General features: G+C 63.6%; 45 protein-coding genes and 4 pseudogenes (1 of these 49 running past the window's edge). 24 read left to right on the top strand and 25 right to left on the bottom strand.

Features of this window, described 5'->3' with window-relative positions; all coding sequences use genetic code 11:
• A protein-coding gene (locus tag PSEWESI4_RS08780) for an ATP-binding protein (protein ID WP_187670820.1) crosses the window boundary here: on the bottom strand, positions 1–1,647 show its 5' portion. Its footprint begins 1,419 nt before the window's first position; 1,647 of the gene's 3,066 nt are visible here — the first part of the coding sequence; it begins with the start codon at positions 1,645–1,647; its stop codon lies off the left edge, out of view.
• Positions 1,648–2,000: 353 nt separating this feature from the next.
• Between PSEWESI4_RS08780 and PSEWESI4_RS08775 the strand changes: the two genes are divergently transcribed.
• Positions 2,001–2,456: a GNAT family N-acetyltransferase gene (locus PSEWESI4_RS08775; RefSeq protein WP_187670819.1), complete on the top strand. Its 456-nt coding sequence runs from the start codon at positions 2,001–2,003 to the stop codon at positions 2,454–2,456.
• A 27-nt stretch (positions 2,457–2,483) separates the two neighbouring features.
• On the opposite strand, the gene PSEWESI4_RS08770 is transcribed toward PSEWESI4_RS08775, so the two are convergent.
• Positions 2,484–4,034 carry a serine/threonine-protein kinase gene (locus PSEWESI4_RS08770; protein WP_187670818.1) on the bottom strand — a complete coding sequence of 517 codons (1,551 nt, stop codon included), beginning with the start codon at positions 4,032–4,034 and terminating at the stop codon, positions 2,484–2,486.
• Between the two features lie 200 nt (positions 4,035–4,234).
• Between PSEWESI4_RS08770 and PSEWESI4_RS08765 the strand changes: the two genes are divergently transcribed.
• The 4 genes and pseudogenes from PSEWESI4_RS08765 to PSEWESI4_RS25320 form a co-directional block, all read left to right on the top strand.
• The gene (locus tag PSEWESI4_RS08765; RefSeq protein ID WP_187670817.1) at positions 4,235–4,900 is read left to right on the top strand and encodes a DedA family protein; all 666 of its coding nucleotides are present in this window, start codon (positions 4,235–4,237) and stop codon (positions 4,898–4,900) included.
• A 6-nt stretch (positions 4,901–4,906) separates the two neighbouring features.
• Positions 4,907–5,728, top strand: a complete 822-nt coding sequence (locus PSEWESI4_RS08760; protein WP_187670816.1) for a M90 family metallopeptidase — start codon at positions 4,907–4,909, stop codon at positions 5,726–5,728.
• Between the two features lie 72 nt (positions 5,729–5,800).
• A complete protein-coding gene (gene ppa / locus PSEWESI4_RS08755; protein WP_187670815.1) occupies positions 5,801–6,328 on the top strand; it encodes an inorganic diphosphatase in 528 nt (175 codons plus the stop codon).
• A 197-nt stretch (positions 6,329–6,525) separates the two neighbouring features.
• Positions 6,526–7,308 (top strand): annotated as a pseudogene (locus PSEWESI4_RS25320) (integrase arm-type DNA-binding domain-containing protein); the annotation flags it as partial.
• Between the two features lie 396 nt (positions 7,309–7,704).
• Here the strand turns inward: PSEWESI4_RS25320 and PSEWESI4_RS08745 are convergent.
• The 12 genes from PSEWESI4_RS08745 to PSEWESI4_RS08690 all read right to left on the bottom strand — a co-directional run bounded on the left by PSEWESI4_RS08745 (position 7,705) and on the right by PSEWESI4_RS08690 (position 24,394).
• The gene (locus tag PSEWESI4_RS08745) at positions 7,705–8,508 is read right to left on the bottom strand and encodes an SDR family oxidoreductase (protein WP_187670814.1); all 804 of its coding nucleotides are present in this window, start codon (positions 8,506–8,508) and stop codon (positions 7,705–7,707) included.
• A 60-nt stretch (positions 8,509–8,568) separates the two neighbouring features.
• Positions 8,569–9,921, bottom strand: a complete 1,353-nt coding sequence (locus PSEWESI4_RS08740) for a DUF1329 domain-containing protein (protein ID WP_187670813.1) — start codon at positions 9,919–9,921, stop codon at positions 8,569–8,571.
• Positions 9,922–9,938: 17 nt separating this feature from the next.
• Positions 9,939–11,792 carry a DUF1302 domain-containing protein gene (locus PSEWESI4_RS08735; protein WP_187670812.1) on the bottom strand — a complete coding sequence of 618 codons (1,854 nt, stop codon included), beginning with the start codon at positions 11,790–11,792 and terminating at the stop codon, positions 9,939–9,941.
• Between the two features lie 270 nt (positions 11,793–12,062).
• Positions 12,063–13,181, bottom strand: coding sequence for a YkvI family membrane protein (locus tag PSEWESI4_RS08730; RefSeq protein WP_187670811.1), 1,119 nt, complete (start codon positions 13,179–13,181; stop codon positions 12,063–12,065).
• Positions 13,182–13,348: 167 nt separating this feature from the next.
• Entirely contained in the window at positions 13,349–14,770 is a 1,422-nt protein-coding gene (locus PSEWESI4_RS08725) for a D-arabinono-1,4-lactone oxidase (protein WP_187670810.1), read from the bottom strand.
• A gap of 28 nt (positions 14,771–14,798) precedes the next feature.
• Positions 14,799–15,122 carry a c-type cytochrome gene (locus PSEWESI4_RS08720; RefSeq protein ID WP_187670809.1) on the bottom strand — a complete coding sequence of 108 codons (324 nt, stop codon included), beginning with the start codon at positions 15,120–15,122 and terminating at the stop codon, positions 14,799–14,801.
• Between the two features lie 58 nt (positions 15,123–15,180).
• Entirely contained in the window at positions 15,181–16,458 is a 1,278-nt protein-coding gene (locus tag PSEWESI4_RS08715) for a DSD1 family PLP-dependent enzyme (RefSeq protein WP_210768837.1), read from the bottom strand.
• 147 nt (positions 16,459–16,605) lie between these two features.
• Positions 16,606–17,226, bottom strand: a complete 621-nt coding sequence (locus PSEWESI4_RS08710; RefSeq protein ID WP_187670808.1) for a c-type cytochrome — start codon at positions 17,224–17,226, stop codon at positions 16,606–16,608.
• Positions 17,227–17,444: 218 nt separating this feature from the next.
• Positions 17,445–19,445 carry a methyl-accepting chemotaxis protein gene (locus tag PSEWESI4_RS25545; protein ID WP_187670807.1) on the bottom strand — a complete coding sequence of 667 codons (2,001 nt, stop codon included), beginning with the start codon at positions 19,443–19,445 and terminating at the stop codon, positions 17,445–17,447.
• Positions 19,446–19,545: 100 nt separating this feature from the next.
• A complete protein-coding gene (locus tag PSEWESI4_RS08700) occupies positions 19,546–21,912 on the bottom strand; it encodes an efflux RND transporter permease subunit (RefSeq protein ID WP_187670806.1) in 2,367 nt (788 codons plus the stop codon).
• Positions 21,909–23,036 carry a sialidase family protein gene (locus tag PSEWESI4_RS08695; protein ID WP_187670805.1) on the bottom strand — a complete coding sequence of 376 codons (1,128 nt, stop codon included), beginning with the start codon at positions 23,034–23,036 and terminating at the stop codon, positions 21,909–21,911. The genes PSEWESI4_RS08700 and PSEWESI4_RS08695 overlap by 4 nt, the downstream gene beginning before the upstream one ends.
• A 614-nt stretch (positions 23,037–23,650) precedes the next feature.
• Positions 23,651–24,394: a hypothetical protein gene (locus PSEWESI4_RS08690; RefSeq protein WP_187670804.1), complete on the bottom strand. Its 744-nt coding sequence runs from the start codon at positions 24,392–24,394 to the stop codon at positions 23,651–23,653.
• Between the two features lie 523 nt (positions 24,395–24,917).
• Between PSEWESI4_RS08690 and qhpR the strand changes: the two genes are divergently transcribed.
• Positions 24,918–25,952 carry an AraC-like transcriptional regulator QhpR gene (qhpR, locus tag PSEWESI4_RS08685; protein WP_187670803.1) on the top strand — a complete coding sequence of 345 codons (1,035 nt, stop codon included), beginning with the start codon at positions 24,918–24,920 and terminating at the stop codon, positions 25,950–25,952.
• A gap of 89 nt (positions 25,953–26,041) precedes the next feature.
• Here the strand turns inward: qhpR and PSEWESI4_RS08680 are convergent, their stop codons facing one another.
• The 6 genes and pseudogenes from PSEWESI4_RS08680 to PSEWESI4_RS08655 form a co-directional block, all read right to left on the bottom strand.
• Positions 26,042–27,472, bottom strand: coding sequence for a coniferyl aldehyde dehydrogenase (locus tag PSEWESI4_RS08680; RefSeq protein ID WP_187670802.1), 1,431 nt, complete (start codon positions 27,470–27,472; stop codon positions 26,042–26,044).
• A 312-nt stretch (positions 27,473–27,784) separates the two neighbouring features.
• Positions 27,785–30,382, bottom strand: a complete 2,598-nt coding sequence (locus PSEWESI4_RS08675) for a neutral/alkaline non-lysosomal ceramidase N-terminal domain-containing protein (protein ID WP_187670801.1) — start codon at positions 30,380–30,382, stop codon at positions 27,785–27,787.
• A 627-nt stretch (positions 30,383–31,009) separates the two neighbouring features.
• Positions 31,010–31,300, bottom strand: a pseudogene (locus tag PSEWESI4_RS08670) (transposase); the annotation flags it as partial.
• Positions 31,301–31,412: 112 nt separating this feature from the next.
• The gene (locus tag PSEWESI4_RS08665) at positions 31,413–33,611 is read right to left on the bottom strand and encodes an OsmC domain/YcaO domain-containing protein (RefSeq protein WP_187670800.1); all 2,199 of its coding nucleotides are present in this window, start codon (positions 33,609–33,611) and stop codon (positions 31,413–31,415) included.
• 307 nt (positions 33,612–33,918) lie between these two features.
• On the bottom strand, positions 33,919–34,878 hold the full coding sequence (locus tag PSEWESI4_RS08660; RefSeq protein WP_187670799.1) for an HlyD family secretion protein: 960 nt from the start codon (positions 34,876–34,878) through the stop codon (positions 33,919–33,921).
• Positions 34,879–34,881: 3 nt separating this feature from the next.
• Positions 34,882–35,235 (bottom strand): DUF3302 domain-containing protein, encoded by a 354-nt coding sequence (locus tag PSEWESI4_RS08655; protein ID WP_187670798.1) that lies wholly within the window; start codon positions 35,233–35,235, stop codon positions 34,882–34,884.
• Between the two features lie 318 nt (positions 35,236–35,553).
• Here PSEWESI4_RS08655 and ppk2 point away from each other — a divergent pair, with 318 nt between their 5' ends.
• From ppk2 to PSEWESI4_RS08605, 10 genes are all read left to right on the top strand, one after another.
• On the top strand, positions 35,554–36,372 hold the full coding sequence (ppk2, locus tag PSEWESI4_RS08650) for a polyphosphate kinase 2 (protein ID WP_187670797.1): 819 nt from the start codon (positions 35,554–35,556) through the stop codon (positions 36,370–36,372).
• A gap of 16 nt (positions 36,373–36,388) precedes the next feature.
• Positions 36,389–37,057: a DUF3313 domain-containing protein gene (locus PSEWESI4_RS08645; protein WP_187670796.1), complete on the top strand. Its 669-nt coding sequence runs from the start codon at positions 36,389–36,391 to the stop codon at positions 37,055–37,057.
• Positions 37,058–37,271: 214 nt separating this feature from the next.
• Complete coding sequence (locus PSEWESI4_RS08640) at positions 37,272–38,252, top strand: quinone oxidoreductase family protein (protein WP_187670795.1); 981 nt, start codon at positions 37,272–37,274, stop codon at positions 38,250–38,252.
• A 10-nt stretch (positions 38,253–38,262) separates the two neighbouring features.
• Positions 38,263–39,111: a TauD/TfdA dioxygenase family protein gene (locus PSEWESI4_RS08635; protein ID WP_187670794.1), complete on the top strand. Its 849-nt coding sequence runs from the start codon at positions 38,263–38,265 to the stop codon at positions 39,109–39,111.
• A 123-nt stretch (positions 39,112–39,234) separates the two neighbouring features.
• The gene (locus tag PSEWESI4_RS08630) at positions 39,235–40,287 is read left to right on the top strand and encodes a BKACE family enzyme (protein ID WP_187670793.1); all 1,053 of its coding nucleotides are present in this window, start codon (positions 39,235–39,237) and stop codon (positions 40,285–40,287) included.
• Between the two features lie 237 nt (positions 40,288–40,524).
• A complete protein-coding gene (locus PSEWESI4_RS08625) occupies positions 40,525–41,835 on the top strand; it encodes an MFS transporter (RefSeq protein ID WP_187670792.1) in 1,311 nt (436 codons plus the stop codon).
• Complete coding sequence (locus tag PSEWESI4_RS08620) at positions 41,832–42,482, top strand: DsbA family protein (protein WP_187670791.1); 651 nt, start codon at positions 41,832–41,834, stop codon at positions 42,480–42,482. The genes PSEWESI4_RS08625 and PSEWESI4_RS08620 overlap by 4 nt, the downstream gene beginning before the upstream one ends.
• Positions 42,479–42,814 carry a Rieske (2Fe-2S) protein gene (locus tag PSEWESI4_RS08615; protein WP_187670790.1) on the top strand — a complete coding sequence of 112 codons (336 nt, stop codon included), beginning with the start codon at positions 42,479–42,481 and terminating at the stop codon, positions 42,812–42,814. Before PSEWESI4_RS08620 ends, PSEWESI4_RS08615 begins: the two co-directional genes overlap by 4 nt.
• Positions 42,811–43,821, top strand: coding sequence for a YeiH family protein (locus PSEWESI4_RS08610; RefSeq protein ID WP_187670789.1), 1,011 nt, complete (start codon positions 42,811–42,813; stop codon positions 43,819–43,821). Before PSEWESI4_RS08615 ends, PSEWESI4_RS08610 begins: the two co-directional genes overlap by 4 nt.
• A gap of 120 nt (positions 43,822–43,941) precedes the next feature.
• Complete coding sequence (locus PSEWESI4_RS08605; RefSeq protein WP_187670788.1) at positions 43,942–44,670, top strand: hypothetical protein; 729 nt, start codon at positions 43,942–43,944, stop codon at positions 44,668–44,670.
• Positions 44,671–44,685: 15 nt separating this feature from the next.
• Here the strand turns inward: PSEWESI4_RS08605 and PSEWESI4_RS08600 are convergent, their stop codons facing one another.
• Entirely contained in the window at positions 44,686–45,690 is a 1,005-nt protein-coding gene (locus tag PSEWESI4_RS08600) for an AraC family transcriptional regulator (RefSeq protein WP_187670822.1), read from the bottom strand.
• 322 nt (positions 45,691–46,012) lie between these two features.
• Here PSEWESI4_RS08600 and PSEWESI4_RS08595 point away from each other — a divergent pair, with 322 nt between their 5' ends.
• From PSEWESI4_RS08595 to PSEWESI4_RS25400, 6 genes and pseudogenes are all read left to right on the top strand, one after another.
• A complete protein-coding gene (locus PSEWESI4_RS08595) occupies positions 46,013–46,570 on the top strand; it encodes an RBBP9/YdeN family alpha/beta hydrolase (protein WP_187670787.1) in 558 nt (185 codons plus the stop codon).
• Between the two features lie 82 nt (positions 46,571–46,652).
• Positions 46,653–48,632, top strand: coding sequence for a DUF1302 domain-containing protein (locus PSEWESI4_RS08590; protein WP_187670786.1), 1,980 nt, complete (start codon positions 46,653–46,655; stop codon positions 48,630–48,632).
• 41 nt (positions 48,633–48,673) lie between these two features.
• Positions 48,674–50,032: a DUF1329 domain-containing protein gene (locus PSEWESI4_RS08585; protein ID WP_187670785.1), complete on the top strand. Its 1,359-nt coding sequence runs from the start codon at positions 48,674–48,676 to the stop codon at positions 50,030–50,032.
• 65 nt (positions 50,033–50,097) lie between these two features.
• Positions 50,098–51,153 (top strand): WD40/YVTN/BNR-like repeat-containing protein, encoded by a 1,056-nt coding sequence (locus PSEWESI4_RS08580; protein ID WP_187670784.1) that lies wholly within the window; start codon positions 50,098–50,100, stop codon positions 51,151–51,153.
• 24 nt (positions 51,154–51,177) lie between these two features.
• Positions 51,178–53,664, top strand: coding sequence for an efflux RND transporter permease subunit (locus PSEWESI4_RS08575; RefSeq protein WP_187670783.1), 2,487 nt, complete (start codon positions 51,178–51,180; stop codon positions 53,662–53,664).
• 17 nt (positions 53,665–53,681) lie between these two features.
• Positions 53,682–53,835 (top strand): annotated as a pseudogene (locus tag PSEWESI4_RS25400) (type I methionyl aminopeptidase); the annotation flags it as partial.
• Between the two features lie 14 nt (positions 53,836–53,849).
• On the opposite strand, the gene PSEWESI4_RS08570 reads toward PSEWESI4_RS25400, so the two are convergent.
• The 4 genes and pseudogenes from PSEWESI4_RS08570 to PSEWESI4_RS08555 form a co-directional block, all read right to left on the bottom strand.
• Positions 53,850–54,332 (bottom strand): helix-turn-helix domain-containing protein, encoded by a 483-nt coding sequence (locus PSEWESI4_RS08570; protein WP_235978904.1) that lies wholly within the window; start codon positions 54,330–54,332, stop codon positions 53,850–53,852.
• A gap of 7 nt (positions 54,333–54,339) precedes the next feature.
• On the bottom strand, positions 54,340–54,771 hold the full coding sequence (locus PSEWESI4_RS08565; RefSeq protein ID WP_187670781.1) for a hypothetical protein: 432 nt from the start codon (positions 54,769–54,771) through the stop codon (positions 54,340–54,342).
• Between the two features lie 103 nt (positions 54,772–54,874).
• Positions 54,875–55,804 carry a tetratricopeptide repeat protein gene (locus PSEWESI4_RS08560; RefSeq protein ID WP_187670780.1) on the bottom strand — a complete coding sequence of 310 codons (930 nt, stop codon included), beginning with the start codon at positions 55,802–55,804 and terminating at the stop codon, positions 54,875–54,877.
• A 210-nt stretch (positions 55,805–56,014) separates the two neighbouring features.
• A pseudogene (locus PSEWESI4_RS08555) lies at positions 56,015–56,256 on the bottom strand (transposase); the annotation flags it as partial.
• A gap of 146 nt (positions 56,257–56,402) precedes the next feature.
• On the opposite strand from PSEWESI4_RS08555, the gene PSEWESI4_RS25395 reads away from it, so the two are divergent.
• A complete protein-coding gene (locus PSEWESI4_RS25395; RefSeq protein WP_187670779.1) occupies positions 56,403–56,765 on the top strand; it encodes a GFA family protein in 363 nt (120 codons plus the stop codon).
• 220 nt (positions 56,766–56,985) lie between these two features.
• The coding region (locus tag PSEWESI4_RS08545) for an aldehyde dehydrogenase family protein (RefSeq protein WP_210768836.1) at positions 56,986–57,671 on the top strand (686 nt) is incomplete at its 3' end.

The raw sequence follows: 57,671 nt of genomic DNA, 5'->3' as shown, positions 1-57,671 counted from the left end.
ATCGCGGCTGAACAGCAGGGTCAGGCCCTTGTCCGCCGCCCGGTCGCCGATAAGCCCGGCGAGGTTGTCCAGCACATCGCGCAGGTCGAAGGGGATCCGCTCCAGGCTCAGCTTGCCGGCTTCGATCTTGGAGAAGTCGAGGATGTCGTTGAGCAGGCCGAGCAGGTGCTGGCTGGCCAGTTGGACCTTGTTCAGGTAGCCGCGCTGGCGGTCGTCCAGTTGGCTGTCGAGCACCAGGTGGGTCATGCCGATGATGGCGTTCAGCGGCGTGCGGATCTCATGGCTCATGTTGGCGAGGAAGTCCGACTTCAGCCGCGCCGCCTGCTCGGCCAGCGCCTTGGCCTGCTCCAGCGCCTCCTCGAATTCCTTGCGCGCGGTGATGTCGCGGCTCACCCCGACCAGGCCGAGGGTGTGCCCCTTGGCGTCGTAGAAGGTCGCGCGCACGGTCGCCAGCAGCAGCCGGCGGCCGTCCCGGCAGGTCCACCAGTCCTCGCTCTCCACCGGCTGCGGGTGAGCCAGCGCCTCGTCGTCGAGGATATGCCGGCGCTCCGCCTCGTCGCGCGTCAGCAGGTCGATGTCGCGCAGGCCGAGCAATTCCGAGCGCGGACGGCCCACCAGCGCCGCGAACGCCTGGTTGACCCCGCCGTAGCGGCCTTCGTTGTCCTTGAACCAGATCGGGTCGGGAATCGCGTTGACCAGCGCCTGCAACCGGCTGCGCTGCTGCTGCGCCTCGGCCTCGGCGCGCCGGCGCTCGACGATCTGCACGTGCAGCCGGCGGTTCCACAGCAGCACGAAAGCGAGCAGCAGTACCACGCCGAGGCCGTAGGGCCAGCCCTGGCGCAGCAGGCGCTGCCAACTGAGGTAGTCCAGCGAGGGCAGCCAGCGCGCCTCGATTGCATCACGTTCCGGCCCGGCGAGGCTGGCCAGCGCCTGGTTGAGCATATCGAGCAGGATCGGCGCATCGCGGCGCACGGCCAAGCGGACGTCGCTGCCGGCCAGGCCGCTCTCGCCATGCAGCACCAGGTTGGCCAGGCTGTGTTTGCGGATCAGGTAGCTGGCCACGATCATGTCGCCGACATAGGCTTCGGCGCGCCCGGTGGATACCGCGCGCAGGGCCGCCTCGGTGTTCTGCGTCTCGACCAGCAGCGCCTCCGGCACGCGCCGCCGCAGCAGTTCGCCGAGGGCGTAGCCGCGCTCCATCGCCACGCGCTTGCCGGCCAGGTCGTCGAGCCCCTGCAATTCCACGTCGTAGCGGCTGAAGATCAGGCTGTTGCTGACCAGGTAGGGCTGGCTGAACAGCATCCGTCCTTCCCGCTCCGGCGTCCGCGCCACCGACGGCAGGACGTCCACCTCACCGGTACGCAGGGCCTCCAGCGCCCGGTCCCAGTCGTCCAGGAACACCGGCTCGACACGCATGCCCAGCCGCTGGGCGAGCAGTTCCAGGTAGTCGGCGCTGATGCCGCGATAGTTGCCGGCCTCGACGATGTCGAACGGTGGCCAGCCCTCGCGCTCGACCCCCACCCGCAGCACCGGGTTGGCGTCGCGCCAGGCGCGCTCCTGGGCACTCAACGGCAGCGCCTCGGACGCCCACGCCTGCCCGGCCAGCCAGCCCAGCAACACCATCAAGCCCAGCCATCCGCGCACCATTGCGACTCCATCCTTCGCCTGCCGTCTGGGCAAGCGTAGCCAGCCGGCGGGGCGCTTCGCGAGGGCGATCGACAATTCCCCGTCCTTCCGCCGGTTTTCGCCAAAAACCAAGCAAACGCTCGCTTGGATTGCGCTTTCCAACCACTTTGCGGCAGCATGCGCGGGTGCTGGCACATCACCTGCATTGCTTTGACAGGCCGTTGCAAAACGCAGTGAGCGAAGGCAAGGGCCGGAGCGTGGAGTTCACGAGCCGTGAATGAGCGGACCGGGCCTGTTTTCAACGCTGCACAGCCAAGCACCGACGTTTTCCAACTGCCTGTCGAATGCCCATTCACTGACGCCGAGGCCTGCCCATGCGCATCATCCAAGCGACCCTGGAGCACCTGGATCTGCTGACCCCGCTGTTCGTCAAATACCGCGAGTTCTATGGCGAGCTCGCGTTCCCCGAAGCCTCCCGCCGCTTTCTCGAGAAGCGTCTGCGGCGCAAGGAATCGGTGATCTACCTGGCAATGCCAGACGATGAGGACAAGCTGCTCGGCTTCTGCCAGCTCTATCCCAGCTACTCGTCCCTGTCGCTCAAGCGCGTGTGGATTCTCAACGACATCTACGTTGCCGAGGAGGCCCGCCGCCAACTGGTCGCCGACCGCCTGCTGCAGACCGCCAAGAAGATGGCCAAGGAAACCAACGCCGTGCGCATGCGGGTGTCGACCAAGGTCGACAACGAGGTGGCACACAAGGTCTACGAGTCGATCGGCTTCCACGAGGACAGCGAGTTCAAGAACTACGTGCTGCCGATCAACGGCGACTGACCCACCGGCCGGGGGCACGTGCCCCCACTAGCCACGCCAGCGGCGGTGCAGCCAGGCGCAGATTCCCTTCGCCCAGGCCGCCGCGCCGCTGCGCTCGCGGCTCGCCCGCAAGCAATCCTCCAGCGCCCGCTGCAGTTCCGACAGGGCGTCGTAGCGGCCCTGCGGTTGTGGCGCCAGGGCGCGCGCCAATACCCCATCCCAACCTTCCGGCACCCGTTCGGCCAACGGTTCGTAACGGCTGTCCACCTCGCGTCCCGGCCTGGCCACCGCCGGCCAGCGCCCGGCGATCAGCCAGTAGAGCAGCGCGGCCACGGCGAACTGGTCGGCGCGCCCGTCGCAGTGCTCGCCACGGCGCAGCTCCGGTGCCAGCGGCACCGCGTCGGCCGGCAGCGGCTGGGGAGCCACGCCGGGCAGCAGCGCGGCCTGTTCGGGCAGCAGCAGCAGTTGGCCGCGTTCGTCCACCAGGATCTGCCTCGGGCCCAGCCACAGGCCCTGCATGCCGCGCCGTTGCAGGGCGCGCACCGCCGCGATCAACTGCACCAGCAAGGCCAGCGCCCGCTCTGCGGACAGCGTGCGCCGCGTCGTCCGCCAGCCCTCCAGGCTGCGCATGCCGGGCGCCGGCAGGGCGAACAGGATGAAGGCATGACTGCGCGCCACCCGCGCCGAGAGCACCTGCGGCAGGCTGCGCAGCGGGCTGCGGCGCAATACCCACTCGCGCTGCCAGAAGGCTTCGTCGGCCGCCGTCTCGGCCAGCCAGAGCAGTGCCTCGCGCCCGCTCTCGCCACAGGCCCGGAACATCCGGCCGGGCGGCCCGTAGGGGCAGGATTCGAGCAGCGTCCAGCCATCGACCTCGGCACCGGGCCGCGCATCCGCGAACGCCGGCCAGCGACCGGGCGGCTCCGGCGGCGGCAGCTCGTCGGTCCTGCCGGGCAGCGCCAGCACGGCGGCGCCGGGCGCTTGCAGCCAAGGCTCCAGGCAGGCCTCCAGCGACTTGTCGTCGGCCTCGGCACAGGCTCGCCGCCAGCCTTGCCGATCGGCCACATCGAGCAGCGGCTGGGGCGCCAGCAGCAACGCCTCACCGACACTCAGGCAGAGGTTGTGCTGCACCAGCGCCAGCTCGGCCTGCCCGCCCAGGCTCTGTCCTTCGCGCCCGGGCAGGCACTGCAGCACCGCGTCCCGGCAGCGCAGCAGACCGATGGCGCCAGCCTGGAGCAGTTGCGCCTGGTCGCCGTGCAGCAGCAACAGGCCGGCGTCCAGCACGGGAACCCGCGCGCCGCCCTGGCGTTCGCGGAACAGCTTGAGATTGAGCGCGGCGAGCACCTGGCGGGCGGCCTGCGGCTCGCTCCAGCCTTCCGGGGTACAGGCGTAGTCGGCAAACAGTTCGTCGAGCCACTCTTCCAGCATTTGCACCGAATTGGTGCATTCACGCACCCACAACAGCGCCACCAGGAGCGACGGCGGACGCCCCTGGCGCCCCGCCACCCAGGCGGAACGAACCCTGGCCGCCTGGGCAGGGAGATCGACGCCATGACCGAAGGCTAGGCTGACAGCCGGGTGTTGCACCCCGTGCACAGACATCGGCAGACTCCTCCATCGCCGGGCTGGAGCCCTCCTTGCAGCCTTCATGCCCGCCCCGACGGAGACACAAGCTGCGACAAACTGGCACCGCGCGACCGACGTCAGCCCGTATAATCCGCACAATCCGCTATATGAAGACGCCCCTTTCCAGCGGCGCATTCCGCACCCCCGGCCAGCATTGACGGCCCGATAGGCGACTCATGGAATTCAACCCGATCGACCTGATTCTCCACCTCGATACTTACCTGAACCTGCTCGTGACCAACTACGGTCCGTGGATCTACGCCATCCTGTTCCTGGTGATCTTCTGCGAGACCGGGCTGGTGGTGATGCCCTTCCTGCCGGGCGATTCGCTGCTGTTCATCGCCGGGGCGATCTGCGCCGGTGGCGGCATGGACCCGGTGCTGCTCGCCGGCCTGCTGATGACTGCGGCGATCTGCGGCGACAGCACCAACTACGTGATCGGCCGAACGGTCGGCGAACGATTGTTCCGCAACCCGAACTCGAAGATCTTCCGCCGCGACTACCTGCAACGCACCCACGAGTTCTACGACCGCCACGGCGGCAAAACCGTGACCCTGGCGCGCTTCCTGCCCATCCTGCGCACCTTCGCGCCGTTCGTCGCCGGCGTCGGGCACATGCCCTACCCGCGCTTCCTCGGCTTCAGCGTGCTCGGCAGCCTGCTGTGGGTCGGCAGCCTGGTGACCCTCGGCTACTTCTTCGGCAACGTGCCGTTCATCAAGCAGAACCTGTCATTGCTGGTGCTGGCGATCATCGCCCTGTCGCTGCTGCCGATGATCATCGGAGCGCTGCACCACCGACTGCGCCGCCCCACCGCCGGGGTCGACGCCAAGCAGGCCGGCTGAACGGCGATGTGGTCGCTGCGTCGCTGGCGACGCCAACGCATCCTTGCCCGCCACCCGATCGACCCGCAGTGCTGGGCCGAGGTCCGCACACGCCTGCCGATCCTCGATGGCCTCGACGACGCCGAGGAACAACGCCTGCAACAGCGCGCCGTGCTGTTCCTGCACAGCAAGCGGCTGACCGCCCTGCCCGGCGTCGAGCTGGACAAGACCGAGCGATTGTTCCTCGCCGCCCAGGCACAACTGCCGCTGCTGCACCTGGCCGACCTCGACTGGTACGGCGGCTTCCATGAGATCGTCCTCTACCCGGACGACTTCGTCAGCCCGCAGCGCCACCGCGACGCCGCCGGGGTCGAGCACGAATACGAAGACGAGCGCAGCGGCGAAGCCTGGCTGCGGGGCCCGGTGATCCTCGCCTGGCCCGGCGTGCAGTCCAGCGGCGGCTGGGACGGCTACAACCTGCCGATCCACGAACTGGCCCACAAGCTGGACATGCTCAACGGCGACGCCAACGGCCTGCCGCCGCTGCACCGCGACATGAGCATCACCGACTGGGCCGCCGCCATGCAGGGCGCCTACGACGACCTCAACGCCCAGCTCGACCGCGATCCCGACGCGGAAACCGCCATCGATCCCTACGCCGCCGAGAACCCGGCGGAGTTCTTCGCAGTGACCAGCGAATACTTCTTCACCGCCCCGGACCTGCTCGACGCGGCCTACCCGGCGGTCTACGCCCAGCTCAAGTCCTTCTACCGCCAGGACCCGCTGGCGCGCCTGCAACGGCTGCAAGCGGAGCACCCGGACTACCGCCCGGCCGAATACGACCAATGACTGCATGGTAACGCCCCGGGAATGTGCCTATAATCGCGCCCACTTTTTTGGTCCCACCCTTGGGAGACGCCCATGAGCTACAGCAAGATCCCGGCTGGCAAAGACCTGCCGAACGACATCTACGTCGCTATCGAGATCCCGGCCAACCACGCGCCGATCAAGTATGAAATCGACAAGGACAGCGACTGCCTGTTCGTCGACCGCTTCATGGCCACCCCGATGTTCTACCCGGCCAACTACGGCTACATCCCCAACACCCTGGCCGACGACGGCGACCCGCTCGACGTGCTGGTCGTGACCCCCTACCCGGTGGCCCCGGGCGCGGTGATCCGCGCTCGCCCGGTCGGCGTGCTGCACATGACCGACGAAGCCGGCGGCGACGCCAAGCTGGTCGCCGTGCCGCACGACAAGCTGAGCGTGCTGTACAAGGACATCCAGGAATACACCGACCTGCCGGCCCTGCTGCTGGAGCAGATCAAGCACTTCTTCGAGAACTACAAGGATCTCGAGAAGGGCAAGTGGGTCAAGGTCGAGCGCTGGGGCAACGCCGAAGAGGCCCGCGCAGAGATTCTGAAGGCGGTAGCGGCTTACCAGAAGTAAGCCCAAACCACCCCCTGAAAGCCGGCCACAAGCCGGCTTTTTTATTGCCCGAAGAAATCCACCAGGATCTATCAAGCCCTAGAAAATCAAGGGTTTGAGACGTAGCCTTGTCTCAAGGCATCCACTAACAATTGGCAGAATCCATCGCCAAAGTGTGGGTGAAGGTGTGGGTAAGGTGAGGAGTCTGTACGGGTAAGCTGACGACCAAAACCGTCGAGTCCCTGGTTAAAGGGGCGGTGGCGGGAAAGACCAACGACGGTGATGGTCTCTACTTTCAGGTAGCGAAAGGCGGCTCCACGAGTTGGATTTTTCGCTATAAGCTCGATGGACGAAGCTGCGAGATGGGGCTCGGCCCATTCCCAACCATTACCCTAAGCCAAGCGCGACAGCTCGCAGCGGATCAGCGCAAACTTCTCGCGACAGGGATCGATCCCCTGGCAGCCCGAGATACAGAGCGAGAAGCGAAACGAGAGGCCGAGCGTCAAGCCGCTGCGCGGCGCACTACGTTTGAAGATCTTGCTCGCGAGCACCAGCAGGCTCATGGGATTACCGGGTCCGAGAAGTGGCGTAAAGGATGGCTGCGCAAGCTGGAGCTCTATGCGTTCCCCATCCTAGGCAACAATCTGCCGCACAAGCAACCCATCGAAGTCTGGCAACGTGAAGCCGGTATGGACTGGCAAATCCTGGAAAGCCCCACCCATTTCAAGTCGGATGCCGTCGACCATCTTGGCACCATCCATTCCTTCCCCGAACAGAAGGTACTCTACCGCCCCGACACCAAAGCGCCGCTGTCGGTGGTCTCGCAGCGCTACCACACAGTGCAGCCAGAGGAAGTTCTGGAGTTCTATCGAGATCTCACTGAGGTATCGGACTACGAGCTAGAAACCGCCAGCGTGCTCAAAGGCGGTCGCAAACTCTGGGCACTGGCGCGCACCGGGCAAGGCACCTCGATCAGGGGCAACGACCAAGTCAACGGTTGGTCACCTGAGCCTCCCCCATAACACCCAACCAGCCTTGAATGGCAGCATCGGTAAACCTCGTCCTACCCTGCGCTTGGCCAGCCCCAGGAGCTGCCACACTCACGAACTGAGGTCTAAACTCGAGCTACGAAGCCCCTCCCCTCAACACTCCAGAGCCCCGACTTCAAACTCTGCGAAGCGGTATTCCAAAAGGTATTCCACAGGAAGCTCAAATAGAAGTTTATCCTTTATTTTCAACAGCATAAGAATTCGTTTCAGATTACCCCGGCGCAAGTTTCCACATGATCGGAAACGCCCCTGAAAAGCCCGCCCAGTGCGGGCTTTCTTGTTTCCGTATGCTTCTACACGCCACCCTATCGCATCGCTTGTCGTGTCCCCCTTCAGTCTCGCAACCGTTCAGCGGATTGCGTAGACGGATCTCATGAGCCGCTCGAACAACATTGCCGGGATGAAGCGCCTGACCAGTGCCACCAAGCGTTGCTCGAACCTGCCGACGCTATAGCGCACGCCGACGCGCCGCCGTTCGACCAGACGTGCCGCCAGCTTCGCCACCAGTTGCGGGTCGGCGCCGTTGCGCTCGTCGCGCTCGTATATGTCCACCGTGCGCCTCAGCTGCATAGCGTGCGAGCCGTTCAGGGCGCGGCGGGCGAACACCCGGGCGGCGGTGAAGCCGGTCTTGAAGTCACCCGGGTTGATCGTCGTGGCGTCGATGCCGCTGCCGGACAATTCCAGGCGCAGCCCTTCGTTGAGCCCCTCGACCGCGAACTTACTGGCGCTGTAGAAGGCCTGGAACGGCATGCCGATAAGGCCGGCCAGCGAGCTCACGGTAATGATCCGCCCCCCGCCTTGTGCGCGCATGTGGGGAAGCACCGCGGCGATGGTGCGCACCGGGCCGAAGAAGTTGGTTTCCATCTGCCAGCGCACTTCATCCAGGCTCGTATCCTCAACGGCACCGCATACGCCGACGCCCGCATTGTTGATCAGCACATCAAGGCGTCCCGCCGTGGCAATGACCTCGCCGACGGCCCTGGCCACCGAGACGTCGTCCGTCACGTCCAGGGCCAGCATGCGCACCGAGCCCATATCGCCGCCGGGCGAACGGCTGGTGCCGAAAACACGGTGGCCGCGCCGCGCCAAGTGCTGGGCAATCGCCAGCCCCAGACCCGAGGATGCGCCTGTCACCAAGATAACTTTGCTCATGGAGTTCCTCTTGCAATGTCAGGGGCGGAGAGCAAACCGCCCTCCCCGCCCCCATGGCATTCAGCGGCCGGCGCGGCGCAGGGCCGAAGGGCTGAATTCGCGCAGGGTGCCTCGCCAACCGAACTGGGCCGGCGCTTTCTCCTCATTTTCCACACCGTTGACCACGTAGCGGCGGGCCTGCAGGTCATAGCCCACATCGCTCGACGGGAAGTTCACGTTGACGTCGTAGCGCTGCAGGGTATGCGCCTCCAGTACCCGCCATAGCTCGCCGCGACCGTCATAGTGATCGATCTGGACGATGTTCCAGCTGTCCTCGTCGAGGTAGAAGCGCCTCTTGGCATAGATATGCCGCGCCCCCTCCTTCAAGGTCGCCTCGACCACCCATACCCGGTGCGGCTCGTAGCGCACCAGATCCTGGTTCATGTGCTCCTTGCCGACGATCTGCCGGTATTTCAGGCTGCGGTCATTGAGCTTGTAGTTGTTGTAGGAAATCAGCATTTCCTTCTTGCCGACCAGTTTCCACTCGTACTTGTCCGGGGCGCCGTTGTACATGTCCACGCTGTCGGTGGTGCGCAGGCCGTCGGCACTGAGTTCGGGGTTGTCGTAGGACACTTCCGGAGCGCGCAGCACGCGGCGCTGACCGGGGTTGTACTGCCAGGCCAGGCGCGTTTCCTTGACCTGGTCGAGCGGCTCGTGCACCAGGGTCTGCAGGCCGGCCAGGCTTTCCGGGCCGGCCACGTAGTCGTGGTAGTAGTACAGCCGGTTCGGCTCCGGGTTGCCCAGGGTGCTGGCCATGACCTGCTTGGCCTCGGTCTGCACCGCCGAGAAGCTGCCATTGCTCTGCACGATCAGTTGGCTGTAGTAGCGCTGCATACCACCGGCACGGTAGCGCACCAAGTGGTTCCAGATGGCTTCCAGGCCGTTCTTGGGTATCGGGAACGGCACGCTGGTCTTCTCATAGTTCACCAGGCCGGCGCCGCCGGGCTGCAGCTCGACCTCGCTCGCCTCCTTGGCGATCTGCGCGTACTCTTCGGCCGGCAGCGCCAGCGTGCGGTGGCTCGGGTAGATATGCATCTGGTAGCTGGGGTACTGCTTCATCATGGCCTTGTGGCCTTCGCTCAGCAGATCCGCGTATTGCGCCATGTTGGCCGCGTTCACAGTGTACAGCGGCTGCTCGTCGGCGAACGGGTCGGCGTAGCCGGCCTCGGGCCTGAAGCCCGCCGGGGCCTGGGTCAGGCCGCCGGTCCAGGCCGGGATGGTGCCGCTGGCGTTGCCGGCCCGCTGCGCGCCGGTGGGGGTCAGATCCTGCCCCAGACGGGCGACTTCCTCGGGGCTCAGCTTGGCCTGGGCCACGCCGCTGAACATGATCATCAGGCCGCAGAGGACGGCCGTATTCAACAGTTTCTTGTGCATTTCAGATTCCTTGATTCCTAGAAGCCCATGCGCGCGCTGAGTGCGATGAAGTCGCGATCGGTCATCGCGTAGCGGGTGTTGCCGCTGCCCGACCAGGACAGGTCGACGGTGTATTTCCTCGCATAGTCGGCGCGCACGCCGAGGGTGCCGCTCAGCCGGTCTTCGACCAGTTCGGCGTCGTGCGACCAGCCTTTGACGTCATGCCCGAAGAACACATAGGGCGTCAGGTTCACCCCGGCCACCACGTTGAGGTAGGACAGTTCGAGGTTGAGGCGGTAGCCCCAGGAGAAGTCGCTGACGAAGCCGTCGCCGGAGCAGGCGTACTTCTGGTACTTGTAGCCACCCGGCACATCCGCACAGCCGGCGGCCGAGTTGAAGTCGTTGCCGTAATTGTCGACGTTGCCGTAGCGGCGCTCGTTGATGCTCGGCAGGTCATGCACGTACTTGAAGGCGGTCTCGCCGATCAGCGTCACGCTGTCGGCCCCCAGTACCTGCTGGAAGCTCTTGATGAAGCCCAGGGTCAGCTGCGAGGTTTTCAGGCGGTCATAGCCGTCGAACTTGCTGCCCGGCGCGGCGAAGGTCTGCGCGGCTACGTCGTCGGCCAGCGGCAGGCCATAGGTCGGCGCGCCGAAGGCTGGAGCCAGGATGGAGTTCAGCAGATCCGAAGCGTACAGGCCGACCGGTTGGTTGGGCCGGTAGCTGTATTCGCCGAATACCGAAGTGCCGAGCAGGTTGGTGTTGAAGCTGAGGCCGAAGATGCGGATGTCCTCGGGGTACTTGGCCAGGTAGGCCGGCGCACCGGCTCCGGCGAAATCGAAGGCGAAGGCATCGAGGTCGTACAGCCGGGCGCTGGCATACGGCACGGTGGAGTGCACGTTCATCGCATAGGCCCCGACCTCGGTACCGATCGAGTCGATGTAGTAGCGTGCCGCCGCGCCGAACTGGCCGCCGTCGCGGGCCTCGTCATCCCGATCCCGGTGCACGTACAGGCCGGTCGCCAGGGCCGTGGCATCGTCGATGCCGAGGGCCGCGTTGAGGACGGTCAGCGCATCGCAGCCATCCTGGATGAAGTCGTTCGGCGAGAAGAAGGTGCCGCAGCCCGGCAGCACCGTCTTGCGCCACTCCAGCTTGTAGAAGGCTTCCAGGGTCAGGTTGTCGGTCACGCCGAGGTTGGCGTAGAGCATGTTGGTCGGCAGGAAGGCTTCCTTGAGCTGGGCACCGGGGCGCACCAGAGCGGCGATGTCGAACGGGTTGACCTCGTTGATCCCGCTCTGGAAGAACAGACCCTCGCCCCAGTTGATCACCTGCCGGCCACCGCGCAGGTGCAGCGGGCTCTCGCCCAGGGCGAAGTCGCCATAGACGTAGGCATCCAGCAGGGCGACGCCCTGGAACTGCGCCAGTTCGTCGAAGTGGCTGTCGTTCAGCTTGCTCTTGGCCTTGTAGCCGTTGGCGGCGTGGCCGTAGTCGAACTTCTCGTTCTCCAGGGTGTAGTCGTACCACGCCTTGCCGCGCACGAAGGCGCCATAGTTCCGATAGCTCAGCTCCATCTCGCCGAGCAGGATGACCGGCGAGGAAACCAGTTTGTTCCTCTTGCGGAAGTTCAGCCGGTCGTCATCGTTGGCGGAACTCTCGGTCAGGTTGTAGCCATCGCCCAGGCCGATGCCGCTGGCGTTGTTCTGGTTGATGAAATAGGGGTTGGCACCCTCGGCGCTCCAGGTGGCGCCAAGCGACAGGCTGCCACGGGCATTGCCGGAGATTTCGCCCAGCTCGAACGTGGCGGCCTGGGCCGAAACGGCCAGCGCCAAGGGGGCCAGCGTCGCGAAGGACAACCTGGCTGCAGCGATGCTTCTTCGTGTGGAGAGTGGATACATGGACGTTACTCCAAGATTGTTCTTAGTATTGGGAGCCAGGCAGTTTTCACCCGGAACTGGCCAGAGTATCCGTAGGGTCAATCGCTCATTACTCGGCATCCGATGCCAAAAAGTCGGCATGACATGCCAGACGGCTTTCCCGCAGGAAAATCAGTGCCGGAACGGGGGCCAGGGCAAGGAGCACAAATAAAGATGCCCAGGCACTGCCTGGGCATCGGACGCTTATAGGTAATCCATCTGTACGTCTGCTGTATCTGGCGCAGGAGCGAATCAAGCCAAAGCGCGAATCCTGATCTGCTTGATCAACATGAAGCCAATCAACAGCGCCGCTGAATATCCGATGGTCGGATAGATGATATTGACCAGCCTATCGAACGGTAATGTAAGACTGCCGGCAAATCCAAAGAGACTGAGCGTCACCGCCAGCAAACGATAGCCCGTACTGCCGTTTTTCGTGAAGCGCGTCAAAACGACCCATAATAAGGGTGCCGCCGTTGTAAAGACGCCCGCAAAGATGATGACGACGAACAATGAGCTGATAAATGGCAGCGTACCACTGGCCATGTACAGCATGGGTATCAGCTTTCCGTTGACATCCGGCATGCTACTGATCAATGCCAAGATGGTCAGCGCCAAGGCGCAGAAAATCAAGGCCGGCCCTAGAACCCCGGCATAGACGAGATCCTTTCTATTATCGACTGTCGCACCAATAGCCGGCAGGAAGCTAAACAAGCCCACGACCTGTATGGCCGTATACAGCACGCCTGACAACCACCAGTAACTGGACACCTGCAACATCTCGAGCGACGGGATCAGCGCATTGCCAACCTCCACGAGCCCGGGATCCTGAATGACCTTGCTGGCAGTTATCACCAGGATCAAGACGACCAATAACGGGCCAATATACCCGATTATATTGATCAAGCCATGCAGACCGAAGTACACGGTCAACAGAACGATCGCAGCCAACAGCAAACTGCCAACATAGACCGGATAGCCATACGACTCATTGAGGACCGAGCCGGCACCCGACAGCATCAGCACATAGACACTGAATGTCATCACGACAGCGTACGAGGAGAAAACGACCCCCAATATATTTCCGGTATAGTATTTGAATACCTCATCAAGATTCATGAAGCCATGCTTGTGCCCAGCCAGCAAAAGGCTCACGGCCAGATAGGTGCAGAGCAAGAAGAAAATCAAACTTCCACCAATGCCATGCAATCCGTGCACGGCAAAAAACTGCATGACTTCCTGGCCAGTGGCGAAACCAGCGCCGATGATGAAGGCAACCAGCGCGCCGGCCACTTTAATGATCGTGAGTGGATTGACACGGCGCAGCGGTTTGTCCACTGCGCTCGCGACCGCCCTATTGGGTAAGTTCATCAGCGAAAGCTCCCATCATCACCAGCGTTTATCCATTTAAGACAAGACATGGAACCCTAAGGACAGCAGACTTCAAAGAGCCGCGTAAAATGGTGTCCCATAGCCTATGGTTATGAAAGACCCGGTTCGGCCTGGGGACTCCTTGAAGAAGCCAAGATCAACAGCCGTCAAGCCACGAAGATGTTTCTGATATGTTCATTCAACATCTTTCCGCTCGGATCCAGGCTTCGGCGAACCTCTTGAAAGTCTTGCCAGTGCTTCGGGTACAGTGGCGCCAGGCCTTTGGCATTCAAGGTGTGCAACTTACCCCAGTGCGGACGGCCATGGTACTTCCAGAAAATCGGCTCGATTTCGGCGAATAGCGCCTTGTAGTCCCTGTCGCCGAATTGGTGGATGGAAATAGCGGCGCCAGCCTGCCCTTGATACATGGACAACCAGATGTCATCGGCCTTGACATGCCGATATTCTATGGGAAATGGCATTGGCAAGTTCTTGGACTTGACCAGCGCCAGGATCTCACGCAAACACTTCGGGCCAACCTCCACAGGCACCGTATACTCCATCTCCCTGAACCTTACGATTCGAACATGGGGCAGAACCCGATATGAAGGCCCGCTACGCACCACCTCCCCCAAACTGTCTTGGAGCTGGCCATTGATCAGGCCTTCATAAATCCTCGAGCCAAAGAATGGCACCCAACTGGTGGCATCGAAGGCATCCTTGATCTGGTTTACCGCCATGGGATCGTCCTCGCCCTGATCCACATCGCCGGGCTTGGCCAGATCCGTTGTCATGGTGATACAGAGTTCCGTGTGCGGCAAAGGCAGAAACTCGAAATGTCGATGCCTGGCAAAACGATTATCCAAATCGTCGAGTACGTCTTCCGTGCGCTCGATACGGTTGACTTCCGTCAGCTCGAATGGTGCCTGGTTCTGTATGACCATGCTGGCGATGACACCCAGGGCGCCAACGGAGGTTTTCGCGGCGTGGAAAATCTCCGAATTCTTTTCCGCGCTGCACTCCAGCAGCTCTCCGGCAGGCGTCACCAGCTTGAGTCCGACCACATAGTCCGACATGCAGCCGAAATTGCTGCCGGTGCCATGGCAGGCGTTGGCAATGGCACCGCCAAGCGATGGATAGTCCATATCCAGTAGATTCGGCATCGCCTGTCCAAGCGCATGCAGCATTGGCCCTAGATTGTGTATCCGCGTACCGGACAGCACCTCGGCCTGGAGCTTTTCTGGATCATGCGCGACGACGCCACTCAACAGATCCGTGGACAACAATGTGTCATCCGTAGGGACGACCGGGGAAAAGGAATGTCCCGATCCCACGGGGCGGATGACGCCTTTTGCCTGTTTTACAGCGGCTACCAGTTCGTCCTCATTGGCGGGTGAGACTCGATGACTGGGATAACAATGCTGGTTCCCCGCCCAGTTGATCCACGGCAATGGTTTACCCGGCTCCACCGCCACGGGGCTCTGGGGTTCCTGATCGGACTCGAATACACAGCCCGGCAGGCTGGATACCGCTGCCGCCCCCACCGCAAGCGATAGTGTGTTGCGCAAGAATTCACGTCGTTGGTTCATGACCCATCTCCAAACCAATATGCATTGCTTATTTTTTTGAACTTGACCCGGTCATGAAGCGAATCATTTCCACAAAATCGCTTTCATCGCAGGAGCTGCAATATCCCATTGGCGGCATTGAACCAATGCCCTCGATGACATTGATCAGCACACTACGTTCGCCCTTGGCCAGAACATCGTTCCACTTGGATGGATCGCCAAGAAGCGGAGCGCCAGTATCTGGGCGGGCGTGGCACTGCAAGCAATTATTGTAAAACTGGTTCAACTGACGCGCCGTCATATCCGCCGCGCATGACGCAGATACGAACAGCAATGCCAGCATACCTTTCGCCAACATAACGTTAAGCTTCATTGTTCTTTGCTCCAACCGAACATCAACAATATATGACCCTGCCAACGCCAAAATCTTCTCAGTTCAGCACAGGCCACCATTGCTCAATACGCCCGTCCTCACAAACGGCAATGTCTTCGAACTGCAGGAACACCGACTCGCTTTGCGTTGGACGGAAAAACACCCAGTCATCCGCTTTCAAGTCGATATCGCTGGATCCGTTATACATTTCCTGATTGGTCGAGCGTCCGAACAGTGGATTTATGATGAGTCCCTCAGGCGATATGGGATTTGCCTTCCAATAGCCGCCATAGGTGAAAAACGCTTTTTCCCTGTTGGGGTTCCACAGCGACATGAGTTTGCCCAGCCATTCAACCCCTGGCAGTTCCGTTTTAGTGAGCGCTTTAAGCACGGGCGTGGCAATGAATGCCGCGGGGACGTGGTCGACCAGTGTCACCAGATCGAAGTCGCTAGGCTTGACCAGACAGGACCCGGCGGCCACTTCATTTATCGGGAATGCGCCACTTTCATAGTATTTGTACGTCGGGCTTCCCGCGCCATTCAGCGTTAGATGGCGCAGGCCCCTACCCAGGTGCCGTTCCGCAAGGGCGACCATGTCTTCGTAGATCGCCATGGCCTTGTTCCTTGCCACCAGCTTATTGCCGGGGACTTTGGCGATATGCACCTCGTAGCCCATGAACCCGGACAGCGACAAATATGGATCGCTTTCGATCAGGTCCAGCATTTCAATCAATTCCTGATCATCACTGACGCCGCCACGGTGCAAGCCAATATCCAGTTCGATATTTATTTTCATGGACACTTTGGCTTCGTGCGCCAACGCCTGGTACTGCCTCAGCCTGTCGGCAGTATCTATCAGCCACTGCAGTTGCTCGCCGGCATTGAATCCGCCATCCGCTGCATGGCCTTCATAAAAGTTTCGCGCTGCGGCAACCGGCATCGGCTTGCCCATCAGCACATCCGCATCCGGAATGGCTTTCGCAACCTCATTCAGAAAAGGCTGATGGAAAATCATCAAACGCTTGGTCGACGTCTGTTCCATCACATATTTCAGCAGGGCTATGGATGGCAATGATTTCGCGACAATACGATAGTCGAAGCGGGTACCGACCGAGCGCTTCAGCAACTCGATGTTCTTATCCAGCCTGTTCCTGTCCACCACCAGCGTGGGCTTGGAAACACCGGCATCGTCCAATGCACGACACAGTCCCTGGAAATATTCAGCGTGGTTTTTCCCTTTACGCCTCGGCCGAAGAGGCACAATAGAAAACAGTCGTTCCCATAACCCCATACCCATGGGCGAAACTTTACGATCACTCTGCCGGCAATGTTCCATGGAGAACCTTCAATATATGCAAAATATCAGGCGACAAGGCATATCGAGCCACATCGACCGCTCGAATCTTTTCGAAGATCGTCTTTCAAGTAAGCAACGAGACGAAGGACGAATCTTCATGGGCCGATAACCGCGCCTGGACGGGCTTCATTCGACTGCCAGGCTGGCGATATGGCGCACCAGGGTGTCGATTGCCGCTTCGTCGCGGATGCCCCGCGCCATGGCGGCCATCTGCTGACCCAACTGATCGTCGGCGTGGCTGCCGCGCTGGCCCGAGCGGTACTTCAGCAATTGCGCTTTCAGGTACCAGTCGTGCTGGCCGGCCAGGCGCGGCGCGCCCAACTGGTCGATGCCCTCGGCCTGGACGCCATGGCAGCCGACGCAGCCCGCGTACAGCTCAGCTCCGGCGCTATCGGCCGCCTGTGCGGGCCTGGGCACCGCCACCCGCGGCAGCCCGGCCAGGTACTGGCTCAGTTGGCCGATCTGGGCATCGCTGAGGCCGGCGCCGCCGCTACGCATGATCTGCCCTTCGATGTCGGCGACCTCGGCCCCGCGCACGCCACGGCGAAAATGCTCGAGCTGCAGCCGCAGGTAGTCCGCGGACAAACCGGTCAGATTGGGCGCCTTGAACGCCGCGCTACCACTCGCATCGGCCTGGTGACAGGCCGCGCAACGCTGTTCGAACAGGGCCCTGCCCTCTGCTCCGGCCCAGGCCTGGGCACTGCCGAGCAGCAGGATGGCCAGCCACATCATGGTTAACTTGTTCACGCTCGACCTCTTCTTCTTATCGCTGGCCCCGGCCACCGCGATGGTGGTCGTTCGCCTGGCGCCGATCGAGCGCCAGGTTGGCGAGGTCAACCCTAAACGTCCGTCCCATGAGTAACTTGCCAGTGCATGCCAGGAAAGTTGACATCTGAAGCCACGGGGCGGCTGGCAATGGTTTGGGGCGGAACATCCCGGGTGGCAGCCGACGGCGCTCGCCGCAGTCAAATCCTGAACCGCCCGATCAGCCCGTTGAGCCTGTCGACCAGCCGTCCCATCTCGCGCGTCGCGCTCTCGCTGCGCCCGGCACCCTGCGTGGTGAGTTCGGCGGCCTGGTTGATGCGCAGGATGTGCTGGTCGATGTCATTGGCCACCTGCGTCTGCTGCTCCGCGCTCGCGGCTATCTGCAGGCTCTGTTCGGTTATCTGCCCGATCGTCTGCACTATGCCCTCCAGCCGCAGGCGTACCTGGGCCGCGTCCTCGACATTGGCGACAGCCATGTTCCGGCTGATCGCCAGGGTCGCCACCGCGTCGCTGGCGCCCTGCTGCAACTGGCTGATCATCCGCTCGATTTCTCCGCTGGAGTCCTGGGTGCGCCTCGCCAGGTTGCGCACCTCGTCGGCCACCACGGCGAAGCCGCGCCCCTGCCCGCCGGCGCGGGCGGCTTCGATGGCCGCATTGAGGGCCAGCAGATTGGTCTGCCCGGCGATGTCCTGGATCACGTTCAGCACCAGGCCGATGGCCTTGCTCTCGCCGGCCAGGTGTTCCACGACCCGCACGGTGTCCTCTATCCCCCCGGCCAGTTGCTGGGTGCCACGGCTCTGGCGGTTGACCAGCTCGCTGCCGCTGGCCGTTTCCTGGTTGACCCGTTCCGCCCCCTGGGAAGCGGTCGCCGCGCTACGAGCGACCTCCTGCGCCGTCGTGGTCATCTGCTGCATGGCGCTGGCGACCTGCTCGACCATCCGCCTCTGGCTGTCCATCGCCGTGCTGGTCTCGCTGGCGATGTCCTCCACCTGCCTGGCCTGTTCCGCGACCTGGGCAATGGCCAGGCGCACCTCGCTCACCAGGCCGTGGATGTTCTGGATACTGCCATTGAGCACCTGGCCCAGTTCGTTCAGCTCGTCGCGGCTGCCGGTCTGGTAGCTGCAGGTGAAATCGCCGTCCGCCAACCGCCGCAAGGTGGCGGCGAGCCCGTGCAGGTTGCCGCGTAGCGAGGCATAGAAGGCGCTGTACAGGTAGACGATCAGCAGCAGGCCCAGCAGGCTGATCGCGACCTGGATCAGCATGCGCTGCTGGCTCTGCTGGAGCCGCTGCTCCAGTTGCTGGCGCAGCAGCGCGAGGATCTCCCGCTCGATGCCGAGGGCACGCTCGAGCTGCTCGGACAATTCCTCGAAGAACGGCAGCCAGGGCCTGTCCAGCTCGTCGGCCAGCAGCACCTGGTTTTCCAGCAGCTCGCGGCTGAGCGCCAGGCTGTCGATGCTGCGTTGCAGGCCGTCGACCAGCGGCGCGGCGAGTTCGTCGCTGCGTTGCAGCAGCCGATACTCGTTGCCCAGGGTTTCCAGCTCGACGCTCAAGCCGTCGAGCTGGTCGCTGGCACTGCCGGAGAGGCTCTTCAGCAGCAGGGCTTCGCCGCCCAGGGCCCGGCTCTGGCCGAGAAGCCCGCGCACCCGCGGGCCATTGCCGGAAAGCAGCGCCACCATCTGCCGTATTTGCGCGGAGGGATCCTGGGTCAGGCCGGAGCCGTTGGCGGCCAGCGCCAGCAGCTCGGGCGCCTGCCGCAGCGCCTCCGCGATCCGGCTCTGGCGCATGCTGACGGACTCCTGCATGGCGCCGTCCACGGCGCTCGCCAGCGCGTCCCGGAGGTGGACGAAGCGTGCCATGCTGGCCGGCTCACCCCAGTCGGCCTGCAGTGCCGCGGCCTGCGCCATGACCTGGCGGTGCTGCTCGGCCAGACCGCTCGCCTGCGCGCCCACCAGGATGGAACGTTGCGCCTGGCCGAGGTCATGCAGCGCCTGCAGGGAACTGAGCAGGTCGAGACTCCGGGCCAATGGCTCCAGGCCGTTCAGCTCGCCGCGAACGCCCGCGATATAGCGCAGGCGGTCGTCGAGCAGCAGGTAGTTCATCAGCACGATGGGGATGAAGATGAACAGGCTGATCAGCCCGAACTTATGGCTCAGGCGCAGCCCATCGAGCAGACGCCGGCCAGGGCGAAGCACATTGAACATTGGCGAATCCCCATGACTCAGGAACGGAATACGGCCACGAGCGGCAGCCCTCGTCGGCCGTTCGGGTGGTCAGGCCCGCCGGGCAGGCCTGAGCGCCGCTTCAGCGCGCCAGTTCCCGGCGCAGCAGCAGCGAGGCCAGCGCGGGCAGCAGCAGCAGGGCGCCGATCATGTTCCAGATGAACAGCAGCACCAGCAGCAGGCCCATGTCAGCCTGGAACTTCAGCGCGGAGAAGGCCCAGGTGGCCACGCCCAGAGCCAGGGTGACGCCGGTGAAGGCCACCGAGGTACCGGTGGTCTTCAGCGCCTCGAAGAACGCCTCGCGGAATGCCAGCCCGCGATGCAGGAAGCCTTCCACCCGGCTGTACAGGTAGATGCCGTAGTCCACGCCGATGCCCACGCCTAGGGCGATCACCGGCAGGGTGGCGATCTTCACGCCCAGCCCCATCTGCGCCATCACCGCCTCGCACAGCACGGTGGACAGGTACAGCGGCGCCATCAGGGCGAAGGTCACCTTGAGCGACTTGAACTCCCACCACACCACCAGCGAGATGATGGCGAACACTAGGATCAGCATCTGCTTCTCGGACTGTTCGATCACCATATTGGTGGCCGCCTCGATCCCGGCGTTTCCCGCCGCCTGTAGGATCTGGTAGTCGCCGCCGTCGTACTGCCGGGTGAAGGCCTCGACGGCGGCCACCACCCGGCTCAGGGTCTCGGCCTTGTGGTCGGCCAGGTACAGGCTGATCGGCGCCACGCTGCAGTCCGGCGCGACCAGCTCGGAGGAGGCGCCGGTACGGGCGTTGTTCATCACGAACTGGTCGCGCGACAGCTCGGCCCATTTCGGGTTGCCCTCGTTGCGGGCGAGGATGTTGAAGCGGATCTCGCCGTACAGCGACTGCACCGACTCGACGCCCTCGACCTCCAGCATCCGTTGCTCGAACTGGTTGGCCAGGTCGGCGGCGGCGAAGCGCGCGCACTGCTCCGGCGGCGTCTTGAACAGCACCACGAAGACGTCGGTGCTGGTGGCGTAGTGCTCCAGCAGGTAGGCGTTGTCCTGGTTGTAGCGGGCCTCGGGGCGGAACTCCGGGGCACCGGCGTCGAGGTCGCCGATCTTCAGATCCTGGCGCGCGTGGTAGCCGATGCCGAGCAGCACCAGGCTGCCGAGCACCAGCGCGATGGCGTAGCGTGGCTCGACCACCGCTGCGAGGCGGCGGAACACCGGCCACGACGACTGGTCGCGGCGCTGCTGCTGGCGCAGCCCGCGCGGGCTGACGCCGACATAGGACATCAGCACCGGCAGCAGGAACATCTTGGTGAAGATGGCGACGAACACGCCGATGCTGGCGGTGATTGCCAGTTGCTGGATCACCCCGATGTCGATCACCAGCAGAGTGATGAAACCCACGGCATCGGCCAGCAGCGCGGTGGTGCCGGGGATGAACAGCGCGCTGAAGGTGCGCCGCGAGGCCTCCAGCGGCGTGGCGCCGCCGCCCATCTCGCTCATCATCAGGTTGATGTTCTGTACCGCGTGGCTGATGCCGATGGCGAAGATCAGGAAGGGCACCAGGATCGAGTAGGGATCCAGGCCGTAGCCGAGCAGACTGAGCAGGCCGAGCTGGCAGACCACGGTGAGCAGGCAGGTCAGCACGGTCACTGCGGTGCTGCGCCAGCAGCGGCAATAGAGGTAGAGCATCAGGCTGATCAGGCCGACGGTGAGGGCGAAGAACAACGCGATGTCGCCCGCCGCGGCCAGCAGGTCGCCGATGATCTGGGCGAAACCGACCACCCGGATGTTCACCCCCTGGGCGGCGAAGTGCTCGCGCACCTCCCTTTCCAGGCTCTGGGTGAAGGTGCCGTAGTCCAGCGGCCTGCCGCTTTCCGGATCCTTCTCCAGCAACGGCACGCGGATCATCGCCGACCTGAAGTCGTTGGCGACGAAGCTGCCGATCATGTCGGCGCGCTGGATGTTCTGCCGCACCTGGGCCAGCGCCTTTGCGCTGCCGTCGTAGGTGTCGGGTATCACCCGGCCGGCGCGCAGGCCTTCGGTGGTCACCTCGGCCCACATGGCGTTGGGCGTCCACAACGACTTGAGGTTGCCGCGATCGACGCCGGGGATATAGAAGATCCTGTCGGTCGCCTCGCGCAGGGTCTCGAGAAACTCCGGGGTGAGGATGTCGCCCTCGGGGTTTTCCACCAGCACTCGCAGCACATTGCTCTGCGGCCGCAGTACGTCCTCGAACGCCAGGTAGTTGGCGATGAACGGGTGGCCAGTGGGAATCATCCGAGTGAAGCTGGCGTCCGGCCGCAGGGACAGGGCCGAGAAGCCCAACACCAGCGAGGCGAACAGAAAGACCGCCAGTACCGCCAAGCGATTGCGAAACAGCGCGCGCTCGGTGAAATCGACCAGACGTTGCAGCGCCACCGGCTTCTGCTCCCGGGCAACGCCCTGTTTGACCTGGGCATTCATTTCAGTTGCTCCTTGATCGCGGCCAGGGGCAGCACCTGCAGTCCCGCACTGCCGACCAGCGCCAGGTGCTCGCCATCGACGGCGCTCACCCCCAGCAGCGGTGCCTGGTGCGGCGCCTGCCAGACACCGAACCGCCGGCCGTCGCCGACCAGCAGCACGCCGCCCTGCCCGGCCAGCAACAGGCTGCCATCGGCCAGTTGCGTGCCGCCATAGAGCCCGGCCCGGACAGGCAGGGGGACACTCTGCCAACTGCCGCCAGCATCCTGGCTGGCCAGCAGGGTGCCACCAAAGCCGAGCGCCAGCAGCCGGCCGTCGGCCAACGCCAGCAGCTTGTACAGCGAGGCGTCGGTCAGTTGCGCGGCGGGCGACCAGTGCCGGCCGTTGTCACCGGAACGGTGCAGGCGCCCGCCCTCGCCGGCCACCAGCAGGCCGCCGTCGGCGAGGCCGAGCACGCTGTTGAGGTGCAGACGGTCGGGGTTGTCCAGGCCTGGGACATACTCCCAACTCCGTCCGCCGTCGCGGGTATGCACGATGATGCCGTAGGCGCCCACGGCCCAGCCCTCCCGGGCATCGCGGAACCACAGATCCAGCAGTGGCCGCGAAGGACCGGGAGCGCTGCCGGCGCTGGCGTCGTCGAGGGCGAAATGGGCGTTGTCCAACGCAGCCAGCAGCGACTCGTCATCCGGCGCGGCGGCACTGAGGCGCTCCAGCCGCTCGACCTCGCCCTCGGCCCAGGCCAGCATCATGTCGTTGATGTCGCGGCCGTCGAGCTGCTTGCTCCAGCTCTCGCCGCCATCGTCGCTGTGCAGGATCACCCCGTCATGGCCGACGGCCCAGCCACGTCGCGAGTCGACGAAGTGCACGGCCGTCAGCAACAGATCCGCCGGCACCCGGGCCTGGCGGACCTCGCCATCGGCATCGCGCAGCAGCACATGGCCGCTGCCCCCCACCATGACCAGGCGCCGGCCCAGCGCCTGGATGTCGGTGAGCGGCCCCTGTGCCGCCAGCGGCGAGGGTCGCGACGGGCGTTCCAGACGGTCGGCCAGGGGCGCGGCCGACAGCGCGGGCAAGGCGCTACCCACGCCGATCAGCAACGTAAGTACAGAGAGAGTAACTGTCTTCATCAGGGGCTCTTGAATAAAAAAGGAGGCTTCAGGTCGGGTACCGTCCACCCCAAAAACCACGGAGCTGCTCGTTGAAACCAGCAAATGGCCGAAGCCAACTTATGCTCTGGAAACGAAGTGGAAAGCCGTCTGTAGTCAGGCGGCGCGATTTGGCAGGCTTGCAGCGGCGGATCGGTTGCGCCCCAAGGATGGAGGACACCGTCGTGGGGAGTTATTCATGCGAACTCTCCTGATTATTGTTATGCGAGGTTTGTTACGTAGGCCTGGCCCTGCATCAGGTGCATCACCCGACTGCGTATGGGTCGAGTATCGGCCAGTGACCCGCAGGCTTACTGGATGTTTCACGCCAGAATTTTGCTATTTGATGCCAACCCTCGCCGACTCACGCCAGTGCCGCCGAACTCCCTCAAAGGAAACTTGCCCACGGACGCGAAAGGTTGCGCCCTGTGCGCCGTCTGTTCCCGTTTCGGTGCTAGCTGCATTGCTACGCCAAATGGCGCCATGGCCGGGCGGCGACCCGCTAGGCGCGGGACGCCGGCAATTGTTGTCCCCTGGCCAAGTCCTGCAACGGCTCATGGCGCCATTTGCCGCGCAACCCAAAGGGACGGGAGAGTTCAAAGGACAGGTTGTCGGCGCAACTGCAACACGCCCTTCCTGATCAGACCGATCTGCTTGCTCACACTAAGCGGCGCCGGGTCTGCAGTGGCCCGATGCAACAGTTTGGCGATGTAGTGCCAGCGAGTCTGGGCATCCCTCAAGAGCTGGAGCTGCTCCGGACTGTCGCCAGGCAGCCAGTCGTCACGCAGCAGATCCTGCTCGATACTGGCCGCCAGCTCGTAAACATCCCATCCCAGATAACTGTCCGGTTGTTCCCGTGCCGGACGCAGGCTGCCAATCTGAGACCACGAGACATAGAGCAGCAAGGCGAAATCGAGGCGCTCGGGAAGGTCGGCCAAGGGCGCGCCCGGAGTCGAAGGGCTAGGGCGTAGCAGGGTGAGCGTATCCAGCAGCGCGTTATTAAACGCCTCGTGCTGCTGTTGCGACAGCGGTTGCCCGGTGCGCAGAGCGTTCGACAGACTGTCCATGTTGTCGGTCAGACGCTGCATGGCCGACTGCAGCTGACTATTGAGCTGTGGTAGCACAGCGCGCAATTCATTGACCCGAGGGGCACGCAAGTCGGCAGACTCCCCCAGCATGAGCTGCACGGCAGCCGAGCAGACCATCCCATGCAGGTCCTGAGCAGCCGAGCCGGCGGCAGGAAACAATTGCAGCGACAACAGACTGGCGAAGGCCAGCCACAGCCGCAGCCTGGAACGGCGATGACGCAGGGTGACGCTATAGAGGCGAACAGTCGGCATCTATTTATCATTCTCTGCAGGACTGTGGGTACGTGGCTGCAACGAAAATCCTGCTCGCCACCCAGGAGTGCCAGCCTAAACCCGTGCCTGCGCCGAGAAATCGGCAATACACGCCACGAACTTGTCATTTGCTGCGATCTGCGGACCAGTCACCCAAGATGGGTGCCGCCAGGGCCTATTCCTGGCGGGAAAAGCACCGCTCACCCTGAGGTCGGCGGCATCGGGTGAGAGAAAAGCCATACCGACGTGTTTTATGGCGCGATTCATGCCTTATCGCCATTGCCGAGCGCGCGCCCATGGTCTGCTCGGCCGATACGACTGCTGTGCCCGGGCCGGCGCGTGCCCGTGCCTGGGGCCATTGCTCGCTAATTGCACCAGATGTGGGCAGGGGAGCGCGACTTTCCAGCTTCCCATGAAATTGTTACGCTTTGATTCATGCGGTGCCTTGCCCCATACGCGCCGCACCCGGGTCGAACCGCACGTGCGGATACCTGGGCAACTATCTAATAAGAAGTCTCAGCCTATGTCGCTCAGCCTGCACAACACGATGAACCCGGAGTTCCTGCTCAGCCGGTATGCCGATCAACTGAGCCCCTTTCTGGAGGAGGCCGGGCTGGATCAGTCGGTCTTTACCGATTCCGAGGCGGTCTGCTCCGCAGCCGCCTGGATCAAGCTGCTGGAGTTGGCGGGGAAACATCTGGACGACTCGATCGGCTTGCGCTTCGGCAACGCTCTGCGCTCAACGGACCTCGGCGTGCTCGGCCAGGCACTGCGCAGCATGGATCGCCTAGAAGACATGCTGCATGGCGTCAGCCGCTATGCCGTCACCCGCAGCCAGGTGGAAAAAATCGAAATCAGCCTGAGCGGCAACCTGGTGACCATCTCCTACCAGATCACAGACCCCACCATCCTCCCCCGCCGGCAGGATGCCGAGTTGACGCTGGCGCTCTTCCTATCCTGCATCCGTGAGCTGAGCGCCAGCGCGGTATCCCCGCTCAGAGTGGATTTCGAGCACGCCGCACCGAAGGACCTGCGTCTGCACCGCGAGACCTTCCACTGTCCGCTGCACTTCAATCAGGATTGCAACCGCCTCCACTTCGACAAGTCGCTGCTCGATCTCCCCGTGCACACCGCCAACAAGCGCCTGCTCCAGGCCTTGCAGCCCTTCCTCGAAGAACAGCGCAAGCTACGCAGCCAGCCGGTCAGCCTGCTCAGCGAGGTATCGCAGGCCATTGCCGGCGAGCTGAGGCTGGGCCGGGTGGGGGTGGTGCAGGTGGCCGAGTCCTTGCACATGAGCGTGCGCACCCTGCAGCGCCGCCTCGGCGAGCTGGATCTGGAGTTTGGCGAACTGGTCGAGGAAGTACGCCGCGCGCTGGCTCTGGAGTACGTGGGCAACAGCAACTACCGCCTGACTGACGTGGCGCTGATGCTCGGCTACACAGAAGCCAGTTCCTTCTCCCGCGCTTTCCGCCGCTGGACCGACCTCACCCCCCGGGAATATCGCAAGAAAGCGGGCCTTGAATCCCCGTCAGCCGCCCTTGGCGCCTGCAAGGCTTGAGTGCTCGCGGCACGCCCCCCCCGCCATCAGCGTTCTGGCGGGTTGCACCCGGCCTACGCCATCCAGGCCCATGACGGGGAGCCGCCCGGCTAGCGCCCGAGCATCAGCTTGATCAGCCTATCGAAGACCTTGCCATATGGCGGATAGAGGAGCGGAAACGCAGGGTAGGAAAACTGCTTGAAGACCGGCCGCAGTTTCGAGAACTCGAGGAAGCCTTCGTAACCGTGATAGTGGCCCATGCCGCTGGCGCCCACGCCGCCAAACGGCAGATCGTGCTGGGCCACATGCAGCCCGCAATCGTTGATTGCAACGCCGCCGGATTGGGTCAGGGAGACGACCTTCTCCTGTATCTGCCGCTGCTTGGTGAAAAGGTAGAGGGCCAGCGGGTGATCCCGGTCCTTGATGTAGTTGAGAACCTCATCCATTGTGCGATAGGTCTTGATGGGCAGGATCGGGCCGAAGATCTCCTCCTGCATCAAAAGCATGTCGTCGCAGACATTGGTCACCAGTACAGGGGCGATCTTGCGGGCGACCCTGTCGCTGATATCGCCAGGCAACAGATTGATGATTTCCGCCCCCTTGCTTTCGGCATCATCGAGGTAACCCAGCAGCCGCGCATAGGAAGGCTGGTCGATTATCGAGCTGTAGTCCTGTGTCGAGAGCGCGGGATAGCGAGTCGGTACGATTGAGCGGCAGTGCTGCACGAAGGCGTCCAGTTTCGATTCGTGGATGAACAGATAGTCCGGGGCGACACAGGTCTGCCCAGCATTGACGGTCTTCATCTGCAGGATGCGCGATGCCGCAGTCTTGAGTTCATAGTCCTCGCAAAGGATAACAGGGGACTTGCCACCGAGCTCCAACGTCACCGGGGTCAGATTATTCGCGGCCGCCTTCATTACCCGCCGGCCAGATTCGGCCGAGCCCGTGAAAATCAAATGGTCGAAGGGCATGCTGGAAAATGCCGAGCCGCCGATGTCTGGCACGATGGCCAGCGTTTGTTCGTCGAAGTTCTCTTTCACCAGACGATGCAGCAAGGCACAGAGATTGCGTGAGTTCGCCGCCATCTTGACGATGCAGCGATTCCCCGCCGCCAGGGCGCTGGTCAGCGGGCCGATGACCAGATAGAGCGGATAGTTCCATGGTGCCACGACGCCCACGACGCCCTTCGGCTGTGGAATCACCGTATTGCGTGCGCCGAGAAACCACAGCGAACCCTGCCGGCGTTGCGGCTTCATCCATTTGCCCAGGCGCTTGCGGCAGTCCCGGATGCCATCGACCGAGAGAAAGAGCTCCAGCAGCTTGGTTTCCTGATGGGAGCGGTTGCCGAAGTCCAGGCTGATCGCTGCGCAGATGGCATCTTGGTTATCGAGCAGAATCCGCTCCAGACACTTGAGGTTATCCAGGCGAGCCTTGAGGCTGGGAACGGGGGTATTGCGATATGCCGCACTCTGCAAGACAAAGATTCGAGCGGCTTCGGCTTCGCTACTTCTGACAGGATTGGCTTGGGCGGCGATGTTCATTGCTGTACTTCTCCAGGGATTGGCATGGCCGCGCCATAGGAGGTGTCCGCCGGGACAGCGCTCTACCTTGCGCGGAGGCATCTCGTTGAGGATAACGGCCGACCCGGCCGGATAATTGTCCAGCAGTGCCAGCCTTTAAGCAGTTCACGCCAGAAGACCGTACGGCAATGGGGCCGGAAAACGCCGGGCAAGCCGATACCAGCAGGCAGCCTTTCCCCATGGAGAGGCGCACCGATAAAATGCAGAAAACCGGGAAAATCCCAGGTTTCTGCATAGGGAGGCCCTACGATCAAGACAGGCTTGTACACGCCCTCAAGAACATTCACTCGCCGTCCCGGCAACCATGAACGCCCTGGATACACCGGTATAGGGCACCGGCTCTTTCTTAGCGGATGTCCGGTACACCCCTTCATGGCGGATTCGATAAAGGCCAGGTGGAGTATTGGCCGGGATGCTCCAGATGGCCTTGGCCTTGGACGAGTCCACAGTATGCAGCAGCGTCAATGCCGGGCTCTGGCTCCAGGTCCAGAGGAACACCAACTCGGGATCCTTGTCGGTGGCGACCGTATCCCAGGTCCCGTCCGGGTTGCGCCGTTCCACATATAGATAGGAGGACATGGTCTTCGGATCGTTGCCCGGATATCCAGCCTGCCAGGTGACGTCGACCACGCTCCCTTGCGTGTACAGGGCCCGGGCATCGCTCAGCAGCTTGCCAAAGGGCGCAGGCAGGTCGACGGTGATCGGCGAAGGATCGCCTTTGCTGAATACCTGGGAAGGCCCATCAGGAGCCGGTTGATCGTTCACCATTGTCTGAGCCAGGCGCCGGAACTCCTGCATCACGGCGGCTAGCTGCCAAGGTCCATGTACAGTTGATGCGCCTTCATACAACTGTGCACTGTACTCTTCCCGGGTCGTCATGTAGTTGAGGTAGGCATTGGAGATACCTGCAATCACGACGGAGTTCACCCCGATTGGCGCCAAAGTATCCAGCACGGTCTGCCGCAGGCGACGAGCCGCCATCGTCGTGACCTCCCACGGTACGCCGAGAATGGCAAGATTACCGATCCGGATAATTTGCAGCGGCGCCAGCTCTGCTGGAAATTCCGCCAATACGGGCTTCTCTCCTTGGCAAAAGAAGGCAGGATTACTGGCTTTCGCCGCGCAAAGGATGGGGGCTAGAAATTGAGACGTGGCAACGCCATCAAAGGGTAAAACAGCCGGGGTATTACCTTTGTAAATGGCCAAGTAACCTTGACCATTGAACAAGCCATTGTAGCGACTTCTAGCATCATCGAAGTAAGGGAACGGTGCAATGTCCTTGCATGAATATCCACTGGCCAATGCACCTAGTCCATTGGCCGCCCCCGCCGCGAAGGCCAGCCCGGAACCAGCCGTACAGGTTTGCTTAGGGTTGTCGGAATAAAGATTAGCCGGCAACTCGGCAAACTCATTTTCACTCAGCACGACCGGATCGGTTACAGTCATCTTGCTCATGTCAACATAGAAGAGCCGGTAATCGACCGCCCCGACAAGCGGACTACCCTCACCGAATTGCTTGAGAGCTTGAGCCAACTGTTTAGTCCCATAAGCTGCAACCGCCTTGCGCTCCCCAAGAGCGAAGCCCTCTTCATCAAACTCAAAAGGGTCATTAGTTCCGAACCGGTATCTGTAAGGCACGCCCTGGCCCGGGGCATCATTACCATGTGCGTCTGCATCCAGCGCAAAAAGCTCCGTCATGGCATCGCCCTCGCCACTCTGGGCAAATGCGGCGACAAAGTTATCCACACCGTCAACAGCCCCTTCCATATCCGGCTGGTAAATCGTCCCCATTAATTTTTCAAAACCAAGCGACGCATAACCCTTGGTATCACTTGAAATCAGCCTATTGTGATTCCCCATCGCCGTTGGGTGCACACCGAACCAGTTGATCACCCCCACCGCGCTTCCATTTCCCCGGATAAAACTGAGCTGCAGGAAACGCTTGTCCACATCAACTTCTTTACCACTCGAGTCCATATACCTATAGCGCTCGGATGGGGCATTCTGACGATATGCCAAAGGGTTCCGATTGCGATTGGCGTTCAGCAACTCACCAACCGACATACGTATAGGAGCCGTTTGAGGGTTAGATTCCAGGTTGGCATGAGCTCTGCGAATTGCTTGCACAATCCCTTCGGAAACAATGCGAAAATTATCAGCATCGAAGTGAGTAACACTGAACACGCTACCCTGGATGATTTTATATACATCAACGGCAGCCTGCGGCGTACCGCTCGGCAACTCGGGCAGTACACCGGGCTCGCCGTAGCCTCCTGGGGCCGAATGGGTATGTGTGCTAGAAATCATGACATTCTCCGGACCGTAAAACTCTGACAGCACCGGATCTGCCGAGATTTTTTCTATGATTTCTTGCCTGAGTAGTCCAGAGGGAAAAGCATGGTCATCTGAGACCATCATCACGCGCTTGCCATTACATGGGGACTCAACAGCAAAGGCACGTGCAAATAGCCGCATGTGGATACCATTTGGCACCTGAGTTGGCACCACATGCCCCACGAGGTCGGAATGCCCCACTGGAGTACCACCCAAGGGGCCGGTTGTGTCGTAAAGACCACTGCCAAAACGGTACCCTCCCCCAGCGCCGCACTCACCAGCAGACCAACTTGCAGGATTATCAGTAGGTAACTCCAGGGGGCCAGGTGCATCCGGCTGGTGCGATCTAGTGTAGGTAATACCATCAACAGCCATCTCGGAGGCTGCCCCAATGGAATTCAAAGGGCTATCCATGACGCAGGCTGCGCCAGCCTCATCCTTGATTTGCACAACACTCCCAGCCACAGCTATACCCGCATATGGCGCACCGCTAATAATCGCGAGCAGCACAAAACGGACCAATCGAGTCTGTCTCATGTTCAGGGCCTACTTGTTGTTATTGATACTCGCCTAGGCGGTGATACCTTCGAGCAAGGTAAGGCCTAGGCTCTGTACGAAAAGTGCCTGCGCTCGGTGATGCTTCGTTAAAAATCAGTTCGGAATGCTCATTTAGCACTCGTAAACTCGATCGCGAGCCCGGTCCGTTCCTCACCGATTTTTGCCTCGCCTGACCTTCGGTCGACGACTTTTCGTACAGACCCTAGCTACGTCGTTACGATAAGCAGCCAAACAAGGGAAGACTTGCCAGTACATGCCAACAAAGTTGTCATTTGCCGCACTCAGCCTGGGACAGACCAACACAATGATCACGCTGGCTTGTACGCTGCGATGTCAACGGAGGGGTCTATCAAGTACGTCAGATAGTACTTCTCGATTATCACTCGATGGCCGCCACGCTTACCGACGCAGAGTCCGCTTGGGGTGTTCTGCCTTGCCTCATTGACGAGATGCCTGAAGCTCTTATGCAGGCTCGCGACCGAGAGCAATCCAACGAATCAGTATCGAAAAGGCCAGTAGCTCAAGATTCTGGCTTGAGCAGGGGAAACGTGTCTTCGGACTCCCCCGGCCCCTGATTTTCCTAGTGTGGTGTTTCAAAAATAAAGATCATATTTTCGAGGTCATCGCCTCGGCAGCTCGGCCCACGCTCGCCAGTATGTCCTCGGCTTTTCGATACCAGTGAAAAGACCGGGGATTGGCGTTATGGGTAGATAGGTAGTGCTCGATGGAGGCTTCCAGATCCTTCACGCTGGTATGCGCCTGGCGCTTGATCCATTTCTCGCTCAATGTCGAGAAAAAGCGCTCCACCAGGTTCAACCAGGACGCCGAGGTTGGCGTGAAATGCACTTGATAGCGTGGGTGAGCCGCAAGCCAGGCTTTAACCTTGTCAGTCTTGTGTAAGGACGAGCACTAACCCCTCGCAACTCGAACCCGGGCCCCGACTTTCGCCGGCCCCAGGCATCTCGTCACCAGAAACAAGAGCACCCCGGGTGCTTTTCGTTTGCGCGGCTTACCGGGCCATGAGTCTGGAGCGTGCTTCGTGCAGTTTCCTGTAGCTGTCGATCAGGCGCAGGTGCCGGTCGAGGCCTTCCAGCTTCATGCTGGTCGGCGTCAGGCCGAAGAAGCGTACGCTGCCGTCCACCGAGCCCAGCGCCGCGTCCATGCGTTCGTCGCCGAACATGCGACGGAAGTTGGCCTCGTAGTCGGCCAGTTCCAGTTCGTCGTCCAGCAGCACTTCCAGCACCACGTTCAGGGCCTGGTAGAACAGGCCGCGCTCGACGGTGTTGTCGTTGTACTGCAGGAAGGTTTCCACCAGCTCCTTGGCGTCTTCGAAGCGCTGCAGGGCGAGGTGGATCAGCAGCTTCAGTTCGAGGAGGGTCAACTGGCCCCATACCGTGTTGTCGTCGAACTCCACGCCGATCAGGGTGGTGATGTCGGTGTAGTCATCCACCTCGCAGTCCTCCAGGCGCTGGAGCAGTGCCTCGAGCTGGTCATCGTCCAGGCGGTGCAGGTTGAGGATGTCCTCGCGGAACGCCAACGCCTTGTTGGTGTTGTCCCAGACCAGATCCTCCACCGGATAGATTTCCGAATAACCCGGCACCAGGATGCGGCACGCCGTGGCCCCCAGGTGCTCGTACACCGCCATGTACACTTCCTTGCCCATGTCCTCGAGGATGCCGAACAGGGTGGCGGCCTCCTCGGCGTTGGACTCTTCCCCTCGGCCGGAGAAGTCCCAGTCGACGAATTCGAAGTCGGACTTGGCGCTGAAGAAGCGCCACGACACCACGCCGCTGGAATCGATGAAGTGCTCGACGAAGTTGTTCGGCTCGGTCAGCGCCTGGCTCTCGAAGGTCGGCGGCGGCAGGTCGTTCAGGCCCTCGAAGCTGCGGCCCTGCAGCAACTCCGTCAGGCTGCGCTCCAATGCCACTTCGAAACTCGGGTGCGCGCCGAACGAGGCGAACACGCCGCCGGTGCGCGGGTTCATCAGGGTCACGCACATCACCGGGAACTCGCCGCCCAGCGAGGCATCCTTGACCAGCACCGGGAAGCCCTGCTCTTCCAGGCCGCGGATACTGGCGAGGATGCCCGGATACCTGGCCAGCACTTCCTGCGGCACGTCCGGCAGCGCCAGTTCGCCTTCGAGGACTTCGCGCTTCACCGCGCGCTCGAAGATTTCCGACAGGCACTGCACCTGCGCTTCGGCCAGCGTGTTGCCGGCGCTCATGCCGTTGCTGAGGTAGAGGTTCTCGATCAGGTTGGACGGGAAGTACACCACTTCGCCGTCGGACTGGCGCACGAATGGCAACGAACAGATGCCGCGCGCCACGTTGCCCGAGTTGGTGTCGTACAGGTGCGAGCCGCGCAGCTCGCCGTCGGGGTTGTAGATGTCCAGGCAGTAGGCGTCGAGGATTTCTGTCGGCAGGGCATCCCTGCGGCCGGGCTTGAACCAGCGCTCGTCCGGGTAGTGGACGAAGGGCGCGTTGGCGATCTCCTCGCCCCAGAACTGGTCGTTGTAGAAGAAGTTGCAGTTCAGCCGCTCGATGAACTCGCCCAGCGCCGAAGCCAGCGCGCTTTCCTTGGTCGCGCCCTTGCCGTTGGTGAAGCACATCGGCGACTGCGCATCGCGGATATGCAGCGACCAGACGTTGGGCACGATGTTGCGCCACGAGGCGATCTCGATCTTCATCCCCAGGCCGGCGAGGATTTCCGACATGTTGGCGATGGTCTGCTCCAGCGGCAGGTCCTTGCCGAGGATGCGCGTGCCCCCGCCCGAGGTCAGCGCGGGCATCAGCAGCGCCTGGGCATCGGCATCGAGGTTTTCCACCTCCTCGATCACGAACTCGGGTCCGGTCTGCACGACCTTCTTCACTGTGCAGCGGTCGATGGAACGCAGGATGCCCAGGCGATCCTTCTCCGAGATGTCCGCCGGCAGTTCCACCTGGATCTTGAAGATCTGCTTGTAGCGGTTCTCCGGGTCGACGATGTTGTTCTGCGACAGGCGGATATTGTCGGTGGGGATGCCGCGTGTCTGGCAGTACAGCTTGACGAAGTAAGCCGCGCACAAGGCCGACGAAGCCAGGAAGTAGTCGAACGGCCCCGGAGCCGAGCCATCGCCCTTGTAGCGGATCGGCTGGTCGGCGATCACGGTGAAATCATCGAACTTGGCTTCTAGCCGAAGGTTGTCAAGAAAGTTGACCTTAATTTCCATGCGGGATTACCACGATAAAAAACGACTTGATCGTCATTATCCGGACAAATGCCTCATGGGGACATCTCGGCGGTGTTGGTTGCAGCGGAGTGGGTCGGTTGAGGAGCTAGCTGACAAGCAAGACGGTGGCGTCCCTGGTCAATCTGGAATACCGGAACCGCTCGTGGAATACCCATGTCACCCGACAGGCGTTACCTATGTCTCCCGACACCTATCACCCATGTCACCCGGCTGAACGCCATGTGCACCGATGGCGCGAGACAGCTTGCCGGAGGACGGTGCGCACGAACGCAAGGCATTGTGCGCTTCAGTGGAACGGGAAGATGTAGTTCATCCATGCCGCCATGCGCAGGAGGATCTTGCGCATCACCGCCACGTGGTGGAAATGCTGGCTGTAGATCGCGGCCTGGCCGTAGGAACCGCCCGGCATCAGGCTGGCGTACTGCGCGTAGTCGGCATCGGTGATCTCGATGATCACCGGCACCCGCCCTGGCGGTGGCGAGCCGCTGAAGCTGATCAGCGTGCCGGAGGGCTGCACCTGCCCCTCGCCGATCACCGCGATCACGTCCTTCACCTGCCCTTTGAAGACCCGGCCGGGGATGCCGTCGAAGGCGACTTCCGCCTCGTCGCCGGCGGTCAGGCGCAGTTGGCTGTTCTGCCGCATCCAGGCGACAAGGTAGAAACCCTCGTCGGGAATGAAGACCATCGACGGCCGCAGCGGGAGCCTGGCAGCGATCATGCCCGGGCGCAGCGACACATGGGTCACGAATCCCTTGCTCGGCGCCCTCACTACGGTGTGGTCGAGTTCGAACTGGGCGATGCCCAGTTGCGCCTGCAGGTCCTCGACCCGCGCGGTGGTGGTGTCGACATCGCGGCGGTTGCCGAAATTGCGCCTGGCCAGCTCGCGAGCCCGGTACTGGTCGGCCCTGGCCGAGACCAACTGGGCCTTGAGCGACTTGAGCCTGTTCTCGAAGGGGGTCGGATCGATTCGGAACAGGACATCGCCTTTCTCCAGCGGCTGATTGCCCTTCACCGGCACTTCGACCACCTGACCGCTGACCACCGGAATGACCGGGGTGGAAACGAAGTAGGTGCGCGCCACTTCGGAATAGGGATGGTTGTAGTTCATCAGGAAGATCAGTGCGCCAATCAGCACGACGCCGCCGAGAACGGCGGTCGGCACTGTCCACTTGTTCAACGGGATGCGGAAGATCTTGAAGATGGCGACACAAATGGCCGCATAGGTGAGGACGAGCAGCAGGTCCATGGCTTATTCCTCCCGGCCCGCGGTGGGGCTCGCGGCCGTCTGGCCCTCCAGCCGTTCGATGCGCTGGCGCAGTTCCTCCAACTCGCTGAGCAGCTCGGCTTCCCGGCTGCCTGCGCCCTTGCCGGCGGAGAAGCCCCAGCCGCGATCCTCGCGGTACAACATGGCCCAGATCCACAGGAAGGGCCACAGGGCGTGCAGCGTGAACAGGCTGACCCAACCGGCGGCGTGGATCGCGTCCTGGTGGGGATGGTTGCGGTGTTGGGCGATCTCGTAAGGAATATCGTGCAGAACGATGATGCCGTAGAACAGCACGATGCCCACGAAGATCAAGAGGCCCAAGGCGAAGTAATCCAGCATCCGAAGTTCCTTCTGAGTGCTCCTGGAATTGGCCCGGCGTGTTGGCTACGCGGACGCGGTTTTCCTCGGGAGCCGTCCGCAGGTTCGTCTGAGTATGGATGATCCATGGCGGATTGCCGGTCATCGTCCCGGCGGCCGCTCCCGGGGAGTTTCGGCCGTGGAGATCGCCTGGAACTTCCACGCCGAGCGACGACCGCCATCTTGTCCGGCAAAGTGCCACGCCTCATCCATACTCGATTGACCTGCCACCACCGTGCGGCAGGCGGGCATCTCGACACAGGCGGAGATGGCAATCGGGTTTGCTGACGGGAGGGTGCGATGTCCAAGGCCGCGGGGAAGAAAAGCAAGGGTGGGCCGCCGGAAAAGCTCGGCAGGAAAGCCTACGAGGAGGAGCTCAAGCGCCTGCACGTCGAGCTGGTGAAGCTGCAGATGTGGGTGGTCCAGCAGGGGTTGAAGGTGTGCATCGTCTTCGAGGGGCGCGACGGTGCAGGCAAGGGCGGGGTGATCAAGGCGATCACCGATCGAGTCAGCCCACGGGTGTTCCGCGTGGTGGCGTTGCCGGCGCCGACCGAGCGGGAAAAGAGCCAGCTCTACGCGCAGCGCTACCTGGCGCATCTGCCGGCTGCCGGCGAAGTGGTGATCTTCGATCGCAGTTGGTACAACCGCGCAGGCGTCGAGCGGGTGATGGGCTTCTGCAGCGAACAGCAGGCGCGCAAGTTCCTCGAGGTGGTGCCGCTGTTCGAGCGGATGATGGTGGAGTCCGGAATCATCCTGATCAAGTACTGGCTGGAGGTCAGCGCCGAGGAGCAGACCCGCCGCCTGCAGGATCGCATCAGCGATGGGCGCAAGCTGTGGAAACTCTCGCCCATGGACCTCAAGTCCTACTCGCGCTGGGATGACTACACCCGCGCGCGCGACGAAATGTTCGCCGCCTCCGATTCATCCTGGGCGCCTTGGCACATAGCGCGCTCGGAGGACAAGCGCAAGGCGCGCTTGAACATCATCAGCCACTTCCTGCAGCAGATTCCCTACGAGGACATCACTCGCGGGCACAAGGTGACGTTACCCAAGCGCGGCAAGATCGGGAAGTACAAGGCCGCCCCTTATCCTTTCAAGATGGTTGCCGAGAGCTTCTGAACCAAGGAGGCAGATCATGAAGCGATACCTGCAAGCAATGCCCCTCCTGATGCTGGCGTGGCTCGTCGGCTGCGCCGACAATCAGGTCAAGCCGGACGAATACTCCGGCTTCCTGCAAGACTATTCGCGCCTGACCGCTCAGGAGAACGTCTCCGGCACGACAGTGCTGGCGTGGGTCGACCCGAACCTGAAACTCGAGCGCTATACCAGCTTCTACATCGAGCCGGTGCAGTACTACCCACGGCCGGCACCGTCCGAGCGGTTGTCGCAGCAGACCCTGGACGGTATCGCCAGCTACTACAGCCAGGCTCTCAAGCACGAGCTGGGCCAAGCTCTGCCGGTGGTTGACTCGCCGAACAGCGACAGCCTGGTACTGCGCCCGGCGATCACCGCGGTGGGCAGCCAGACCCAGTCGCTCAAGCCCTACGAGGTCATTCCCATTGCCCTGGTCGCCGCGGGCGTCAGTACCGCTGCCGGTATTCGCGACCAGGACACCCGGATCGCCACCGAGGCGAACTTCCTCGATGGCGACACCAGCGCGGTGGTCGCCCAGGTGGTACGCAAGGGAACCGGCCAGCCGCTGGAGAGCTCCGCGCAGACCATCAGCGTGCAGGACGTCAAGGGCGTGCTCGACGGCTGGGCGCGAGACATGCGTTTGAGCTACACACGGTTGCGTCACCGCTAGGCCGAATCGACATTCGGCCCTGAGCCTGGTGTCCCGCTTGCGAGACGGGCTCCCTGGCATTGCCTCTCGGCACGCCTCCCGGCAGGCGTGCCGCTCCCTGTCATGAAATGAAAAGCCGCTGTCGCGGGATGAGAAGCACCCGTCCCCGCGCCTGCCTAGAGTCCGCTGCATGGGCCATCGGCCCGATACGCAACATGCAGATTGGAGAACAGGCATGGCCAAAGCCGTCCGCTTCTACGAGACCGGTGGACCGGAAGTATTGCGCTACGAGGATGTCGAGGTCGGCGACCCCGGCCCGGGCGAGGTACGCCTGCGGCACGTCGCCGTCGGCCTCAACTACGCCGATACCTATTTCCGCAACGGTACCTATCCGATTCCGCTGCCGAACGGCATGGGCGTGGAAGCCGCCGGCGTGGTGGTGGCGGTGGGCGAAGGCGTCGACAACGTGGCGCCGGGCGACCGGGTCACCTACACCGGCTTCCTCAACACCCTCGGCGCCTACAGCACCGAGCGGCTGATCCCCGCCGCACCGCTGATCAAGCTGCCGGAGACCATCGCCTTCGAGACCGCCGCGGCGATGACCATGCGCGGCCTCACCTCGGCCTACCTGATGCGCCGCATCCACGCCTTCCGCGAGGGCGACAGCATCCTCCTGCACGCCGCCGCCGGCGGGGTCGGGCTGATCGTCTCGCAGTGGGCCAAGCTGCTCGGCCTGACCGTGATCGGCAGCGTGTCCACCGCGGCCAAGGCCGAAGTGGCGCGCGCCCATGGCTGCGATCACGTGATCAACTACAGCGACGAGGACATCGCCGCGCGGGTCCGCGAGTTGACCGGCGGGCGCGGCGTCGACGTGGTGTTCGACAGCGTCGGCAAGAACACCTTCATGGCCTCGCTGGACTCGCTCAAGCGCCGTGGCCTGCTGGTCTGCGTCGGTACCGCCTCCGGGCCGATCCCGGCGTTCGACCCGGTGCTGCTGGCGATGAAGGGCTCGCTCTACATCACCCGCCCGGCGCTGGCCGACTACATCGCCGACCCGGCGGAGAAGGCCGAACTGGTCGGCGAGCTGTTCGACCACGTCGGCAGCGGCCGCATCCGCATCGACATCAACCAGCACTACGCGCTGGAGGATGCCGTCCAGGCGCATCGCGACCTGGAAGCGCGGAAGACCACCGGCTCGTCGATTTTCGTGCTCTGAGGAGACCACCATGCGTGTCGAACGACTGACCTGCAGCATCGGCGCCGAACTCATCGGCGTGAACCTGGGCGACGCCGCCCGCGACGATGACCTGTTCGGCGAGATCCGCCAGTTGCTGCTCAAGCACAAGGTGCTGTTCCTCCGCGACCAGGACATCAGCCGCGCCGAGCACGTCGCCTTCGCCCGTCGCTTCGGCGAGCTGGAAGACCACCCGGTGGCCGGCAGCGATCCGGAGCACCCGGGGCTGGTGCGCATCTACAAGTCGCCGGACGCCCCCAACGACCGCTACGAGAACGCCTGGCACACCGACGCCACCTGGCGCGAGGCGCCGCCGCTGGGCTGCGTGCTGCGCTGCGTGGAATGCCCGCCGGTGGGCGGCGACACCCTGTGGGCGAACATGGCGCTGGCCTACGAGATGCTGCCGGCCGGGATCAAGGAGCGCATCGCCGACCTGCGCGCGCGGCACAGCATCGAGGCGAGCTTCGGTGCGGCGATGCCGATCGAGAAACGCCTGGCGCTCAAGGCCATGTACCCGGACGCCGAGCACCCGGTGGTGCGCACCCATCCGGAGACCGGCGAGAAGGTGCTGTTCGTCAACGCCTTCACCACCCACTTCAGCAACTACCACACGCCGGCCAACGTGCGCTTCGGCCAGGACGCCAATCCCGGCGCCGCCGACCTGCTGCGCTACCTGGTCAGCCAGGCCTACATCCCGGAGTTCCAGGTGCGCTGGCGCTGGCAGCCCAACAGCGTGGCGATCTGGGACAACCGCAGTACCCAGCACTACGCGGTGATGGACTACCCGCCTTGCCACCGCAAGATGGAGCGCGCCGGGATCATCGGCGACAAGCCCTTCTAGGGTCTGTCAACGCTCCGTCGCGGTTCGTGCCGAAGCGTTAACAGCCCCTAACCCTTTTGCCCGGTCCCGCCCCACCGTCGCGGGGCCAGGCGTTTCGACAAGAACGAACCGAGGACCCCGACCATGCAATTCTTCGACGACTCGCTGCACCCGGAAAACCAGGACAAGGTGGTCATCACCGTCGCCCCCTACGGCCCGGAGTGGATGCCGGCCGACTTCCCGGAAGACATCCCGGTGACCATGGACGAGCAGGTCCAGAAGGCCGTCGACTGCTACGAGGCAGGCGCCACCGTGCTGCACCTGCACGTGCGCGAACTGGACGGCACCGGCTCCAAGCGCCTGTCGAAGTTCAACGAGCTGATCGCCGGTGTCCGCGAGGCGGTGCCGGAGATGATCATCCAGGTCGGCGGCTCGATCTCGTTCGCCCCCGAAGGCGAGGGCGAGGCGGCCAAGTGGCTGTCCGACGACACCCGCCACATGCTCGCCGAGCTGACTCCGAAGCCGGACCAGGTCACCGTGGCGATCAACACCACGCAGATGAACATCATGGAGCTGCTCTATCCGGAATACCTGGAGGGCACCTCGCTGGCCAACCCGGCCTACCAGGCCGCCTACAGCGAGATGACCGTGCCGGCCGGCCCGGCCTGGGTCGAGGAGCACCTGCGCCGGCTGACCGCCAACGGTATCCAGCCGCACTTCCAACTGACCGGCATGCACGCCCTGGAAACCCTCGAGCGCCTGGTGCGCAAGGGCGCCTACAAAGGCCCGCTGAACCTCACCTGGATCGGCATCGGCGGCGGCTTCGACGGCCCCAACCCATTCAACTTCATGAACTTCGTGCACCGCGCCCCGGACGGCGCCACCGTCACCGCCGAGTCGCTGCTGAAGAACGTGCTGCCGTTCAACATGATGGCCATGGCCATGGGCCTGCACCCGCGCTGCGGCATCGAGGACACCATCGTCGGCCAGCACGGCCAGCGCATGACCTCGGTGGAGCAGATCCAGCAGTGCGTGCGGGTCGCCCACGAGCTGGGCCGCGAGGTGGCCAATGGCAAGGAGGCGCGCGAGATCTACCGGATCGGCGTGCAGTACGCGAGCATCGAGGAAACCCTGCTGGCCAACGGCATGTCGCCGAACCGCCGCGCCGGGCAAAAGGGCGTGCCGCAGCGCGCCTGAACCAGTGAGTGGCCCGGAAACGGGCCGTTCCGGCCGGGGCGCCCACGCCGCGCCCCGGCCGTTTCAGGTTGCGTGCGAAAGAGCGCCTTCGCGGTCAATGCCAGTCACGACATGCCGGGCTTTGAAAGCAGCGGGATAGCCGCTTGACTGACTGGTATCAGCCTTCGCGGGTGCTCTTTCGCAGGCCACCTGTATCGACCAGAACAATAAGACGAAGCACCGCTTCGAGGTACCACCATGGCTTTCCATCCCGTCGCCGCCGGCGACCACGACGACCATACCCCCAGCGTGCCGCGCGCCTACGCCTGGGTGGTGTTCGCCCTGACCTTCGGCCTGCTGATCTCCGACTACATGTCGCGGCAGGTGCTCAACGCGGTGTTCCCGCTGCTCAAGGGCGAGTGGGCGCTGAGCGATGCCCAGCTCGGCCTGCTGAGCGGCATCGTCGCCCTGATGGTCGGCCTGCTGACCTTCCCGCTGTCGCTGCTCGCCGACCGCTTCGGCCGGGTGCGCAGCCTGGCGCTGATGGCCGTGCTGTGGAGCCTGGCCACCCTCGGTTGCGGCCTGGCCGACAACTTCGAACAGATGTTCGTCGCCCGCTTCCTGGTTGGTGTCGGCGAGGCCGCCTACGGCAGCGTTGGCATCGCCGTGGTGCTCTCGGTGTTCCCGCGCCATCTGCGCGCCACCCTGACCGGCGCCTTCATGGCCGGCGGCATGTTCGGCTCGGTGCTCGGCATGGGGCTCGGCGGCGTGCTCGCCGAGCATTTCGGCTGGCGCTGGGCGTTCGCCGGCATGGCGCTGTTCGGCCTGGTGCTGGCGGTGCTCTATCCGCTGGTGGTGCGCGAGGCACGCATCGGCACACCCCGGGTCCGCGCCAAGGCCGAGAGTGGTGGCGAACGTCCGCTGCGCAGCCTGTTCGCCACCCGCTCGGTGGTCTGCGCCTACGTCGGCAGCGGCCTGCAACTGTTCGTCGGCGCCGCAGTGATGGTCTGGTTCCCCAGCTACCTGAACCGCTACTACCACATGGCTACCGACCAGGCCGGCATGGTCTCGGCACTGATCGTCCTCGCCGGCGGCGCCGGCATGGTGCTGTGCGGCATGCTCAGCGACCGGCTGTGCCGCCATTCCCCGGACCGCAAGATCGCCCTGGCCATCGCCTTCTGCCTGATCAGTTGCCTGCTGCTCGGCAGCGCCTTCCAACTGCCGGCCGGCGCATTGCAGTTGGCGCTGATCGCCCTCGGCATGCTGGTCGCCACCGGCACTTCCGGGCCGGCCGGGGCGATGGTCGCCAACCTCACCCATGTCGCGGTGCACGGCACGGCGTTCGCCACCCTGACCCTGGCCAACAACCTGCTCGGCCTGGCGCCCGGCCCCCTGCTCACCGGCGTTCTGGCCGACGTGCTGGGGCTGGATCGTGCCTTCCAACTGGTGCCGCTGATCAGCATCGCTGCCGCCCTGGTCTTTGCCTACGCCAAGCGCCACTACCACCGCGACATCCAGCGACTCGGCCCACAGCCGCTGCCCGGCTCGCCGATGGGGGTTCAGGCATGAACACGCTGTCGGTGGAGATGAGCTTCGACTTCATCTGCCCCTGGTGCCTGATCGGCAAGCGCAACCTGGATCGCGCGCTGCGCCGCCTGCGGGCCCTGCGTCCGGAGCAGGCGATCGAGCTGCGCTGGCGCGGTAGGCAGTTGCTGCCATTCGTGCCTGCCGAGGGCCTGCCGTTCGCCGAGTTCTACCTGGGACGGCTGGGCAGCGAGTCGGCGGTGCTGGCGCGCCTGGCACAGGTGCAGGCCGCCGCCGCGCTGGCCGGGGTGGATATCGATCTGCAGCGCATCCAGAGCATGCCCAATACCGCCAACGCCCATCGCCTGCTGGAACGCGCCGCAGACCTCGGTAGCCCGGCACAGCTCGAAGCGCTGCTCGAACGGCTGTTCGCCGCCTACTTCCAGCATGGCGAGGATCTCGGCGACCGAGCCACGCTGCTGAGCACGGCGCAGTCCTGCGGTTTCGACCCCCAGTGGCTGGAACCAGTCCTGCGCGATGACGCGCGTCCCTTCATCGAGCGCGATACCGAGCTGAGGGGAACCGGCGTGCCGGGCTTCGTGTTCGGTGGCCGCCTGGCGCAGGTCGGCGCCCAGCAGCCGGAGGTTCTGCTGCACAGCCTGCAACGCGCCTGCGCGCGGGAGCCGTCATGAGCCACTGGGTGGAGATTCCCGCCTCGGCACTGCCGGCTTCCGGCGGTCGCGGCCTGTTCCGGCATGCCGGCCGATGCGTGTTGCTGGTCAACGTCGACGGCACGCTGTTCGCCCTCGACGACAGTTGCCCGCACGCCGGCGCCTCGCTGTTCGGCGGCAAGCTGGACGGCCGCTTCATCCAGTGCCCGGCCCACGGCCTGCGTTTCGACCTCGCCAGCGGCTGCCTGGCCGGCCGCCGCGACCTCGGTGTCGCCCGCTATCCCCTCGAATGGCGCGGCGACGCCTGTTTCATCGATCTCAGCGAATCCACCTTCCAGGTACCCACTCCATGAGCACCACCACCATCGCCGCGCTGGGAACGCGGAGCCGCACACTGATGCCCGGCATCATCGTCAGCGCCATGGTCGCCGCGTCGGCCACCTTCCTCTCCGAACACTATGGCGCGCCGGTGCTGCTGCTCGCCCTGCTGCTGGGCATGTCGATCAACTTCCTCGCCGTCGATGGCGTGTGCAAGCCGGGCATAGAGTTCACCGCTCGCGAGGTGCTGCGCATCGGCGTGGCCCTGCTCGGCCTGCGGATCACCTTCGCGCAGATCGCCGAGCTGGGCTGGCATCCGGTGCTAATGGTGGTGCTGCTGGTCAGCGTCACCATCCTGGTGTCGATCGTCGCGGCCCGCGCCATGGGCTTCAACCAATTGTTCGGCCTGCTCACCGGCGGCGCCACGGCGATCTGCGGCGCCTCCGCCGCGCTGGCCCTGGCCGCCGCGCTGCCCAGCCACCCGCAGAAGGAGAAGGCCACGCTGTTCACCGTGATCGGAGTGTCGGCACTGTCGACCCTGGCGATGATCCTCTACCCGATGCTCGCCCGCGCCTTCGATCTCGACCCGCTGCAGGCCGGGATCTTCCTCGGCGGCACCATCCACGATGTCGCCCAGGTGGTCGGCGCCGGCTACAGCATGTCGCAGGAGACCGGCGACAGCGCCACGGTAGTCAAGCTGATGCGCGTGGCCATGCTGCTGCCGGTGATCGTCTGCGCGGCGATGGTCGCCCGCGCCAGCGGCGCCGAGCCGGGCGCCAAGCGACCGCCGCTGCTGCCCTGGTTCGCCGTCGGCTTCCTGCTGCTGGCGGCGCTTAACAGCACCGGCTGGGTACCGTCCCTGGTGCAGAACGCCGGCAACGAGCTGTCGCGCTGGTGCCTGGTGATCGCCATTGCCGCGCTGGGCATGAAGACCCAGCTCAAGGAGCTGGCCACGGTGGGGATCAAGCCGATCCTGCTGATGGTCGGCGAAACCGCCTTCCTCGCCGCGCTGGTGCTGGCGATGCTGCATTGGGGCGGCTGACCGGTTTCATCGACGCTCTGCCTTCCACAGAGCTTTCAGCCGCGCCGCAGTGTTCCCGTCTGCGTTCGCGGCTTTTTTTGCGTTGTCGATCCGCCATAACGACAAGAAGGATGCCGAACGATGCGAAAGACCCTGTCGCTGCTCTGCCTGCTGTATCCCCTGCTGGCCTGCGGAGAGGCCAGCGATGCCCAGCGCCTGAACGAACTCGGCAGCCGCAGTCGACTGCTCTGCGCCAGCGCGATGGCCTATTTCGATCCGCGGGAGCGGGAGCCCGATTCGCGCGGGCTGACGACGGTCTACCACCAGCTCATGACACTGGAGACGCTGGTGGTCCAGTTGGGGAGTCCGGAGTCGCTGCGCCGGCCCTTGCTGACCATGAAGGGGCTCTTCGAGACCCTCGAGGGCCTGCCGCGCCAGCAGGCGGCGCAGTTCCCGCCACTGGTCCGCCAGTTGCTGGTGGCCGGCGGCACGCTGCGGCAGGCAGCCGAGGCGACGGCGGCCGGCCTGCCGGACGAGCCGTGGGCCGGGGAACTGGGTGCCCAGAGCCAGGCCATCGCGACCCTGCTGCTGGACTACCAGTTGCGCGGTTATCCGCTGCCGGAGCCGCAGCCCTTCGCGCTGGGGACCGACGAGGTGCGGCGCCTAGACGCCGAGGTCGGCCAGCGCTTCGAACGGCTGCAGGCACGCTATCCGCAGCGTGCCGGCGAGCTGGGCAAGATCGACAACACCTACCGCTTCGTCAGGAGCCAGTTGCGCGAGGGCAACGGCCGCCTCAGCGGCGGCGCCGGCTTCTACCTCGCCCGCGCGATCAGCGACCTTGACGAGCTGGCGGCGGCGCCCTCGGACTAAGCCGTCGCGGGCGCCTCAGGCGGGCGGATGCTTGAGGCGTTCGTTACGCCAACTGGCCGGGGTCTGGCCGAACTGGCTGGAAAACCAGCGGGTGAACGAGCTGGGCACCGAGTAGCCAAGCAGGTCGGCGATCTGGCTCAGCGAGTAGCGCGGGTTCTCCATGTAGCGCACCACTAGGCCCCGGCGCACCTCGTTGATCAGTTCGGAGAAGGTCATCCCGCCGTCCTCCAGGCGGCGCTGCAGGGTGCGCACGTTGAGGCCGAGCGACAGGGCGATCTGCTCGATGCTCGCCCGGCCCATGGGCAGCAGCAGGTAGATCGCCTTGCGCACCTCGTTGAGCGTGGTCTGCTCGCTGGCACTCGGCAGCGACTCGACGAAGCGCTCCGCGTGCCGCGCCATCGCCGGATCGGCCAGGGGGTTGGGTTTATCGAGGTCGGCGGCCAGGCAGACGATGCCATTGAACTCGCTGCCGAACTCCAACTGACAGCCGAACACCCGGCGGTGCACCTGGGTTTCCGCCGGCGCGTCGTGGGTGAAATTGACGCTCAAGGGCCGCCAGTGCGCGCCCAGCAGCGCGCTGCACAAACGGAACAGCACGCCGATGGCCAGCTCGATGCCCTGGCGTGACGCCATCGGCGGATCGGAGAGGATTTCCTCGCGGAGGATCACCAGCTTGCCCTGCTCCTCGACGTAGATCGCCAGCGACTCGTTGACCAGGTGGCGGTAGCGGGCGATGGTCGCCAGCGCGTCGCGCAGGGTCGCCTGGTGGGTGAGCAGCAGGCTGATCGCGCCGAAGTCGGCGAGCTGGCGCGACTCGGCCATGCGCAGGCCGAAACTCTGGCACTGGCTGGTCTTCGCGGCGTTTTCCAGCAACAGGAGCGCCGACGCGGTGGGGATGCGTTGCTCGGGGTTGTCGAGGATCGTCAGGCTGAGGCCGACGTCGCGCAACTGCTGCTGCGGATTCAGCCCCAGGTGGCGGGCCACTTCCAGGTAGTTGGTCAAGCCCGCTGCGCGGACCATCATCGTGGTCATGTACCAGGCTCCACGGAGACGCCATGACCAGTGACGGGGCATGCCCGATCCGGCCTTCTTGTCATGAAAAGTTAAGCCTATCTTGCATGTTTACCCGGCCCGGACAAGCCGGAGCGCCGCCACCGATCGGCCCGGCCGGAGCCCCTGTCGACGCCGCGACCCGCGCCGCCCGCGGCCTGGCCAACAATCCGCGCATCACCCGCCGGTACGGGCGTGTCATCAATTGCGAAGTCACTGACGCCCATTGCGAAGCACCCCGCAGGCTGCCTCTCTACTGTCTGTCTCACGGAAAGAACCGCCAGGTGATGACGTGAAAGACAACGCAACAATCCTCATCGTCCCCGGTCTGCGCGACCACGTGCCCGAGCACTGGCAGACCCTGCTCGCCGCCCGCCTGCCCAAGGTGCGCAGCGTGCCGCCACTGACGGAAAACAAGCTTAGCCTGGATGCCCGCGTCGAGGCGATCCAGCACGAGCTGGAGAGCATCGAAGGGCCGGTGATCCTGGTCGCCCACAGCGCCGGCGTGCTGATGGTGGTGCATTGGGCGGCCCGCCACCAGCGGCCGATCCGTGGCGCGCTGCTGGCCACGCCGCCGGACCTCGAAGCCACCTGGCCGGCCAACTACCCCACCCCCGAGACCCTGCGCGAGCACGGCTGGTCGCCGCTGCCGGGCCAGCGCCTGCCGTTCCCCAGCCTGCTCGCGGCGAGCCGCAACGACCACCTGGCCAGCCCCGAGGCGGCTCGCCACATGGCGGCGCAGTGGGGCAGCACCCTGGTCGATCTCGGCGCCGTCGGCCATCTCAACCCCGCGTCCGGCTTCGGCGACTGGCCACAGGCCGACGCCCTCATCCGAGTGCTGGATCACTGATCCGGCCCGGCCGCGGTCGCCGGCATCGCCACGCGACCGGTCCACGGCAGCAAACCATTACAACAAGAAGCGGAGCCAACGCATGACGAACAACAACAAGAGTCCCGTGATCCTGCGCCGATGCCTGCTGGCCTCGGCCGTCGCCGCCGCGCTCGGCGCGCCGGTGGTGCCGGCCATGGAGATCGACACCGGCAGTCCCGACTGGGCGGTGCGTTTCGACAACACCGTGAAGTACAACTACGGCGTGCGCACCGAGAGTGCCGACAAGCGCATGCTCGGTACCCCCAACAGCAACGACGGCGACTACAACTTCCGCCGCTCCGGCACCAACATCACCAACCGCATCGACCTGCTTACCGAGCTGGACGTGGTCTACCGGAACAGCATGGGCTTTCGCGTCAGCGCCGCGAGCTGGTACGACAAGGCCTACGACAACACCGGCTCCAACTCCAACCCCTTCGTCAACGGCAACGATGCGGCGAGCGGCATGGTCGGCGAGCATCCCCTGGTCGGCGCGTTCACAAACCGTGATGGCCTGGGCAACGGCAACCCGCACCTCAGCCGCTACGCCAAGCGCTACTACAGCGGCCCGTCCGGCGAGATCCTCGACTCCTTCCTGTTCTACAGCACCGAGATCGGCGAAGAGTCGCTGCTCAGCATCAAGGCCGGCCAGCACAACGTGTTCTGGGGCGAGACCCTGCTCAACCCGGTGCATTCGGTGAGCTATGGCCAGTCCGGCCTGGACCTGGCCAAGCTGGCGGCGTCGCCGGGCACCGAGGCGAAGGAACTGTTCGTGCCGCGCGAGCAGATTTCCGTCTCGTTCACCGTCAACCCGGAGTTGACCCTGGCGGCGCAGTATTTCTTCAGTTGGGATGCCGCGCGTTTGCCGGAGGCCGGCACCTACTACGGCGGCTCCGACCTGGTGGGCGAGGGCGCGCAGTCGTTCCTGCTCGGCCATACCGCGACGCCGCCGGGCTTCCTCGGCCAGGATGCGCTGACCAACGTGCGCCGCAGCGACGATTACACGCCCGACGACCGTGGCGACTGGGGGCTGATGGCCAAGTGGTCGCCAGAGTGGCTGGACGGCACCCTGGGCGCCTACTACCGCAGGACCTCGGACATCCTGCCGCAAGCCGTACTGGATGCCCGCTCGCTGTCGCTGACCCAGGGCGGCTGCGTGGTGGCGCCGGGCGGAGTGGTCAACCCGCAGGGTACCGGTGTCTGCCGCCTGGTCGAGTCCCTGGCTGGCACCAGCTACAGCTTCGCCTACGGCGACCAGGTCGACATCTACGGCCTGAGTCTGTCCAAGGAGTTCGGCGGGGTCAGCGTCGGCAGCGACCTCAACTTCCGCCGGAACATGCCGTTGGCCAGCATTCCGGCACTGCTCAGCGCCACCGGCCCGGGTGGCCTGGCGGCCGGCCTCGGCGTGCTGCCGGCGCGCAGCGCCGGATCCGGGGTGGTCACCGACCTGCCGCGCGACGGCGACAGCATGAGTGCCACCGGCGACACCCTGCACTGGACCATCAACGGTCTGATGGCCATTGCCGATACGCCCTTCTTCGACTCCGCCAGCCTGCTTGGCGAGCTGTACTACAGCAACCTGATCAGCCTCGATAGCAAGAACGAGGCGCTCTACAAGGGCAAGGGCACCTACCGCGGCATCGACAAGCCGACCCGCGACAACTGGGGCCTGGCGGTCAACTTCACCCCGACCTGGTACCAGGTTCTCCCCGGCCTCGACCTGAGCGCACCCATGTCGATCAACCTCGGCCTCGACGGCGTTTCCCCGGTCGTCGCCGGCGGTGCCGAGGACACCGGCAACTACTCGGTGGGCCTGAGCGCGGCGATCTACAACAAGTACTTCGTCGACCTCAAGTACGTGGACTCCTTCGGCGATGCGCAGAAGTGCGACGACGGCGCCACCGACGGTGCCACGCCGAATGCCCTGGACGCTACCGAGCGCTACACCTGCTACGCCGGCGGCTACTCCTCCTTCTCGGGCGGCGGCGCCACCACGGAAGACCGTGGCGCGGTCTACCTGACTTTCAAGACCACCTTCTGATTACCGCAGCGCTTGGCACAGCCAAGCAGGAGACCTACGAGATGAAATTCGTACCCACTCTGATGGCGGCTTCCCTGGTGGTGGCCTTCGCCGGTTCCGCCCAGGCCGCCGTATCGCCGGCCGAAGCCGCCCAGCTCGGCGCCAGCCTGACCCAGGTCGGCGCCGAGAAAGCCGCCAGCGCCGATGGCAGCATCCCCGCCTACGAGGGCGGCCTGACCACCGCCCCGGCCGGCTTCAAGCCGGGCGACAGTATCCGTCCCGATCCCTTCGCCGGCGAGCAGCCGTTGCTGGTGATCGACGGCAAGAACGTCGCCCAGTACCAGGAGCAACTGACCGCCACCAGCGTCGAACTGGCCAAGCGTTACCCGAGCTTCCGCATCGACGTCTACCCGACCCACCGCACCGTGGCAATGCCCCAGGCGGTGCTCGACAACAGCGTGAAGAACGCCACCGGCGCGAAGTCGCTGAACGGCGGCCTGGCCATCGACAACGTGCTGCCGGGCGTACCGTTCCCGATCCCGCAGTCCGGCGCCGAGGCGATGTGGAACCACCTGCTGCGCTACCAGGGGGTGACCATCAACTCCAAGTACGACTCCTGGAACGTCGATGCCGCTGGCGTCGCGACCCTGGCCACCACCGGCATGGCGTTCATCAACTACCCGATCTACGAGAACCTCAGCCAGCCGATCGACAGCACCGGCGTCTACTACCAGATGAAGCTGTACTACACCGGCCCGGCACGCCGCGCCGGCGAGGCGATCATGCTCAAGGACGCGGCCAACGCCGTCGAACAGCCGCGCCGCGCCTGGCAGTACCTGCCCGGCCAGCGCCGCGTGAAGCTGGCGCCGAGCCTCGCCTACGACACGCCGAACCCGGGCACCGCCGGCGCCGGCACCTACGACGACGTGTTCGTCTTCAACGGGGCGCTGGACCGCTACGACTGGAAGCTGGTCGGCAAGCGCGAGCTGATCGTGCCCTACAACACCTACAAGCTGACCTACGCCGCCGACCCGAAGCCGGTGATGACGCCGAACCACCTGTCGCCGGACTTCGTGCGCTGGGAGAAGCACCGCGTCTGGGTGGTCGAGGGCACGCTGAAGGCCGGCGCGCGGCACGTCTACGCCAAGCGTCGTTTCTACCTCGACGAGGACAGTTGGGTGGCCCTGGCCTCCGACCAGTACGACGCGCGCGGCGAGCTGTTCCGTGGCTCGTTCGCCTTCCTCAGCCAGAGCTATGACAAGCAGGTGCCGGACTCCACGCCGTTCATGGTCTACGACCTGGTGGGCAACTCCTACAACATCAACGGTATCGTCGGCCCGTACGGCGGCATCCGCTACATCGAGCCGCTGACCAAGGCGCAGTGGTCCGCCGAGTCGCTGGCCGGCGCCGGCATCCGCTGAGAGCGCCGCTCCCGGCCGCCGTCCCTCACGAGGGGCGGCGGCCTTCCGACTTCGAGGTACCCCTTATGTTGTCTTCCAAGCGGATCGCCCGCGCCCTGCTGCTGGCGGCGCTGCCCGCGCTCGGCCAGGCGGCGCCCTTCGTCGACGTGCTCGACCTGCCGGCGCAGCACAGCGAACTGGCCGTGCGCAGCCCGCTGCTGGCTGTCACCCACGCCGGCGCACGGCTGGTCAGCGTCGGCCAGCGTGGCCACATCCTGTATTCCGACACTGCCGGGCAGACCTGGCAGCAGGCCGAGGTGCCGGTCAGCGCCGACCTCAACGCCGTGCATTTCCCCACCCCGGCGCAGGGCTGGGCAGTCGGCAACGACGGCGTGATCCTGCACAGCGTCGACGGCGGCCGTAGCTGGCAGAAGCAACTCGACGGCCGCCGGATCGGCGCGCTGATGGTCGAGCACTACGCAGCCCTGGCCGCCGCCGAGCCGGAACAGCCGCGCTGGGCCGAGCTGCTCGCCGAAGGCCAGCGCTTCGTGGATGAGGGCGCCGACAAGCCGCTGCTCGGCGTCTGGTTCGCCGACGAGCGGACCGGCTACGCAGTCGGCGTATTCAACCTGATCCTGCGCACCAGCGACGGCGGCCGGCACTGGCAACCGCTGCTGGACCGCGTCGACAACCCGCAGGGCTTTCACCTCAACGCCATCGCCTCCACCGGCGACGGCCTCTACATCGTCGGCGAGCAGGGCCTGGTGCTGAAGTGGGATGCCGGGCGCGAGCGCTTCACCAGCCTGCCGTCGCCCTACCAGGGCACCTTCTTCGGCGTCATCGGCCGGCCCGGCGAGGTGCTGGTCCACGGCCTGCGCGGCCACGTGTTCCGCAGCCGCGACGGCGGCCGGAACTGGCAGGCGCTGGACAGCGGCCTGCAAGTCAGCATCACCGCCGCCACCCTCGATGCTCAGGGGCACTACCGGCTGTTCACCCAGGCCGGACACCTGCTACGCGACGACGGCAACGCCCTGCAGCTACTGACGCAGGCCCAGCAGGCGCCGGTGGCCGGTGCCGTCGCGGTGGACGACGGCCTGGTGCTGGTCGGCGGCCACGGCGTGCGCCGGCTCACCACGCAATAACCGAACAGACAGCGAGGACCCGAGATGGGCACCATCAAACAAGACACCATGCCGGTGATCAGCGACCCGCGCGACTTCGACCGACGCAGCGGCAACCTGCTGGAACGCCTGGTGTTCAACCATCGCCTGCTGTTCGTGCTGGTCATGGCATCGCTCACCCTGCTGCTCGGCTACCAGGCGGCGACCCGCCTGGAGCTGCGGCCGAGCTTCGAGAAAATGATTCCCCACGGCCAGCCATACATCCAGAACTTCCTGGAGAACCGCCAGTCGCTGCGCGGGCTGGGCAACAGCGTGCGGGTGGTGGTGGAGAACACCCGGGACGACATCTTCGACCCCGAGTACCTGGAGGTGCTCAAGCAGGTCAACGACGAGCTGTTCCTTGCCCAGGGCGTCGACCGCGCCTGGATGAAATCGCTGTGGAGCCCGGCGGTGCGCTGGACCGAGGTCACCGAGGAAGGCTTCCAGGGCGGCCCGGTGATGCCCGACGGCTACGCCGGGCGGCCGGAGGACATCGAGCAGTTGCGGCAGAACATCAACCGCGCCGGCATCGTCGGCAGCCTGGTGGCCAGCGACTTCAAGTCGAGCATGCTGGTGGTGCCGCTGCTCGACCGCGCCACGGCCAGCGGCCAGGGCATCGACTACCACCAGTTCTCCCGCCTGCTCGAGGAGCGGCTGCGCGACAAGTACGAGTTCCCCGGCGACAGCCGGGCGCGCCAGGCCGGAGAGGATGGCGGCGGCCAGTACAAGATCCGGGTGATCGGCTTCGCCAAGCTGGTCGGCGACCTGATCGACGGGCTGATCCAGGTGATGATGTTCTTCGGCCTCGCCGTGCTCACCTCGCTGGCGATCATCTACCTGTACACCCGCTGCGTGCGCAGCACCCTGCTGGTGGTCGCCTGCTCGCTGACCGCGGTGGTCTGGCAGCTCGGCATCGTCGCCTGGCTGGGCTACGCCATTGATCCGTACTCGGTGCTGGTGCCGTTCCTGATCTTCGCCATCGGCGTGTCCCACGCGGCGCAGAAGATGAACGGCATCATGCAGGACATCGCCCGTGGCACCCACAAGCTGGTGGCGGCGCGCTACACCTTCCGCCGCCTGTTCCTCGCCGGCGTCACCGCGCTGCTCGCCGACGCGGTGGGCTTCGCCGTGCTGATGCTGATCGACATCCCGGTGATCCAGGACCTGGCGATCACCGCCAGCATCGGCGTCGCCGTGCTGATCTTCACCACCCTGCTGATGATGCCGGTGGCGCTGTCCTACGTCGGCGTCGGCCGCAAGGCCGCCGAGCGCGCCCTGCGCATCGACACCAACGCCGCCGCGCACCGTGGCTTCGGCCACGTCTGGGACTTCCTCGACCGCTTCACCACCCGGCGCTGGGCGACCGGCGCGGTGCTGGTGGCGGCGCTGATGGGCCTCGGCGGTTTCTGGGTCGCCCTGCAGTTGCAGATCGGCGACCTCGACAGCGGCGCCCCGGAGCTGCGCGCCGACTCGCGCTACAACCGCGACAACGCCTACATCACCAGCCACTACGCGCTGTCCAGCGACCTGTTCGCGGTGATGGTGAAGACCCCGCCGGAAGGCTGCCTGAACTACCAGACCCTGGTACTCGCCGACCGCCTGGCCTGGGAGCTGCAACAGCACCCGGGGGTGCAGACCACGGTGTCGCTGGTCAACGCTGTACGGCAGATCACCGCCGGCACCTTCGAGGGCAACCCGAAGATGAACAGCCTGCAGCGCAACCAGAACGTGCTCAACTACGCCGCCCAGCAGGCTTCGGTGAACACCCCCGAGCTGTTCAACACCGACTGCTCGCTGATGCCGGTGATCGCCTTCCTCAAGGACCACAAGGCGCAGACCCTCGATGAGGTGGTGGCAATCGCCGAGCGCTTCGCCCGCGAGAACAGCACGCCGGAGCACCAGTTCCTGCTCGCCGCCGGCAACGCCGGCATCGAGGCGGCGACCAACATCGTGGTGCGCGAGGCCAATCGCACCATGCTGTTCTACGTCTACCTGGCGGTGATCCTGTTCTGCCTGATCACCTTCCGTAGCTGGCGCGCGGCGCTGGTGGCGCTGCTGCCGCTGGTGCTCACCTCGATCCTCTGCGAGGCGCTGATGGTGGTCATGGGCATCGGCGTGAAGGTCGCGACCCTGCCGGTGATCGCCCTCGGCGTCGGCATCGGCGTCGACTACGCGCTGTACCTGCTCAGCGTGCAGTTGCACTACCAGCGCCAGGGCCTGTCGCTGTCGGACGCCTACAAGAACGCGGTGGCCTTCACCGGCCGGGTGGTGGCGCTGGTCGGCATCACCCTGGCCGCCGGGGTGGTCGCCTGGGCCTGGTCGCCGATCAAGTTCCAGGCCGACATGGGCATCCTGCTGACCTTCATGTTCCTCTGGAACATGCTCGGCGCGCTGATCCTGATCCCGGCGCTGTCGCACTTCCTGCTGCCCAGCGCCGGGCAGACCCGCACGGAGAGGAAGAAGAGCCGCCGCGCCGAGGCGGTGCCGGCCTGAGCGGCGGCCGGAAGCGGAGAAACGGCGACATCGTGAACCTGGGCATTACGCTGGAGAAGGACGGCTTCATCGCCGACTCCAGCAAGATGTACCGCATCGGGCAGATCGCCCCGCACGGTCAAGCCCGGTGCCCGGCTGGGCGATATCGGCCACAGATACGCCAAGGACGCCCGTCCCCCTGCGACTCAGGCGGTGTACCGGTTGCTTTCACGAAACTCCCGAGGCCCCATGCCGAATAGTTGGCGGAAGCAGCGATGGAAGTGGGACAGCGTCTTGAACCCGCAGGCCACCGAGACCTCCGTCAAGGATTTGTTCGCCTGTTGCAGCAATTGACGCGCGCGGGTGAGGCGCAACTCCATGTAGTAGCGGGGCGGGGTGGCTTTCACGTGCCGGCAGAAGAGTCGCTCCAGATGACGTTTCGAGATCCCCACATAGCGTGAAATCTCCCCGACATCCACGGGCTCCTCGATGTTGTTGTGCATGAGTTCCAGGGCGAGCTTCAAGGCTTCCGGCAAGGTCGGGTCCAGGTCGATCGCCACCACCGAGACATCCAGGGCCTCCCGCAACTTGTCACAGCTAAGCACTTCCTGAACCGCGCTGATCAGTTCCTCGCCCGCGATATGGCGAACCACCTCCAGCATCGTTGAGATAGAGTTTGCGGTGCGCATTGGCACGTCAAAGTCTTCTCGGGCGATACCCTCTCTCATATTCGATAAAGTCAAGCAGTGAGATGGCTGCGTCACGAAGTGTCGCTTCTGGATATTTCCTGCAAAATGCGATTACGAAAGCCTCTTTTTGACTTCGATCAAATTTTTTATGAACCAGATCGTTCCACTCGGAAATTTCAGGATGTTGGGCGCTCAAGAAACCCTCCAGCCAAATTGTCGAGTCGTGTAAAAGATTTAGCCTCGTGGCTTTTTTGAGCAATGGGCAGGGTGTGCCGCCCAAGTCAATAGCCGACACGAAGGAGTCGGCCATTGCTTGAGTAGAAGTTATTAGTAGTACTAAGAGCAGATTCTTCAAGATTAAAAGGAGATGGGCGGAGGATTTATATTCACTGGCATGTTCTGCGTTGTGCAAGGAAAATACCCTGCCGGAGGTGGACACCACATTATCATTGCAGAGGAATAGCCTGCGTAAGACGTCGCTGGTAGGAAAATATACGTAACAAGAGTTGTGAGTAGAATTCTTTTCATAATTTAATCCTTCCTTAGATGTCTTCGTCGAGCGGGATGTAAATCTGATTTAATAGATTGTGTTTGCCGGAATCATCCTTATGGCTTTTACGCTGTAAAGAAGTTGCGGTTTTAGATGCTTCGTGAATCTGTTGCATTACAATTTTTAGACTTTCTGTGGGAGATTTCCGGATGGCTTCCTCAGCCATGTAGTCAGCACCGACATCGTCACCCTGGTACCGCCTGGCCTGGCTTTGCGCCATCAAAATTTCAGCTTCCATGATGGGCTTTAATTCGAGTTTCTCCCATTTGTAGCTTTCATTCACACTCAATGCCAGATTGAGAGTGTTCTCAGCAGCGACGAAGTCACCTTTGAGTATCTGAATCTGCCCCAGTTGAGTATAGAAATGGGGAGCAGCAGGGTTTCCGAGCTTAATCGCCTCAAGTGCAGCAGACTCTGCCTTCTTCAAGACTCTGGTTTGCTCGAGCGTATCGGTGGGTGAAAGTTGAGTAGCTTGCTGGGAATAGGAAAGTGCTAGCTTGCTGTAAATTTCTGAAAGCCTGCTATTATCTGCCCCGATCAATGAAGCCTCTAAAACTTCTGTAGCCTTGTCGAAACTCCCGAGCCTGATATAACTAGTGCCCAAGTACTCACTAATTTCGCTATCGTTTTTCGCATCAGGGAGTTTCTTGTTGATGTAGGCTATGGCTTCCGCATCACGGCGTAGTTCTGAAAGGCAACCAGCTTTGATCTTGATGTAGACTTTCCAGTCAGGGGAGCTTGGAGATGGCTCACTAATGGAGTTGAGTCTTGGGAGGGCTTGGCTACATGATTTGAACCAACCTTGGCTTTTCACTTGGTTGGCAATATCCAATATCGAGTCTGCATGAGCAGAGCTCTGGATAAAGAGAAGCGAAAGCGTGATCGTACTAAGCGCTGAAACTCTCATTACTTTACCTTCCATGGTTGTGGATAATGTTCAAGAGAATTAATTTAATGCCAAAAAAATATTTATAGCATAGTAAAAACGTATGTCAAATAAAAATCATTAGCATTTGCCTGTCGATTGCCTTGCCAATATCAGCACGTCAAATCCAATCCCAACGGACGTGGATGGAAAAGGGAACCATCCATTAGGGAAAGCCGGCGGTTGCAGGAGCCGAGTGCAACACGGCTATTGAGTTGAAGCCGGAGTTTCATGTCGCATAGCTATGGTTTTGTGCATCACTTCTCCCATGCCATCGATCGAGCATTTGAAGTCGAAGCGCTTGCGGGGCGCATGTTCAATTGCAGAACGATGGCATCCAACTCCTCCTGGTTATGTACCGACAGATCTGTGCCCATGGGTAGGTACTGGCGGATCAGGCCGTGGATGTTCTCATTGCTGCCGTGCTGCCAGGGGCTGTGCGGGTTGCAGTGATCATCCACCCTACGGTTTGGGATGTGTGGGGCGGCAAGTTGTCGAGCCGGCACGGCATGCCGGCAGTCCGCCCCCGCACAACCTGCACCGTCACCGCCGACTATGTTGCGGCTAACTGTCGGTGGAATCCGAGGTGGGTGACATGACGATGAGTGGCAGTTGTCTGTGCTGGGCTGTGCGCTACGAGATCACTGGTTCGTTCAAGTTGCTGGGCAACTGCCACTGTTCGATGTGCCGCAAGGCGCACGGGGCGGCGTTCGTGACCTGGGGTATCGTCGATCCGGACCAGTTCCACTGGGGCGCGGGCAAGGAATTCGTCCACGGCTACGAGTCGTCACCGGGGAATAGGCGGTGTTTCTGCAAGCAGTGCGGGTCGCCGTTGGTGAGCACCCATGGCATCGTCAAGGCGATGGCTCCCGCCCTGCCCAGGTGCGCCAGGTTCTTGCATTTCAGGACGCTTTCGAAGGAAGAGTTCATAGGGTTACTCACTGACAGTCGGCCATGAAGCGATGCCCGGTATCGTCGCAGCGAAGCACGGACACCCCATAGCCTTATCCGCCTGACAAGGACAAGGGAAGTGCCGCCCTCGACGTTCTCTCCCGGGCAACCGGACTACACAACTTCTTCCGCCCGGCCAGGTCGCCTTCCGAACAGCAGCCCGAAGAAATGCTCGCAGCTCGGGCTGGCCGGCAAGTCGGAAATCGCCTGCCGGAAACCTCCAGGCGGTGGCCGGCAATGTACTGAGCGCGGCCTTCTGGAACATGGGAGAAAACTGTTCGGCCGGCTCACGGCTGATCGTCCACCGCTCCGTGAAGGACGCGCTGCTCGAAGAAATGCTGCACCAGCTCGAAGACTGGACCACCGGCGACCCGCAGGACCCTTCCGTCCGCCTGGGCGCACTCATCGAGCAGGCCCACATGGAGAAGGTGCTGGCGCACATCGAGCAGGCCAAGGCCGAAGGCGCCCGCCTGGTCACCGGTGGCGTGCGCCTGTTCCCGGAAAGTGGCGGCTATTTCGTCGCGCCAACCATTTTCGACGACGTGACCAATGCATCGTCCGTGGCCCGGGACGAGATCTTCGGGCCGGTCCTGGCGGTGATCACCTTCGACACCGAAGAGGAAGCCATCGCCATCGCCAACGACACCTGCTACGGCCTCGCCGCCTCGCTCTGGACCGATGACATCAACACCGCCCACCGCGTGTCCTCGGCCATCCGCGCCGGCACCGTGTCGGTCAACTGCTTCTCCGAAGGCGACATCTCCACCCCCTTCGGCGGCTACAAGCAATCCGGCTTCGGCGGCCGCGACAAATCGGTCTACGCCCACGACCAATACTGCGAACTGAAGACCACCTGGATCCAACTGTCCTGGCCCCGGGCAGACGGAGAGAGAAGTCCCCCACCGAACCCCGC

It is taken from the genome of Zestomonas carbonaria (genome assembly GCF_904061905.1).
In the GTDB taxonomy this organism is placed as follows: Bacteria; Pseudomonadota; Gammaproteobacteria; order Pseudomonadales; family Pseudomonadaceae; genus Aquipseudomonas; species Aquipseudomonas carbonaria.
The sequence above is the reverse complement of the archived record's forward strand: the minus strand, read 5'-3'. Positions and strand labels throughout refer to the sequence as shown.

Bases quoted from the DNA above. Each gene is read 5' to 3' on its own strand.
- PSEWESI4_RS08690 (WP_187670804.1), bottom strand. From the start codon at position 24,394: ATGCCGACTGTTCGCCTCTATAGCGTCACCCTGCGTCATCGCCGTTCC.
- PSEWESI4_RS08560 (WP_187670780.1), bottom strand. From the start codon at position 55,804: ATGGAAGGTAAAGTAATGAGAGTTTCAGCGCTTAGTACGATCACGCTT.
- PSEWESI4_RS08660 (WP_187670799.1), bottom strand. From the start codon at position 34,878: ATGGACCTGCTGCTCGTCCTCACCTATGCGGCCATTTGTGTCGCCATC.
- PSEWESI4_RS08625 (WP_187670792.1), top strand. From the start codon at position 40,525: ATGGCTTTCCATCCCGTCGCCGCCGGCGACCACGACGACCATACCCCC.
- PSEWESI4_RS08630 (WP_187670793.1), top strand. From the start codon at position 39,235: ATGCAATTCTTCGACGACTCGCTGCACCCGGAAAACCAGGACAAGGTG.
- PSEWESI4_RS08715 (WP_210768837.1), bottom strand. From the start codon at position 16,458: ATGGAACATTGCCGGCAGAGTGATCGTAAAGTTTCGCCCATGGGTATG.
- PSEWESI4_RS08575 (WP_187670783.1), top strand. From the start codon at position 51,178: ATGGGCACCATCAAACAAGACACCATGCCGGTGATCAGCGACCCGCGC.
- PSEWESI4_RS08665 (WP_187670800.1), bottom strand. From the start codon at position 33,611: ATGGAAATTAAGGTCAACTTTCTTGACAACCTTCGGCTAGAAGCCAAG.
- PSEWESI4_RS08720 (WP_187670809.1), bottom strand. From the start codon at position 15,122: ATGAAGCTTAACGTTATGTTGGCGAAAGGTATGCTGGCATTGCTGTTC.
- PSEWESI4_RS08680 (WP_187670802.1), bottom strand. From the start codon at position 27,472: ATGAACATCGCCGCCCAAGCCAATCCTGTCAGAAGTAGCGAAGCCGAA.
- PSEWESI4_RS08735 (WP_187670812.1), bottom strand. From the start codon at position 11,792: ATGTATCCACTCTCCACACGAAGAAGCATCGCTGCAGCCAGGTTGTCC.
- PSEWESI4_RS25395 (WP_187670779.1), top strand. From the start codon at position 56,403: ATGACGATGAGTGGCAGTTGTCTGTGCTGGGCTGTGCGCTACGAGATC.
- PSEWESI4_RS08620 (WP_187670791.1), top strand. From the start codon at position 41,832: ATGAACACGCTGTCGGTGGAGATGAGCTTCGACTTCATCTGCCCCTGG.
- PSEWESI4_RS08645 (WP_187670796.1), top strand. From the start codon at position 36,389: ATGAAGCGATACCTGCAAGCAATGCCCCTCCTGATGCTGGCGTGGCTC.
- PSEWESI4_RS08605 (WP_187670788.1), top strand. From the start codon at position 43,942: ATGCGAAAGACCCTGTCGCTGCTCTGCCTGCTGTATCCCCTGCTGGCC.
- PSEWESI4_RS08725 (WP_187670810.1), bottom strand. From the start codon at position 14,770: ATGAACCAACGACGTGAATTCTTGCGCAACACACTATCGCTTGCGGTG.
- ppk2 (WP_187670797.1), top strand. From the start codon at position 35,554: ATGTCCAAGGCCGCGGGGAAGAAAAGCAAGGGTGGGCCGCCGGAAAAG.
- PSEWESI4_RS08640 (WP_187670795.1), top strand. From the start codon at position 37,272: ATGGCCAAAGCCGTCCGCTTCTACGAGACCGGTGGACCGGAAGTATTG.
- PSEWESI4_RS08615 (WP_187670790.1), top strand. From the start codon at position 42,479: ATGAGCCACTGGGTGGAGATTCCCGCCTCGGCACTGCCGGCTTCCGGC.
- PSEWESI4_RS08760 (WP_187670816.1), top strand. From the start codon at position 4,907: ATGTGGTCGCTGCGTCGCTGGCGACGCCAACGCATCCTTGCCCGCCAC.
- PSEWESI4_RS08580 (WP_187670784.1), top strand. From the start codon at position 50,098: ATGTTGTCTTCCAAGCGGATCGCCCGCGCCCTGCTGCTGGCGGCGCTG.
- PSEWESI4_RS08745 (WP_187670814.1), bottom strand. From the start codon at position 8,508: ATGAGCAAAGTTATCTTGGTGACAGGCGCATCCTCGGGTCTGGGGCTG.
- PSEWESI4_RS08770 (WP_187670818.1), bottom strand. From the start codon at position 4,034: ATGTCTGTGCACGGGGTGCAACACCCGGCTGTCAGCCTAGCCTTCGGT.
- PSEWESI4_RS08610 (WP_187670789.1), top strand. From the start codon at position 42,811: ATGAGCACCACCACCATCGCCGCGCTGGGAACGCGGAGCCGCACACTG.
- PSEWESI4_RS25545 (WP_187670807.1), bottom strand. From the start codon at position 19,445: ATGTTCAATGTGCTTCGCCCTGGCCGGCGTCTGCTCGATGGGCTGCGC.
- PSEWESI4_RS08585 (WP_187670785.1), top strand. From the start codon at position 48,674: ATGAAATTCGTACCCACTCTGATGGCGGCTTCCCTGGTGGTGGCCTTC.
- PSEWESI4_RS08675 (WP_187670801.1), bottom strand. From the start codon at position 30,382: ATGAGACAGACTCGATTGGTCCGTTTTGTGCTGCTCGCGATTATTAGC.
- PSEWESI4_RS08590 (WP_187670786.1), top strand. From the start codon at position 46,653: ATGACGAACAACAACAAGAGTCCCGTGATCCTGCGCCGATGCCTGCTG.
- PSEWESI4_RS08570 (WP_235978904.1), bottom strand. From the start codon at position 54,332: ATGCGCACCGCAAACTCTATCTCAACGATGCTGGAGGTGGTTCGCCAT.
- PSEWESI4_RS08775 (WP_187670819.1), top strand. From the start codon at position 2,001: ATGCGCATCATCCAAGCGACCCTGGAGCACCTGGATCTGCTGACCCCG.
- PSEWESI4_RS08600 (WP_187670822.1), bottom strand. From the start codon at position 45,690: ATGGTCCGCGCAGCGGGCTTGACCAACTACCTGGAAGTGGCCCGCCAC.
- qhpR (WP_187670803.1), top strand. From the start codon at position 24,918: ATGTCGCTCAGCCTGCACAACACGATGAACCCGGAGTTCCTGCTCAGC.
- PSEWESI4_RS08700 (WP_187670806.1), bottom strand. From the start codon at position 21,912: ATGAATGCCCAGGTCAAACAGGGCGTTGCCCGGGAGCAGAAGCCGGTG.
- PSEWESI4_RS08655 (WP_187670798.1), bottom strand. From the start codon at position 35,235: ATGCTGGATTACTTCGCCTTGGGCCTCTTGATCTTCGTGGGCATCGTG.
- PSEWESI4_RS08740 (WP_187670813.1), bottom strand. From the start codon at position 9,921: ATGCACAAGAAACTGTTGAATACGGCCGTCCTCTGCGGCCTGATGATC.
- PSEWESI4_RS08635 (WP_187670794.1), top strand. From the start codon at position 38,263: ATGCGTGTCGAACGACTGACCTGCAGCATCGGCGCCGAACTCATCGGC.
- PSEWESI4_RS08695 (WP_187670805.1), bottom strand. From the start codon at position 23,036: ATGAAGACAGTTACTCTCTCTGTACTTACGTTGCTGATCGGCGTGGGT.
- PSEWESI4_RS08765 (WP_187670817.1), top strand. From the start codon at position 4,235: ATGGAATTCAACCCGATCGACCTGATTCTCCACCTCGATACTTACCTG.
- PSEWESI4_RS08730 (WP_187670811.1), bottom strand. From the start codon at position 13,181: ATGAACTTACCCAATAGGGCGGTCGCGAGCGCAGTGGACAAACCGCTG.
- ppa (WP_187670815.1), top strand. From the start codon at position 5,801: ATGAGCTACAGCAAGATCCCGGCTGGCAAAGACCTGCCGAACGACATC.